We start from the raw sequence: 41,057 nt of genomic DNA, 5'->3' as shown, positions 1-41,057 counted from the left end.
CCGCTCTTTTTTACTTAGTTTACAACGGGTTATCTTCATAAAAGTAGTCTAGCATAGTGCTTATCTACTACAGCCCCGCAAAAAATTTACACCAGCAATACTGTAGCGACTCTAAAGTATTTCAACTATAGTGCTCGCACAACCAATGAGTGATCTTGATAGTAAATCGCTTTCTAAGCGGATAATTGATTCTACTTATTTGACTTTTTGTAAGATTAACTTAACCTAATTTAATTTTTATTAGTTATACTAATAGATGTGCTATCATTGCATTTCTTGATAGGTAACGTTACGTTTGAAAGGCAAGAATAGCAATTTGCGCTTATCACTGGTTATCTAATCATATTCAAAAATTTTAATAGGTTTCTTTATTCAAAAAATGCATTAGTAACAAGTATTATGAATATTTAACCTATTGGTAAAGAAAGAAATATTATGAAAACGATTTATCATGCAGCAAATTCTCGCGGTGATGCAAACCATGGCTGGCTAAAGAGCAAACATACCTTTAGTTTTGCTAATTACTATAATCCTGAGCGTATGGGTTTTGGAGTCTTACGGGTCATCAACGATGATTTTGTCATTGGTGGTAAAGGTTTTGGTAAGCACTCGCATCGTGACATGGAGATTATCAGTATCCCATTGGTTGGCAAGCTTGCGCATGGCGACAATATCGGCAATGAAGGCGTTATCGAGACTGGCGAGATTCAAGTCATGTCAGCAGGCACGGGGATTACGCACAGTGAAATGAATGGCGATACGGATGAGCCTGTTCAGTTTTTGCAGATTTGGGTCATGCCAAATAAAATGAACGTCGTCCCGCGTTATCAGCAAGTGCGCATGAGTGAGCTTATGCAGCCGAATGAATTTAATCAGATATTGTCACCCAATGTTGATGATGCTGGCGTGTGGATTTATCAAAATGCTTGGTTTAGTATGGGCGATTTCGATAAAGGGGTTCGCCAAACTTATCAGCTCAAAGACCCTAGCAATGGGGTTTATGTCTTTGTTATCAGTGGTAAGGCAGCCGTAAACGATGATATTTTGGCTACTCGTGATGGTCTAGGCATTTGGGATACTGATAGCTTTACGATAGAGGTAGCCGAAGATACAAAGGTATTAGTGATGGAAGTGCCAGTTTCTTTTTAACAAATTTTTGACCAAGAACTGTCTATTTGGTTTTTAAGATTGGTTTTATGGTTAGATTTATTTACAAAAATAAAATAAGGGTTTTGTTGAATTATTTTCATAATGAAGCAGATTATATGTGTCGTTTAAATTTCAACTGTTAATCATAGGGATTAATAGTTGAGAGTGACCAAATTTAGATTATTTATAACAACAACGTGGAGAAGTACTATGTCAGATTTAAAAGTATTACAGCAACTTGCAGAGAAACGTCGTTCAATTTATGCGCTAAGCGATCAACTACCAGTATCCAACGACGAAGTCGTCAAGCTGGTTGAGCATGCTATTTTGCATACGCCATCATCGTTTAACTCACAGTCAACGCGTATCGTGGTCTTGTTTGGTGATGACCATAAAAAACTGTGGGATATGACCAAAGAGACGTTACGTGTTATCGTTGGTGACGACGAGGCTTTTAAGTCTACCGAAGGAAAGATTGCAGGCTTTAGAGCTGGTGCGGGTACTGTATTGTTCTTTGAAGATCAGAGTGTCGTTAGAGGTATGCAAGAAGCCGCGCCTTTATATGCTGACAACTTCCCAATTTGGGCGACCCAAACCAACGCCATGCATCAATACGTTATCTGGACCGCACTAGCTAGTATCAATGTTGGTGCAAACTTACAGCATTATAATCCTGTCATTGATGAAAGAGTTGCTAGCGCTTGGAATATCGATGCAGACTGGGAACTCAAGGCACAAATGGTATTTGGCGCAATTGAGCAACCAGCAGGCGATAAAGAATTCAAGCCACTTGATGAGCGCCTGAAAGTGTTTGGTGCGTAATTAAACCTGTCGGCTTATTTGTAGGTAACTTCCCAAATAAGTCGTGTGTTTGATAGATACATAAATAAAAAAGCGTCGCTCAACGAATGGTTGGGCGGCGCTTTTTCTATAGTCGATTCTAAATAAAGCAGATACATTATATTTCAACGCTGAACTGGTATAAATTTTTCTGGCTTGCTGTGCCTTCGCAGCTCGATGCTGCAAAAAATTCATTCCAGTTCTGCTGACTCGTTTTTATAGTGACCTCATTATATTTTAGAAAATGTAAAGAAGACAAAAATGACTAAATACAGTTAATAACCGTTAAAATGCGGCAGATATGAATTTTTAAGCTTCAATTCCATCAGCTGGTTTCACTCTGTTTGCGGCGCATCAGATTATTGGCGACCCATGCTGGACCGATCAACAAAAACTGTAAATCTTCAAAGAATGACGGCTTTTTCCCTTCGATTTTATGACCAATAAACTGTCCAATCCAAGCGACGATAAAGACACCTGCCCAGACTTTAAAGCCCCATGGCAATACGGCCATTACCGAGAGGCAAATGAGAATGAACATACCCATTGCCAAAAACAGCGGTGTAGATAGGCGCATATAAAACAATAATACTAGAGCGCTAAGCACCAAGGTAAACCAGACCGAAAGTGACATACCCATACCTAGTAAGCTGACAAAAATAGTAGGGACACACAGCCAATGAATTTTTTTATTAATTAAGTTTTGGTGACTGACAGCGTATTCACTGAGCCACTGTTCCAGCGTACGTTTAGACATGCGTTGTTGACGAGACATACTAACCTCCTTGTTAGTCATTGAAATGATAATCTGACATCAGTCGTTGAGCTGGATACTAATGCAGTTCTTAATATCAGTTGTAGCATTAATTGAGCCAATCTACCATGTTATCTGATAGACGCCGCAGTCAAACTCATTCATATTGTTGGCGCGGTGGTAGCAAAATTAGTCTCGAATACCTAACGCTTTATTAATAAATACTCTGTTCAACCTTGTTCGCTGCGGTACCATTCATAGAGACCGATAAAAGCATTTACTTGATAAATCATGGTTTGAATAGCAAAAATGTAATTGCCCGACATAAGGTTGACGATGAGCCAAACGAAATTCACGACAATCCATAACCACCAATTAAATGAATAACGTAAAATCATAGCAGCCTGAGCCGTAATAGATAGGACAAACGCAATGACATTGATCCAAAAGAAAGAGATAAACCCTAAAAACTTACTGTTATCATCCTCGACTACCGCATAACCATAGCTCGCCAATAAGTTATTTACCGTTGGGAAAAGAGCAAGACCAATAATAATAAATGCTGCCGTAATCAACCAAACTGCTTTGCTCGCTGACTTAGGTATCATGTCACCATCAGGATCAGTGTGCTTCGACCAGTAGAATATTCCGTAGACATGGGTAAAAAAGTTAAAAAGTGGCGCAAGCATCAGACCAACCGCGCCAGAAGTTGCTTGCACGATTACTTCGCCAGCGGTTGCGCCCATACCAAAGCCATTGCCCATGACGTTTTTGCGGAAGGACAGCGAAACCACACATACCAAGCCAATAAATGAGACGGCCAAATAAAACATATCGAGTGTTGTATGGTCCGTGGTGAGCCAAAAACCTGCGGACAAGGCAATAACGCCGCAAATAAACCAAATGACAATCCATTGCATCGCCCATTTTCCGGTGATGTTGTCTAATAGCTGAATACGCATAGCTCTTTCCTCTAAGATAAATAATGACTGCAACAAAATGCTAACTGCGAAGCGCTAGCTAAACAAATGGATAGGGCGTGTTGAACGTTCAACACGCCCTATTATAAATAGAGCACTTATAAGTGCATCTTATGGTTTTTTGCCATAGATATGTTGATCGATAAATAACAATGCTTGCTGATAGCGTGCATCGTAATCTGGCTGGTCAATCATATGTGGCTCGATACCGTGACGGGCAAAAATATCTACCAGTCGCTGCTCAAAACGTCCTCGCGCTTCAGGCGTTCCTAAAGAGCGCATACCATCATCAACCCACGGCGTATTGTTGTCTAGCATAAGCGTATGATCTAAACGAAACTCATCGATACAAGCCGCCACAAAAGGATGGGTGCGACCTTCATATTCTTCACAAAATGCTTGCGTGGTCACAAAATCAGTGTCAACAATGGTAATGGGTGCAGTCGCATTGGTTACGGCGTCTCGTATAGCTTGCGCATGATTGAGCACAATAGGCCCGTAATCACTATATTGTAATCCGACCTCGCTACCGCCCAAGTCCGTACCGACATACAAACGCCCCATTTCTAATACAAAGCTGGCACCGTAATAATTGGCAAGCTTATGCACCAGCGTGGTTTTGCCTGAGCTTTCGCCACCAACGATAGCGACCGTCTTTGTATAGTCGCCGCGCGCTTGTGGATGAATCGCTGACCAATGTGCCACTGGGTTTTGAGCAATAGCGTAAGAGTTAAATTCAGACTGTAGTGGAGTCGTAGCAACTTGTAGAAGCAGTTGTTCATGGGTGTCAGGCTGAGCTAGAGGATGGTTATCAGCTACAAATAATACGGTCTCTGCTGACAAGTCGAGCGCTTCAGTTAACCGTCGCAATTTAGCGTTACTGGACGCCACATCAATACTGACATCCGCAAAATGTTCATGAAGTGGCAGCTCAATTTCGTGAGTAGTATGAATATGAATAAACGGTAAATTGGCACAAGCCATCTGTAGCCAGCGTGCTTTGTCTTGTAAAGTGATCGTGAAGTCTGGATGCGGCGAGGGATGCAACATAATGACGATATGTAACGTCTTTGCTTGTCCTGCCGCATCCAATATGCTGCGCATTTGTCCCAGATGTAGGGGTTCAAAATGCCCAATCATTAATCCAGAGTCATACATATTTTTCCTCACTTTGGCTTTATTGTCGGATGATGTAATAGTTGAGTCGTTTATCAGCATGGTATAAAGGTTCGAGACGATTTACAGGTAGGTTATTGTAAATATGGCTTTATTGTTATTTTCTTAGAAATCACTTTGCTCATGATTGAAATATTTTTCATCAGGCAAATATTCCAATTAAATATTAATTTACTATTTAAAATCTGGTTTTGCGTGTTCTTACTACTAGGCAGATGCCACTTATCTATTTGATTAAATTCATAAATAATAGAGGGTGCAAAATAAACGCGTAGGATTGGCGCAACAAAGAGTGATTTGAAACATTTTGAAATAACTATTTAAAATCAGGAGGTTATGAGGCCCTATGACAGATTAGGGTAAGCTTAAGTAGCATAAACTCACAAAGAACGTCTACACTTTCAACAGATAGATTCTAAATAGTTGATACAATCGTTTATAAGTTAAGAAGACTAAATATCTTTAAGACTTAATATTAAAATCGTTTATATGTGAAAAGTAATCGTGCATGAAACAGTAATAGAAAAACAAATAATAGATAAATAACAAAGAGGTATTCACTTTGGCTAAATTAGCAAAATTGCATCGCTCACAGAACAGTAAGATGGTCGCAGGGGTAATGGGCGGCGTTGCTGAATATTTCGGCTGGTCAGCGACTTGGGTTAGATTGCTATTTGTCATTATTTCGTCACTAAGTGCAGGAGTACCCGGTATTTTGATCTATATAATTCTGTGGATCGTTATGCCAAAGGCTAGCAATCAGTCTTATCAATAGGATTGATCTAGTAGTAATTCTATCCAAACAGTTTAGAACGTAAGTCGTTTAGAATGATAGTCCTTTGTAACGACAGTAACTCGATAGTTTAGCTCTTCAAAAAACAAAAAGCCTGATCAATCAGGATGCCAATGACATACTTTTCCTCCTGCCCAGATGCTAACGCATTTGGGTATTTTTTTATTTAGGAGCGACCAAATAAGAAGTTGTCTATAAATAAAGCAAATAACTGAGTTTTTTACCCACGATGTAAATTTAGTTAACGTAAATATGGATAAAATAGTCAATTTTTAGTAAGGTGAGCAGGCAAATAGAGTCGTTGCCAAATAGGCCAGACGAGTGCTATCAGAGATTTATTTAATCATACTCATTCCACAGTGGCGTTACTATGAAAACCCAAACTATGACATCCCAAGCGACACCCTCGATGACACAAGACAAAGATACTCAACCGATGACTTTTCAGGATTTAATCCTGACTTTACAGAATTATTGGGCCGATAAGGGCTGCGTTATTTTGCAGCCTTACGATATGGAAGTCGGCGCGGGCACTTTTCATACGGCGACGTTTTTGCGTTCGTTAGGCCCTGAACGCTGGAATGCGGCTTATGTACAGCCATCACGTCGTCCGACCGATGGACGCTACGGTGACAATCCAAACCGCCTGCAACATTATTATCAGTTCCAAGTGGTGCTAAAGCCTAACCCGCCTAATATTCAAGAGCTATATTTGGACTCACTACGCGCCATCGGTATTGATCCCTTGGTTCATGACGTGCGTTTTGTTGAGGACAATTGGGAATCGCCGACGCTTGGTGCGTGGGGGCTTGGTTGGGAGATTTGGCTGAACGGTATGGAAGTGACGCAGTTTACTTACTTCCAGCAAGTGGGCGGTATTGAATGTTTCCCTGTTACTGGCGAAATCACTTATGGCCTTGAGCGTTTGGCCATGTATGTGCAAGGCGTCGATAGTGTTTATGATTTGGTGTGGGCAGATGGCGAGTTTGGCCGTGTCACTTATGGTGATGTCTTTCATCAAAACGAGGTTGAGCAGTCTACTTATAATTTTGAGCATGCTGATGTGCCGATGATGGGTGAGATGTTTGACTTTTATGAGCAACAAGCGGATAAGTTGGTCGAAGCAGGATTGCCGTTGCCAGCCTATGAGATGGTATTAAAAGCATCACATGCTTTTAACTTACTTGATGCGCGTGGTGCCATTTCTGTCACTGAGCGTCAGCGCTTTATTCTGCGCGTGCGTACGCTGGCACGTAAGGTCGCTTTTGGTTATGTTGAGGCTCGTGCCAAACTTGGTTTCCCATTAGCCGATGAAGCCCATCGCGCTGATGCGCTCGCTAAGTATTTGCCAAAAGAAGGCGTGGCAACAGAAGGCTTAGCAATAGAAAATACTGACAACAATCAATCGACTAACAAGAAATAGGAGCATCCCATGAGTACTATTCTATTTGAACTGGGGTGTGAAGAGCTACCTCCAAAGAGTCTAAAACCGTTACGTGATGCGCTACAAGCAAGTGTCACTGAGCAATTGAATGAAGCTGATATTACGTTTGATAATATCAAAGCCTTTGCCGCTCCGCGTCGTTTGGCGATTCAGATTCAAGGTATTAGCGATAAACAGCCGGATCGCACTGAGCAAAAACGAGGGCCAGCGATTAAGGCGGCATTTGACGCAGAGGGCAATCCAACGCGTGCGGCAATGGGTTTTGCCAATGGCCTAGGTATCGATGCCAGCCAGCTGACGACTATTAGCACCGATAAGGGTGATTATGTTGGTTATGAGCAAACCATTCATGGCCAAGCGACCACTGAACTGCTGCCAACAGTGTTTCAAACTGCGCTTGATAATTTACCGATTGCTAAGCGCATGCGTTCAGGTGCGAGCCGCAATGAGTTTGTGCGTCCAGTACAATGGGCGGTATTGATGCAGGATGAGGCGGTAATTCCTGCCACTATCCAAGGACATGAGACCGGTACGCAAACCCGTGGTCATCGCTTCCACAGTCCAGATTACCATAACATTGCGCACGCCAATGATTATGAGCAACTGCTTGATGGTCTAAAAGTCGTGGCGGACTTTGATAAGCGTCAAATGCTGATCAAAAACCAAGTCAAAGCATTGGCTGATGAGGTCAATTCAGACGCTATCGTACCGCAAGATTTATTGGACGAAGTGACCGCCTTGGTCGATTTTCCAATTGCCCTACGAGCAAGCTTTGAGCCGCGCTTTTTACAAGTGCCACAAGAAGCGCTTATCTCGACCATGCAAGCCGATCAAAAGTATTTTTGTTTGACGGATAAAGCGGGCAAACTACAGCCTTACTTTATTTTTATCACCAATATTGAATCTAAGGATCCCAATCAGATCATTGAGGGCAATGAAAAAGTCGTACGTCCACGTTTGGCTGATGCCGAGTTTTTCTTTTTGCAAGATCAAAAGCAGCCATTATTTGCGCTCACAGAAAGCCTGAAAAATCGCGTATTCCAAGACAAGCTGGGTACGATTTGGGAGAAGTCTGAACGTATCGCTAAGCTTTCGGCCTTCATTGCTACCTTGATGCAGCAGCAAGGTCATGATATTAGTATTGATGAGACGGTACGTGCGGGTATTTTATCCAAAGCTGATTTGGCCAGCTCACTCGTTGGTGAATATCCTGAGTTGCAAGGCATCGCGGGTACATATTATGCGCGTCTGAATAATGAGCCAGAAGCAGTTGCGGCAAGCTTAGAAGAGCAATATTTGCCCAAGTTTAGTGGTGATGTATTACCCAAGACACCGATTGGTATTTGTTTGGCCTTGGCGGATCGTTTAGATACGTTGGTTGGTATTTTTGCCATTGATCAAGCACCGACGGGCTCAAAAGATCCGTTTAGTTTGCGCCGTTCGGCTATCGGTATCTTGCGTATTTTAATCGAAAAACAATTACCGATTAACCTTGTTGCGTTGGTCGAGCAAGCGATTAAAAACTATAGTGATACTGATGGCAGCAAGATTGCCAAAATGGGCGATACTTTTACCCAAGTCATGGCGTTCCTAAACTCACGATATCGTGCGATGTATACAGAGCAAGGCGTCAGCGTTGATACCATTCAGGCGGTACAAGCGATCAATCCGCACATGCCGCTTGATTTTGATCAACGTATTCGTGCAGTACAAGCCTTTAGTGAATTGGCACAAGCCTCGATGTTGGCTGATTCCAACAAACGCGTTGCCAATATATTGGCCAAGTCAGAAGCGCATGTTGCTGATACGGTCGATGAGGCGCTATTGTCTGAGCCTGCTGAACAGAACTTGTATAGCAGTGTTCGCCAAGCACAGACGGCAGTGACGCCACTACTAGAAAACGCTGACTATACACAAGTACTGCAGACGCTTGCGAGCTTAGATGAGCCATTGACACAGTTCTTTGATAACGTGATGGTCAATAGTGAGGATGAGGCGCTAAAAAATAATCGCTTAGCATTACTCAAGCAGGTTCGTGCTTTGTTCTTAACGGTGGCTGATATCAGCGAGTTGCAGCTGTAGTGCCTCTAAAACTAGATTATTAATCTTGTTATGTTATTTTTAATATAAAAAACTGGCCACATTGAGCCAGTTTTTTATGCGATCATTCTGCATCATTAAGTTTATAATGTCTTAATCCATACTCGAAGGAGCACTGCCGTGTTGGCTGTTATTATTGTAATCCTCATTATCTGGGCTTCAATGTGGGCTTTTTATAAGTTTATGTACCCACGCGCACCCAAGAGCATGATGCCAAAAGAAGGTGATGTGACCACACCGCGTCAGTGCAATTTTTGTGGCAATAGCTTGGCTGAATATCGCGGCGTCCTTGAGACCAATCCAACGTTGGCCGTAAATAACGACAGCAATGTTGCAGCTGATAAAGAACTGTTCTTTTGCAATTATGAGCATCAAGCAGATTTTCATGCGGGCAAAGTCTATAATCCCAACGTATAAACAGAGGGGTTATCGATTAGGCATAAAAGAAGCGCTTAGCTTGGGTAGCTAGGCGCTTCTCTGTTCAATATATCGGTACTATAGTCAAAGCATTTATACTTATAAAACAGAATGTGCGTCTTTCATGATTTTATTGAGTAAGGCTTCAGACTGTTTGTCTTGCTGCAAACGATCTTCATCATTTCTTTGATTGGTATGAATTTTTTCGTACAGATCCAAACAGCACAACACCAACAAGCTTTCTTGACTAAGGCTTGGCGCGTCTCTTTTTAGATCCAGTGCGTAGTTGTTGATATAAGAGACCGCTGAGCGTAGTTCTTCTTGCTCATGTACGGGGCAAAAAATTGGATAGGTAACGCCAGCAATCGCAATATCTACTTTTTTGATTTGGGGTTCAGGCGCTTTAGTCACTTTGCTATTAGATTGAACCGCAGTATTTGATGCACTTGACCCTGTTGGAGCTGTTTTCTGTGGTTGTAACTCTTTACTTGGTGCTTGAGTGTTTTGTGTTTGATTGTTCTGTTGCTGTTTTTCTATCGATTTGCTTTGGTCGTCGGTCATGATAGATCCTACAATATTTGGTCAGTGAAAAGAGTGGTAGCAGATATTACAAGTAGTGTTGGGCAGTCTGATAAGTAGTATGTCTCTGCCATTTGTTATAGCAACTCGTTAACCTTCTGCTTGGTCGATGCGGGTGAGGCGTTGTAATACGACTTGTGTGCGCTCGGCTGCCAGTTGGTTCTTTTTTTGCAGTTCACTATTTTGTTGTTTGATGTCATTGTATTGTTGTTTTAGCTCATTATTGTGTTGTTGCAATTCGCTATTTTGCTGCTGCAATTGGCTGATTTGTTTTTGTAGTTTGTCTTGCTCTTCACCAATCATATGATGCGCTTCTGCAAGGTTTTGGTAGCGCTTGTCGAGATCGTTTAGTTGTTTTTTGGCACCATCGCGTTCAGTATAACTGGTATCAAGCTTGGTTTTTAAGGCGGCAAGCTCTTGTGTATTGGTAACGGGGTTTTGTTTGACGCTGCTAAGTTCAGCACTGACAAGCTGATACTGTTTTTTGATGTCGAGTACCATTTTTTCTAATATTCTAAGTTGGTCATACATAGTCAGTTTTTATCCTTAACAAGTAAGCGTGGATGAATTTTGTTTTCTGCGTTTAATAATGCCATAGGTGACCGCATAATATCTATATCAACAAAGTAATTACACGTATTGGGTTGGGCCTTTTTATTTCTATTAGCCGTGGCCTTGTCAATGACATTGCACGCTATCTACTTCTATTTTTTTAGCAATAATTAATTACTAGGACATCTATTATGAATGACAATATCTCAGGCTGGAATACTTGGCTGACTGCTTTTGACGACTGGACAGACGTGTCTATCAGTGAGGTGCATGGCCTCATGACAGGGTTAATGACGGCCTGTAATGCCCCTGATGAAACCGTATGGGCAAAGGTATTTGAGGAGCTGAGTTTTGGGTCATTACCAGAGCCTGCCTTAACCTTGTTGACTGAAGAAGCGGAAGATATCGTGTTTCAACTAAAAGATAAAGACGACGCTTATTCTTACATGCCACTGATACCTGATGATGAACACGATTTATACGAGCGTGTGATAGCATTGAAACAGTGGGCAAATGGTTTTATGACGGGCTTTGGTATTACCGATTGTCGTCTCACCAGCGAAGAAAATGAGATGCTCACGGATTTGGCCAAGATTGGCGCGATTCGTTTAGAGGACGATGAGGATTTTGAAGGCGGCGAAGAGTCTTATCTGTATCTTTATGAGTTTGCCCGTATGGTGCCAGTGAGTTTTGCCACCCGCACGCGTAAGCCAGTCAAAGACATCGCACTCATCTCTGGACTCGCTATCGATGCCAAGACAACCAAAGAGCTACAGGCAGAAGGTAAATTACCAAAGCCAATGCCGCCAGTCGTCGATGCGATGAATCAAAACCGTCCTTCATAACAAAGATGCCATCGTAAATGCTTTGATATGGGTTAATATTCAACACATCCTAGTACGAAATGCCTAGTATGAAGTGCGAAAAGGAGATGGGGATGATTACTGACAATGATATGGTGTATTTGCGCCGCTGTGTAGAGCTTGCTACTGAAGCGCTAGAGGCGGGTGATGAGCCATTTGGTAGTGTCTTGGTTGACGGCGATGGTCAGGTGTTACATGAAGATCGTAATCGGGCCAATACTGTCGATGCCACTTACCATCCTGAAATCGCTATTGCAAAGTGGGCGGCAGAAAATATGACAGCTGACGCGCGTACAAAAGCAGTGGTTTATACTTCAGGTGAGCACTGCGCCATGTGTTCAGCGGCGCACGCGTGGGCTGGTCTTGGGCGTATTGTTTATATCAGTTCGTCAAAACAGCTTAGCGAGTGGATGGAAGCGATGGGCGTACAATCCACATCACCCATAAACTCATTAAGTATTCAAGAAGTAGCGCCAAACGTGCCAGTACAAGGCCCGATTACGGGACTGGATGAAGAAATCAAAGCGTTGCAGCGGCGCTCATTTAAAAAAGGCTAACCTTTTTTACCATAGACCGTAATAAGGATATTTTATGACTGTATCAACTCGTATCGATAATATTAATCAAACTGTACAGGATGCCCATTATCCTAAAGACAGCATTGATTGGCTAACGCGCTTGATTGGCTTTGATACAGTCAGTCGCCATTCCAACTTGGCACTTATTGAAGATGTAAAATCTTATTGTGAGCAGTTAGGTTTAGTCGTGGATTTGACTTTTAATGAAGCCAAAAACAAAGCCAATCTATTCGTCACTGTGCCAGCAGGCAAAAACTCTGATGAAATAAATCACGGTCTGGTGCTGTCAGGACACACGGATGTCGTGCCAGTTGATGGGCAAGACTGGACGTCTGAGCCATTTACGGCAACGATTCGCGGCGACAAGCTTTATGGGCGCGGGGCATGTGATATGAAAGGCTTTATCGCTTGTGCATTGACGCTATTGCCAAAAGCGGTGCAGTTATCACGCAGTGGTCAATTACGTCATCCCTTGCACTTGGCTTTGTCATTCGACGAAGAGGTAGGATGTTTGGGTGCGCCCTTGATTTTGGCAGACTTAAAAGCGCGAGGTATTACGCCTGCTTATTGTATCGTTGGTGAGCCGACCAAGATGACGATGGTGGTCGCGCATAAAGGCATTGCGGTTTATCGCTGCCGTGTCCATGGCAAGTCTGCGCATTCATCACTGACGGCGCAAGGTGTCAATGCCATTAGCTATGCCAGCCGTTTGATCAGCTACGTGGATACATTGGCAGAAGAAATCAGTCATCGCGATGACAATGATCCGCTGTTTGATGTGCCTTATTCAACCTTATCTGTGGGCACCATCCAAGGTGGTACAGCGACCAATATTGTACCCAATCTGTGTGAGTTTACCTTTGACTATCGTAATCTGCCGCATATGACGCAAGAGGACATTCTTGTGCCCATTCAAGCAAAGGTTGCAGAGCTAAGTGCTCAAATGCAAACACGCGCACCAGAGACAGGTATTGAGCTGATGCAAGAAGAAAGCGTGCCTGCCATGACTGACGATGATAGTGCTGAGTTACAAGCGTTAATCGCCGCCTTGACGGAAGACGATAAACGTCATAAAGTGGCTTATGCGACTGAGGGTGGTCAGTTTACAAATAGCGGCATTCCAACCATCATCTGCGGCCCTGGTAGCATTGAACAAGCTCATAAAGCGGATGAATATGTTGAACTGAGCGAAATGGCACGCTGTGATGAGTTTTTGCAGAAGTTGCTGACGAGCTGCACAATTAAATAATCTATAAAAATGCCAAACATATGTATATAATATGAGTAAGTATAAAATACACCGTCTTTATGGCGGTGTTTATTTTTTGGTGGCGTAACAGTTTATATTAAACACTGTTTATGCATAACGAAATAGGAATTGGCTGATGTCTTGGCATCTGTTTGTGGTGTTTTTTGCAAGTACGTTTTTTATCTCAGCGACCCCAGGTCCAAATATGCTGCTAGCGTTCCAGTATGGCATGAATTATGGCATAAAGCGGACATTTTGGACGCTGGCAGGTCTGAGTCTCGGACTGTTTATCTTGCTGCTATCGACATTGCTTGGCTTGGATGCGATCAGTCGCCAGTCACCTTGGTTACTGACGATTATTAAAGCCGTAGGAGCCGGATATTTAATCTATTTGGGTATCAGTTCTTGGCGGGATGCTGGTGATGGGAGCTTGATGAGCGATGCTCGTGAGTTGAGTGCGGAGGTAGCAGCGGATTATCCAACCGCTCAGGCCATGGATAAACAGCCCCAACCGCCTTCGCTCTCTAGTGCGGCGACTAAAATTGTCCCAAGCAACATGACGTTATTTCGTACTGGGGTTTGGGTGTCGTTATCCAATCCAAAGGCCATTCTATTCTTTGCTGCTTTTTTCCCCAAGTTTATCAATTTTAGTGCGCCACTATGGCCACAATATATTTTATTGACCGTGGGCTTGTTTTTAAGCGAAACGATTTGGCAAATCATCTATACGCTAGGCGGCAAAAAGCTGGCAAGTTGGCTCGATATGGGCAATCGTTTGGCGTGGCTTAACCGTGGTTGTGGAGTGATATTTATAATAATTGCTGCGGCTTTATTGGCTGAAGTGATAAACAGTTTTATGGTTTAAAAATATTTAGTTATTGTCTAAAGTGATTGTCTTAGCCAGAATGTTTATTATATAGAATAAATATTCTGGCTAATTTTTTAAAAAGATATTGACATTAATTTTTAAATCGTTATTATAATCGCATTGATTTATAGTTTTCTTGTATAATATAAATTCTTTTAATCAAACCGCTATTGTCATACTGACATTAGCCATAACCTATGGAGAAATCATCGTGTCCTATATAACTATCAAGACGTTTTTAAAGATTGAATGTGTGAATCACACGCCAGTAATGATGACTTCAAAAAGGTTTGGCTAAATTTATATAGCTGCTGTTTATTAATATAGTATGTATTAATATCAATGAATGGCTTCTTGTATTTACTCGCTTACCTCCCTTAAGTCTCCTGTGTCTAAAATAGCTATGCGATTGTGCTAAGCAATTTTGCGCTTGCTGCTGTCTGTCTTATACATTCCTTTACCGTTATTACCGCTAAGGTTACTGACGCTATCATTTAGCTGATGCCTATCCGTGTGCATCATATTTATGCTTTAGTTTTTGGTATGGTAAAATTTTTCTTTAAAACGTCCATAATAAATTGACCATTATTTCTATTGATTTGCAATCAATAGAAAACGGTATTTTATTGCCTATAAATTTTATTTATCATTTTATTTTCTTATTAGACATCTTGTTTAATTGAGACAGGTAAGTAATGTTTAATAATTATAAAAATAGGTAAATTAAAAATACTTTATGTGGTTTTAAAAATAAAAAATGGAATTAATAAAAAAATGAGCATTCAATTAGTATTAAATAAAAACAGCAAACATGGCGTACCTGTCAAAATTTATACTGCCGATATTGAGCAAGGTGCGATACAACAATTACGCAATATGGCGCAGTTAGAATTTGTACACTCACACATTGCCGTCATGCCTGATGTGCACGTCGGTAAAGGCGCTACCGTCGGTAGTGTAATTCCGACCAAGTCTGCCATTATTCCTGCGGCAGTCGGTGTGGATATTGGCTGTGGTATGAATGCGGTGCGTTTGTCCTTAACGGCAAACGATTTGCCTGATAGTCTAAAATCATTACGCTTGATTGTGGAGCAGCAGGTGCCTGTTGGTTTCAACATGCATAAGCAAATCCAAGCCAAAAACTCGACCCTCGATCCACTTGGCAAACGCCTAAAACCAATTACTGATAAGCATCCGGGTTTACTCAAAATGCTCAAAGGCTTTGAGCGTACTTGGGCGAAGCAATTGGGGACACTTGGCGGTGGCAATCATTTCATTGAGTTGTGTTTGGATGAAAATAAAGATGTTTGGGTAATGCTACATTCGGGTAGTCGTGGTATTGGGAATTGTATTGGTCAGTATTTTATTAACCTTGCTAAAAAAGAGCGCCAGTCACGTTTTGGTCATGTGCCAGATCGAGATTTGTCTTACTTTGCTGAAGGATCAAATAGCTTTGCCGATTACGTCGAAGCAGTGGGCTGGGCACAGGATTACGCGCTAGAAAATCGCCGTGAGATGATGCGTCTAGTCATCAAAGCAATGCAGTCTCCACAAGCAGGATTGCCCCGATTTCAGCTTACCAAAGAGGCTATCAATTGCCACCATAACTATGTCAATGAAGAGGTGCATTTTGGCGAGAATGTCTATGTCACTCGTAAAGGCGCGATCAGTGCTTATGCAGGTGAGCTTGGTATTATCCCCGGCTCTATGGGCGCAAAATCGTTTATTGTCCGTGGTCTGGGTAATGAGGAGTCTTTTTGTTCGTGCTCACATGGGGCAGGACGACAAATGAGCCGAGGTAAAGCCATGCGAGCGTTCACTATTGATGAGCTAAAGGCGCAAACCGATGGCGTTGAATGTCGCAAAGACAAAGGCATCATCGATGAGATACCGGGTGCGTATAAAGACATTGATGAGGTGATGGCCAATCAAGCGGACTTGGTTGAGGTGGTGCATACATTGAAGCAAGTCATGTGTATTAAAGGTTAATACCAAGCCTGCAAACCCTCTTAGCTTCATTAAACTCGCTTAATGTGCTGGATGTACAATTTGCACTCTTTATCCTTGCTAAGATGATTTTCGGAATTGGTATCTAAGAAGATTTAAAGAATAGGTAACAATATGAGCTTAAAACAAACCCTAAAAAAAGCCAAAAAAATTGAGCGGCAGTTAGAACAGCAAGATGCGACAGGTGCTGAGCACTCGCTAGGCGCAGTGAAGCCGCGCAACTATTTGGCGCTTGATCCTTTACTAAGAAAAGGCGGTATTCATGAAAAAGAAGATATCGATATTGTCCGAAAAAAGCGCCGCCGTGAGACCAAGCAGCAGTTAAGACAGACAGACTGGCTCTCAGAGTAGCGATAATTCGATCTAAATTTACTTTTAAAATTAAAGGAAGGGAAGCCGTTCGCTATCATAGTAAACGGCTTTTCCGAATTTAAATGGTTGGGGCAGCACTCGTCACTCAACTGATAAAAGCAAATAGGCAAAAGAAATTAGAAAAAAGACATAAAGGAGAGTTTTATGAGATTAATTAATAAAGTAGCATTGGTCACAGGTTCTGCGCAAGGCATCGGTAAAGCGATTGCTGAGCTTTTTGTGAAAGAAGGGGCAACCGTTATATTCAGTGATATCAATGATGATAAAGGAAGGCGTTCTTGCCATGATACTAATATAAAGCGTCAACAATGGAGCGAATCAAAACCAGCAGAATATATCCATCTGGATGTCTCAAACGAAAGCGATTGGCAAAAAACTGAGCAATATATTCAACAAAAATATCAAGGGTTAGATATTGTCGTAAACAATGCAGGTATCACTGGATTTTTAGAGACGACAGGCGCTCATGACCCTGAATACTTAGATATGGCAAGTTGGCACAAGGTACATCAAGTAAACCTAGATGGTGTGGCTTTAGGTTGTAAGGCAGCGATAGCGTTGATGAAAAATCGTCCAATAGATAAAAACAGCAAATCAAGTATCATTAATATATCTTCTCGCTCAGGTATGGTCGGTATTCCTTTAGCAGCAGCTTACGCCTCAAGTAAAGCTGGCGTCAGAAACCATAGTAAATCAGTTGCCTTATATTGTGCGCAAAATGGCTATGATATTCGCTGTAATTCCATTCATCCAGCCGCTATCTATACGCCAATGTGGGACGCTATGTTGGGAGAAGGCAATGAGCGAGAAGAAGCGATCAAGGCAATTAGCAAAGATATCCCGCTAGGTTATATGGGGGAGGCAATGGATGTGGCTTATGCGGCACTTTATTTGGCAAGTGATGAGTCAAGATACGTGACGGGTACTGAGCTCACGATTGATGGCGGTATTCTGGCAGGGAGCACGGCTGTCCCTAATAGCGAAAATTAATGAAATTGTAAAAATGATTCCGTCACAGACAGAGACTGCAAAAAACTCACCCTCAGTATCGCTATACTCTTTTTAAAAGGGAGCAACTATATCTTCTCATGACATAATCAATATTTAGACACTGATAAAAAAGCCGTTCACTATTTATAGAGAACGGCTTTTTTACTTACGCAAAATCATGTTTTAAAGATTTAAGCCAATACTTCGATTAGCTCACCTTTGACCATGTGCGGGCTGACAAAGTCAGTAATGCGCACACTGACGATTTTGCCGAGCAGCTCATCCATTTTATCTTCGTCATAAGGGAACATAACCGTACGGGTATTATCTGCTGTACCGATTAAGCAGTCAGGATGACGATTGGCAATTTGTTCGACCAATACGCGAGTCGTCTCACCGACCATTTCATGCGTTTTTGCCAAAGTTGAGTCAATGATGACTTTTTGGAATTCCGCCAATCGCGCTTTTTTAGTCGTGAAGCTCACATCATCTGGCAATTCCGCGGCTGGTGTCCCCGGACGCTTAGAGTAAATAAAGCTATAAGAGTGATCGAAGTTCAACTCTTTTGCCAAGTTCAACGTATCTTGGAAGTCTTGATCTGTCTCACCAGGGAAGCCAATGATAAAGTCGCTAGATAAGTGAATATCTGGGCGAATAGTTTTTAGTTTATTGATCTGATTGATATACACATCGATAGTGTGATTGCGTTTCATCGCGGCCAAGATGGCATTCGAGCCACTCTGAACAGGCAAATGCAAATGCGATACCAGCTCTGGTAATTGCGCATAGGCGTCAATGATATCGTCAGTAAATTCTAATGGATGGCTGGTTGTATAACGGATACGCTCAACGCCATCGACGTGTGAGACATAATGCAATAGCTCTGCAAAGCGGCAGATACTACCATCGTCTTTTTCGCCGCGATAGCCGTTCACATTTTGACCGAGCAGGTTGATTTCACGGATACCTTGCGCGGCAAGACTATCAATCTCAGCCAGCACGTCATCCAGTGGGCGCGATAACTCTTCACCGCGCGTATAAGGCACCACACAGAACGAGCAATACTTCGAGCAGCCTTCCATGATAGAGACAAAGGCCTTATAGCCTTCTACTCTTGGCTCAGGTAAAAAATCAAATTTTTCAATACTCGGGAATGACACATCAATCGTACCAATACGGTTTTTAGGTGCGATGTCACGTTGCTCATTTGATTGGTCATATAGCTCTGGCAGACGATGCAACGTTTGCGGGCCAAACACCATGTCGACATAAGGCGCACGCTTTTGAATATTATCGCCTTCTTGTGAAGCCACACAGCCGCCAACGCCAATAACAAGATCAGGACGTTTTTCTTTGAGTTTGCGCCAGCGTCCCAATTCTGAGAATACTTTTTCTTGGGCTTTTTCACGAATTGAGCAGGTATTCATTAGTAGTACATCGGCTTCATCGATATCGTGCGTCACTTCCATGCCGTGTGAGTCGCCTAGCACATCAAGCATTTTGCCAGAGTCATAGACATTCATCTGGCAACCCTGAGTGGTCACAAACACTTTTTTAGGCGCTGTTCTAGTGACAGGCGATTGAGCTGAACTTGTCTCTTTGAGTGCAGTGACAGCAGTCGTCGTTTCAGCAGCGTCATTAATGCGGGGATTAAATACAGTAACACTCATAAGGATAAGTCCATGATTGACTAAAAGTACAGCAGGGTAGCCGATTAACAAGTGGCATATTTTATCACAACCCTTCGTCAATGTGAAAAATTAGCGTGAGCAATTGGTGGATGCTATGAACGATTATTTATAACAGTATCAATTGTTTACTGGTCTTAGCCTAGGTTTTAGCAGAAATCACAGCTTGCTATCATTTCTATGTTACACCTCGCTGTCCTATTTATTAACAAAAGGTAAAGGTGATGGTTGAAAGTGCAATGAGTATAGTATGATGAATGCGATAAGCTTAGCGGTACTTGGCAAATCGCTGTTCACACATTGTAGAGATATAATAAAGAGAGTCAGTATGACAAAGTTGCGCGTTGCTCATGGCATGAAGGATAGAGAATTACCCAATCAATACGATTGCTCAAAGCGAATCAAAACAAGAACCTTACGCGTCAGTGCGCTGAGTCTGGCGACAGCAGTGAGCGCGCTTGGATTGTCGCAAGTGGCTTGTGCTGAGCTGACATGGGGTGAAGGCGAGAGTTATCAGCAAGAGGGCAGTTATTCACAAAATAATGGTTCTCAAGCAGACAGTGGGGCCAGCTCTTTCACGGCGGCGGCCATTGCAGCAGAACGCGGTGATGTCAGTGCGCTTTATAATTATGAGCAAGCGATGAGTGGTGGCTTATTTGCCATGTATCCGACATATTGGCGCATGAATTTAAATCTGAATTCACAAAGTCCAGCAGCCATATCGCAGTTTGTGCGCCAATATCCAGACACTGTCATGGCAGAAAAGCTCGTTGCTGATTTTGCTGAGACTAAAGCTGGCTCAAACGATTATGCCTCTGTACGTCAAGTGGCCAATCTAATTACCAATGCGGATGCAAGCGAGCGCTGTGCGGTGGCGCTTGGGTTTAATAATGGCGGCGATACCATGCGCGCCATGGCAGCGAAGTCTGATGTTTGGCTAACGACGCTTAAGCAGCCAGCCTTGTGTGAGCAATTGGCGCTTGAGATGAACAATAACCCATTGATTAACGATCAAGATAGAGCATCTCGTCTTAAACGTATGCTGCGTAAAGGTAAGACAGGTGACATCATGGCGTTGTCATCACGTCTTGGGACACCGATTGCTTATTCAGCACTGAGTGAGATTCAGCTCAATCCTTCCTCGTTCTTTAGCCGTTTTGGCAGGGAGCCTGCCAGTAAAACCAATCAACATCTCTATCTATATGCGATGGGGCGAGTGGCTGAAAAGTCTTATCGTGAAGCCGCGCTACAGTTGGATTTTGATATTAAGCAAGACAATCAGCGTTCTGTCAAACTATTGAATGATGAAACCCGTCGTTATGCTTATCGCATCCTTGGCGTGCAGCGTATGAACCACAATACCGATGATGGCTTTAATGCTGAGGCGGTTGACTGGTTTCGTAATAGTTTAGATGAAGATTTTAATTTTGAAGAAGCGGAAGATTATGCCATGGCGGCGATTCGTTTTAGCCGCTGGGATGATGTGGTGGAAGCCATTGCAAAAATGGATGTCGAAACCCAAAAAGGTAGCCAGTGGCAGTATTGGCTGGCACGCGCTTATGAGCAATCAAGCGATGCGAATAAACGCAATACCGCCAAAAAAATGTATCAAAATTTGGCAAAAAGTAATGATTATTACGGTCTAATGGCAAAAGATAAAATCGGTCAGCGTTTTGATGCCAGTCGTTTGGGTGGCAACAATTTACCGAATGTTAGTACGGCTGATCGTGCACGTGTCATGCAAGATGCAAACTTTGCTCGTGCGTTTGCCTTGTATAATGCGAATGTCAGCCGCGCCTATGCCAATCGTGAGTGGAACTGGGCGGTGAAGCAGGCGCGTGACAATCGCGATGACAATTTAATCATTGCGGCCGCTCGTCAAGCATATGAGATGGGCTGGCTCGACCGAGCAATCTATGCCGTTGATAATACCGATAGAGTAGACAGCTTAGCATTATCACATCCAATGCCGCATCAAGATGCCGTCGTACGTTATAGTCAGTCTGCAGGTATTGATCCTGCTTGGGCTTATGGCATTATGCGTCAAGAAAGCCGTTTTGTGTCTTCTGCGCGTTCGAACGTTGGGGCTAGTGGTCTGATGCAAGTGATGCCAGATACGGCAAAATACATTGCTCGTAATTTAGGTGAGACTTATAGTGCCAGCCGCGCTAATAGTGGCGATACTAATATTCGTTACGGTACTTGGTACATGGGTGATATCTTTGGTAAGTTAAACAGTCAGCCAGTCCTCGCCACAGCAGGGTACAACGCAGGTCCTAATAATGCCAAACGCTGGCAGCCAACGTATGGTTCACTGGCAGCGGATCAGTATGTCGAATCGATTGCCTTTCCTGAAACGCGTAATTATGTGAAGCATGTGATGGAAAACGCGACTATTTATAGTAGTTTATTGGGTCGTAGTCAGCCAATAAGTCAGCGTATGGGCACAGTACCTGCTGGATTTTAGGTTATTTATTTATCGACCAAATAGACCATTAGCGAGTAATCGTTGATGGTCTATTTTTATGTGCTAACTTTCGCTGTTTGATTGAAAATGGCATTATTCTTGCAACTGTTACTCTATCTTTACGTTTCTGCTATAGATTAAAAAAAGCGTTTTGCTACCATTGCGTTAATTAGTGCCTTTAATTTATGCTTATAAATGGTTACTTGTTTTTTTGTTAGCCCTATTCTTAGCTTTAAGTGTGTTTGTAATTTAGACACAATAACCTAAGCGATAGTCCATGTCTTATCATTGCTAGATGCCTTCAGCCCTTATGATAAAAAAATATTTCAATCTGCCCGTATTAATGAAAATTAGGCATCCGTCATCTAATCAGGTGCGCTCGTCAGTTATTCTAAGTCCCTCAAAAACGCATTCAAAAAGTAAACCAATGACATACTTAGCTTCATGTCGTGAAAGTTTGAGCAATAATACATGTATTGGCAAAATAAATACGACGATGGGTATTGGTACATTATTGTTATTGCAAGGCGTCATGCTAATGCCGGCACAGGCTGCTAGCGCGGCCAAAACTGGGCAACGCGTGCTGATGATTGAAATGACGCCAGCATTGTGTAACCTACAACCGACACGCTCACGCATGCGGCAATGTCTAGAAGGTTATTCATTGACCGTATCAGGATTGGACATGGGATATGGGGAGCGCTGCGGACGTGGTAGCGAGCCACGTCTGACGCCACTGCAACTAAAAGTCGTCAACCGTGTGATGCCAGATACAACGGTGCGTAGCCAAGTATGGCAACGTTATGGTGTCTGTAGTCCACTCAGTGCCAGTAGTTATTTTCGTCAAATTACTAACTATGCGGGCGCGTTAAAATTACCGTCTGAGTTAAACACGGGCAATAGTTATACAGTCTCTAAATCACGTTTTATCAGTCAAATGACACGCCTCAATAGTGGTATGTCATCGAGTAGTGTTGATTTGATTTGCCAAGCGGGAAATCGCCGCCAATCGACGTTGACGGAGATTCACGTTTGCTATGAGGGCAGCGAATTTGGTACTTGTGCTACAGTTGTGGATAATTGCGGTAGCAAATTTATCATTTCGGGCGGTAGCTAAGTTTTTTAAATGCTCTTTTATAAGTCTTTGATATACTCAAATTTTGTCTCGTATAAAATGTAACAATATAATCATTAATGGGTGTCTTCCTGCGTCTAGACGGTCAATAGGATGAGGTGCTACACTAACCCTCGGTTTATGGTTGCTGTTGAGCAACAAACCACTCGATATCTAAAACGATAGTCGTGACTTATATAATAATCAATTAGGGAGTATTCAATGTCAATGAAACAGCCTTTACGTGTTGCTGTCACTGGTGCCGCTGGTAATATCAGCTACGCAATGCTATTTCGTATTGCATCTGGCGAGATGCTAGGTAAAGATCAGCCAGTTATTTTGCAATTGCTTGAAATTGCCCCAGCGCTTGACGCTTTAAAGGGTGTGGTCATGGAGCTAGAAGACTGCGCATTCCCTTTATTAGCCGGTGTTGTGCAGACTGATGATGCGACCGTTGCATTCAAAGATGTTGACTATGCTCTGTTAGTAGGTTCACGTCCGCGTGGTCCAGGTATGGAACGTAAAGATTTGCTAGAAGCCAACGCTGCGATTTTCTCAGCGCAAGGCAAAGCATTGAATGACGTTGCAAGCCGTGACGTAAAAGTATTGGTTGTAGGTAACCCTGCCAACACCAACGCACTTATCGCTCAGCGTAATGCACCAGATCTTGATCCACGTAACTTTACTGCGATGACTCGTTTAGACCACAACCGCGCCATGGCGCAGTTGGCTGGTAAAACTGACAGTACAGTAAATGACGTGAAGAAAATGATCATCTGGGGTAACCATTCATCAACTCAGTATCCTGATCTGACTGCTGCTACTGTCAACGGTAAGCCTGCGTTAGATTTGGTTGATCGCGAATGGTACGAAGCGACCTATATCCCAGAAGTACAACAACGTGGCGCAGCTATCATTAAAGCACGTGGTGCATCATCTGCCGCTTCTGCTGCCAACGCTGCCATTGCACACGTACGTACATGGGCATTGGGTACTGATGAGAACGATTGGGTATCAATGGGCGTTTATTCCAACGGCGAATACGGTATTGCAAAAGGCTTGATCTACTCATTCCCATGCACGTGCGCTAACGGCGACTGGTCTATCGTAGATGGCGTCGATGTGTCATCAGATTTCTCAAAAGAAAAAATGGCAGCGACTGAGCAAGAGCTTAGCGAAGAACGTGATGCGGTAGCCCACTTACTACCATAAGCAGCCAGCCTACTAAAATTTAGTGATATTTGTTAATCTTATTATGTATAAAATGCCCTCTTGTTTGAGGGCTTTTTTATGTCTGTGAAATTTTTTAGCGGTTAACACAATTGATAACCTTACATTAACGTTGGTTAACAGCTTTTTCAGCAAAGCTTGCTACAATAAATACGGTAGTCTAAATAATAAGTACAATTAAACCTGTACCCTCTTAAGGAGAAAAAATATGTTGGGTGAACCTGAATATAATATGAATGAATTATTTGCACAACTGGGACTGGACAGTTCTGATGAAGCGATTGATGACTTTGTCGAAAATAACCAATTAGCAAAAGAAGAAAAGCTGACAGAGGCACATATTTGGAATGACAACCAACGTGCCTTTTTACAAGAAGAATGGAATAAAGATGCGGCTTGGGTAGAAGTTATCGATGAGCTAAACGTCCGTCTACATCCAGATGCTTAAGCACCGATAAAATCAGCGTCGCCAAAATTCGCATTAAAAAACCCACAACAGTAATGTTTGTGGGTTTTTTAATGCGATATATTTGCATAAAAGTCAGGGATATCTTTTAACACTACTTTTGTTTTGCTCGCCATTCAAGCAGATCTGTTACATCTTGATGAATACCCGCTTTAAGTGCTTCTAGGCCATCATAACGTCGTTCGCCATGCAAGTAATGCAAAAATCGTACCTGTAAAGTTAAACCGTATAAGTCAGCTTGCAACTCTGGAAAGTGTACTTCTAGGCGCCAGTCATGCGTTTTATCAACAGAAGGTCTAGTACCGATATTAGCCGTACCAAATAAGCTATTTTGACGTAGCCCTGCAATACCTGTTTGCCCATTATCCGTTAGTGCAACCAAGCCATTAGGAATCACTTGTCCCTCACTATCTAGACTGACTACATCTACAGCAAAGATACCATGCAGGGCCGGCTTGATGCGCTTTAGATCAATATTAGCAGTGGGAAAATCCATAGTACGACCAATTTTGTCACCACCCACGACCAATCCTGTTATAGCATAATCGCGTCCAAGTAACGTATTAGCCGCACCAATGTCACCCGCCAATAATAAATCGCGAATGCGTGTGGAGCTGATACGCGCCGCTTTATCGCTATCATCTGTGATGGTATGCAGATTGGTCACATGCAGGCCATAATCACGCAAAAACTGACTGTCACCCGTACGGTCATGACCGAAACGAAAGTCGTCACCTAACACCAATGCTTTAACGTTTAAGCGCATTGCCAAAATATCGGCAAATGCTTGGGCAGACAACGAGCGAAAGTCAGTATCAAACCCCGCCACAATCAAGGTATCGACGCCGTGCTCTGCCAGCAATGTTTGCTTTTCTGCAAGATTGGTAAGACGCGCGGGAGCCGTATTTGGGGCAAAGAATTCACGAGGTTGTGGCTCAAATATCATGACGGCAGAGCCAAGATTTTGCGTGTGGGCAATGTCACGGACTTGATCTAACATGGCTTGATGACCAAGATGCACGCCATCAAAATTACCAATCGTGAGCACACAGGGTGCTAGATCTACTTGGCTCGTATTTGTCGGCAAAGCGCTTGGCGACGCCATCAGTTGCTCAAGAAAATAGGTGTTCATAAATTTTCAGCTATGATAAGACCAAATAAAAAGAAAAAACACAACCATGCTAAGAATCGATGTGTCTAAAACCAGCCATTATAAAGTAAAATGACCATACTAACATCCTATAGTCTGCCCATCATATAATACCAATCCCAAGAGATAGGGTTATTAATTAATAGGGTGCTCAAACACGCTCTAGTCATTTAACTCATTATGGAGGCTCCATGTCCACTATTGCCTTAAACGCGACACCATCTATATTGCCAACAGTTAAGCTCAACGATCAGTTTATTGTACAGCGCGCAGGCAACAATGATTTGGCTGAGATATTGGCGATTTATAATCAAAGCATCGCTGGCAAACAAGCAACCGCTAATCTTGCGCCAGTCACTTGTGAAGAGCGTTTAGACTGGTTCGATGAGCACCTAAAAATTCCAACACGGCCCATTTATATTGTGAGAGCGGTGATAAATGGTATTGAAAGTAGTGATTCGGCAGAGAAACCGCCGATAGTAGCGTGGGGCAGCTTTAGTGATCTGTATGCGCGTACGGCTTACCATATCAGCACTGAAATCAGTATTTATCTACATAAAAAGTATCATGGTCGGGGACTTGGCAGCTTACTGACACGCTGGATGTTGACGCAAGCACCAAGCCTCGGAATTCATAATATTGTCGCGCTTATTTTTGCCCATAACCAACCAAGCCTAGGATTATTTCGCAAGCTTGGGTTTGAGCAGTGGGGATATATGCCAAAAGTTTGTGATATGGAAGGCTTTATTGCGGATGTTGTCATGCTTGGCAAAGCTGTAGCGTCAAATCAAGCAACAATCGATCATGACGCGCTACATGCAGACAGCGAAGTGTCTTAACCCAATATTTTCCATTGACCTGCTATCTTTTGTAGCTCATAAGTCAATGGGGCAGGCTCAGTTTGACCTTTTAGCATTAGCTCACCTGTGATAGTGGCACGGGTCTTGTCATCATGATAGGTGGTATCAGTGATAGTGACACCATCAACGGTTTGTTGAAAGGCAGACTGAGTTTTGGCAAGCTCTTGCTCGAAGTTTACCATCTCTACTTGGTAATATCCGGCCGCTTTTTTTACATCGCCGTAATACAAGCTATCTAATGCTTGCTTTACAGTGTCTTCAGGAGTGCCCGCTTGAGTTGGATTGGTGACGAGACTGGGTTGTTGATCGGCGGTGGCTGCTGGATTGATAGCATTGCTAGCCGTCGCGGTTTCATCTTCAGCGCTAGTGACTGTTTGCGCATCCGCCGTAGACTCATTGCTATCAACTGCGGCTGTTTGAGCCGATGTATTCTCATCTGAAGTTTCTACAGCAGCCACATTTTCAGTATCAGCCGTATCTACCTCATTATTGCTACAACCACTTAATAGTAAGCCAGTGCTTAAGACACCAGTAGCCAAGATCATTGGTAAGCGTTGCCATGTAAGCGGCTTAGTCATTATACGCTTAGTCGTTGTGTACTTAGTTGTCATATGCTTGGCTATCATGTTAAACCTCCAGTTTCAGTGATTCATTAACGCTCAATTATGGCAACTATCTGCGTCTTTCGTTGTCAATTCTCATATTAAGCTTGTTTTGGTTTGGTAAGTTGATACTTTACTTGACCCATTTAACCATGTTTTAGCTGGCGAGGACGGAAGCCTGTTGCCAGTAGCACCACACCATAAACCAGCGCGCCCGCTGCACACATAATAAGCAACGCCGCTATACGTCGCCATTGGGTGTCATCGGTAGGGAAGTAGGGCAACATGACATACAGCACACCAACCATGGCACTTGTAGAAACGGCAAACTGGGCAAACAGCTTTTTCCAGTGACTACCGAAGCGGAAGATGTCACGCTTATGTAAGAAATAATATAACAGACCTGCGTTCACAAAGGCCGCTCCAGTCGTTGCCAATGCCAAACCACCATGCAGCGGTATGTCTAAGAAGTAAAATATACCAATAAAAATGACACTAAAAACCATGTTGGCAAAAACGGAGACAATACCGATTCTTACGGGTGTTCTGGTGTCTTGACGCGCAAAAAAGGCAGGAGCAAAGACTTTTATCAGCATAAATCCTAATATACCACCAGCCATACTACGTAGCGCAAGTGAGCTCATTTGTGCATCACGCAAGGTAAATTCGCCACGCAAAAACAGCGCTTGCATGAGTACATCTGCCAATATAAATAGGGCAGCTGACGCTGGAACGCCCACCAAAATAATTAAGCGCGCTGCCCAATCAATGGTCTTTTTAAAACTCACATCGTCTTTTTGGGCTTCGCTTTTTGACAAGCTTGGTAGAATGACCGTACCGATTGCCACGCCAATCAAACCTAGTGGTAACTCGCTCATACGCTCAGCGGCATACAACCAAGAAACTGAGCCGCCAATCATTAATGACGCAAAAACCGTATTTAATAATAAATTGATTTGGGTGACAGAAACCCCAAAAATCGCAGGGAGCATGAGTTTTAAAATTCGGCGAACGCCTTCATGCTGAAAATCAATTTTGGGGGCAACGAGCAGTTTTTGTTGCCACAGCTGCGGCAGTTGTATCAAAAACTGTAGCAGACCAGCGATAGCCACAGCATAGCCGAGTGCCATGATGGGCGTATCGAACATTGGGGCGAAAATCAATGCGCCACCAATCATACATAGGTTCAATAGTACGGGCGCAAAGGCGGGTGCGGCAAAACGGCCATAGCTTTGTAAGATGCCGCTCGCAAACGCCGTCATAGAAATGAACAATAAATAAGGGAAGGTCAGGCGTAATAACTCTGTGGTGATGGCAAATTTATTGGGTTGATCGGCAAATCCTGGCGCGAATAATGTCACCACCCAAGGCGCGATTAACATGACTACTACTGTGAGCATAGACAGCACCAGTAGCAGCGCGCCTGACGTGCGACTGACTAAAATCTGTACCTGCTGTAAGCTGTATTTTTCTTTATATTCCGATAGTACCGGAACGAAGGCTTGGCTAAATGCGCCTTCTGCAAACAAACGCCGCAAAAAATTGGGTATCTTAAAGGCGACCAAAAAGGCATCCATCAGACCACCAGCGCCAAAAACACCTAATAATATGATATCGCGTACTAGACCTAAGATACGAGATAACATGGTCATACTACTGACCACCATGGTTGAACGAAATAACCGACTTTTTGCCATGAGAACCTATTGTGCTAATTTATTTACTAACTAATGGTTGTGTGCTGATTTGCTGGTGTCAAAAAACTGACGAATTATAGCACTTTCATGACTGAGATAAATGGATTGAATGTGGGAAATGCTGAGCGTTAATAGCAGTTGCTACTTATTCAAATTATCGGCAATCAGCTGACGTAATGTTGTCCATTCAAAATAATTGCCGGGGTCGGTTTTGCGCCCTGGTGCAATATCACTATGGCCTGTTAAATGTCGCCGCGTTTTAGGATAAGCCCTGTAGATAGCGGTGATAACTTGGGCGAGCGTGTCATATTGTTCGGCGCTAAAGGACACAAAATCAGACCCTTCAAGTTCGATGCCAATGCTATAATCGTTACATTCAGGTCGACCCAAGTAGCTGGATCTGCCCGCATGCCACGCCCGCTGGTCAAAGTTCACAAACTGAGTGATAGCCCCATCACGCTCGATGAACAAATGCGCTGACACTTCTGCCCCTTTAATCGTCTGAAAATAAGGATGGGCATCCCAGTCTAGTTGATTGGTAAATAATGCCTTAACATAGTGGATGCCATCAGTACCGCACGCGCCAAACTCATTGGGTGGCAAACTGATATTATGAATGACAATTGTGTCGATGCTTGTGTTTGCTGGTCGCAGATTGTTGTTCGGTGACGCAAGCCATGCCGCCGTGGATAATCGCCCAGCGTTTATGGTCATTGGTGATGCTATGGACATAATATTCTCTTTTAACAGGGTATGAAGAAGTAAGCAGCGCCAGCCTTTATCTGATAATTTTTTATAAAATATTAGGCAACACGAGTTAAAAACTCAAAGGCTCTAGGATAAAAATGTTTTTAGATAATTTAAGTAGATGGACGAGCAGACGGTGTTCATTAGTCCTGAATCGCGCTATCCGCGTATGAACCATAACGTGCGAGGTTTCACCCCATGTCTATAAACCCTATTTCTCTATCTGTAAATTGTACCTTAACCGCAATTGGCCAGCGAGCACGTTTACCCTTTGCGATTGCAGGACTGTTACTCTCTGCTCAAGCGCAGGCTTTGTTGCCAACACCGCTATCGGTCGTGACGACAGAAGAAGTAGCATCTACGTCACAAAATACTGCGCCACATCATAGTACTCAACAAGATGCTCAAAGCGTGCAAAATGTTTCAGCGGGACACAATAGCAAGGCGGAACAATTATTAGCCAATTGGCGCGAGCAAGCAAAAACGAAGAATTTAGCACAGCATACAACATGGCGGCGTTTATTGTATTTTTATGAGGGTCAAAACAGTCTGTTGCGAAAAAATAAAAATGTAAGTATCGTTGATGATGCCAGCTTTTTTTTGAGTAAAAACGGGCAACAAGACGCTGGCGCAGAGCTTGATGCCATGCTGGTGGCTCTCGCTAACGAGATGGCAACGACTGCTTATGACACGGCTCAAACGCTTGATAATAATGCTTTAAATAGCAATTCGGTACTATGTCGTTTTCCAGCGCGCGTGCGATGGCTGACGGAGACTTTAGACATTGATGAAACAGAGCTACAAGCTGATTGCCCTGAGCTTGATGCGTGGATGCAGAAGCTTGCCCCCGAGCAGCTGTCCATCATGTTTGCACAAGAATATTTAGACAATCCTACTTCAGCCTTTGCTCATACTTTATTACGTATCGACTCAACAGCAAGTGCGGCTGATCCCAGCCAAATTCATCACGCTTACGCCTTGAATTATACAGTGGGCGGCAATCCAGCAGATAGTTTTCCAGTGTATGCGGTCAAATCTATGATTGGCGGCTATGACAGTATCATTGAAATAGACCCCTATCCTGAAAGATTTGCCAAATATATACAAGATGACGAACGTGATGCGTGGACATATCAGTTGAATTTGACACCAAGCGAGGTGCAACAAATCATAAGGCATGTTTGGGAAACCAAAGATTTGGAGCTGCCGTATTATTTTGCTACTGATAATTGCGCTTCTGAGATTTTACGTCTCATTGATGTAGTACGACCGCAGCAACATTTATTGAGTCAACTGCCCCATGTGGTCATTCCATCAGATGTTGTGCAGTTATTAAATAATGAAAATCTACTCGGCAGCACCAGTTATACGCCTGCCGATGGCACATTGCGTCAAGCACAGCTTAATGAGGTTAAGCACCAGCGTGACCAATTAGGCTATCACAATAGTGCAAAACAAACTGTCAATGAGATTAAATCGGCGCAGCTCAATCCAGTCTCAAGTATGTCAGATAACAAGCAGACATTACTACCACGTCTCATTGCGGTGTCAGACAACAACCCAATAGACAGACACCCATTACAACTTGGTTATATGGGTATTGGTCAACGCGGAGATAATAACTATATCGATATTGGTGTGAGAGCGGGCTACCATGATACCCTCGATCGTCCATCAGGATTTCCGCAGTTTTTTGACTTAGAAGGCGCTGCTGCAACCTTGCGCCTATATGACCAAGATGACAATTCATCAAGCAATCATGACTCTCAACCGAAAAGCGTGGTCTTGCAAAACGTAACCTTGATTCGTGGCCGTTCTTTTAATCCCATTAATTCTGCCAAAAAAGGTAAAACATGGGGCGCAACGATAGAGGCCACACGTGTCAACGATGGCTCACAAGAAGATGGGACAGATCATTTGGTGGGTAGTGTGGGTTACGAGACAGGTTGGTCGTGGGTATTTGGCACCCCTAGAGCAAATACAGGTGAGATGCCGCCGCAGCTATGTTACACCTTTTTATCAGGCACAGCGCAAGGTGGGCGAGGTCTTAATAAGGGCTTTCGCGTGGGTACAGGCATAAATGCAGGTTGTCGTTATCAGATTAACAATCAGTTACGCGCGCAAGCTGAATTGCAATTGCCATATTGGTATCATGGCAGCAGCGATGAATCTGACGTCCGTGGTTATTACTGGCAGCCGATATCGACTTTAGGTCTACAGTACGATATCGACAAAAAACAAGCACTGCGTATCAATGCCAACTACGACTGGCAAGATCGCGTCGCTGCCAATGACGATGTACAGCTATCGTATAGACGATATTTTTAGACGTTTGGCTTTTATAGTCGATACTAAATAAAGTTGATACACGATATTATGACGCGAGACTGGTACGAATTTTTCTTGCTTGCTGTGCCTGTGCAGACAGGGGCTGCAAAAAATTTATCCCAGTCTCGCTGATACTCTTCTATTTTGATTTGACTATAAATATTTGGCAAAGGTAAGGATGTATAGTATGAGCACTCAGAAACTTTTGATTATTGGTCAAGGTGATATTGGCTTACCAGTGACCAATAAGCTTGCACAAAACGGTTTAGACGTTACTGGGCTGGCACGAGGGGATCATCATCGTTATGCTTTGGATGATAAAGTAACATTTATGCAAGCCGATGTATTGACACTCAATGCTGAGCAATTACAGGGCTTTACTCATATTGCGATTATTGTGACGCCTGATGAATATTCTACCAGTGGTTACCACAGTAGCTATTTGGCTATCAATCAGCATCTAGTACAACTTTCCGATAAACTCACTGAACTTGAGCGCATTGTTTTTATTTCGTCAACGGGCGTCTATGGGCAAGATAATGGCGAATGGATTGATGAACATACAGTACCTATGATGCCTGAGCGCGAAGCATCAAAAGTGATCTTACAAGCAGAGCAGGCATTGCAACAAGGTTTTGGTGACAAAGCGATTATCATTCGTCCCAGCGGTATTTATGGACGCGCGCGCCTCATGCGTTTGCGTAAAGCCAAAGAGTCACAAAAAGAGCCAATGCCCGCTGCGCATTGGAGCAATCGTATTATGGATCGTGATTTGGTTAATATCATTGCCAATGTATTGACTTGCGATGCCCCAAGACCTGTTTATCTGGCTACTGACTATCTGCCAGTCACAACGTTTGAGCTGACCACTTGGCTTAGCAAACAGGTGGATGAAATGCCTCCTGCTCTTGATGAGACAAAAACAGCTGTCACAGGAAAACGCTTACACAGCAACATTCCATTAGCTTGGCTGGATTATCCTGATTGGCAAGTAGGCTACCGTGATATTTTGCACCATCAAGCTTAAACTAGGTCTAGAGTAAGCCTAAATTTGGCCTAGTATCAGCGTTCGGTTTACTTCGTTTTAAACTTTATTTTTAGAGAGACTTCATGACTCAGCCTTCTACTTCTGACAATCACATGCCCAATGCTGACTTTATTGCAGAGGGCTGTAAGCGTGCAGAAAGTAGTGCTGAGCCATCGTCTATTTCACCTGATAATAAGCATCCTGCGATTGTGCATCCTAACTTTGATCCAAATAGATCGCCAGTAGATCCAGCTAGACCTTTGACTGATATTCCAGAGCCGACGCGGCGGCTAGAAGGTCAATTGCGCCGGCTTTATGGTCATTCAGTGCGTTTTCATTCACCTAATAAAGACAGCTTGTCGAAGTGGGCACTGATTGCGTCAGAGGCTTTGTCTGAGTATTTGTCATTGTTAGAAGCGGCGCAGCTTATCGACTTGCCAGCCAATTTTTATCAAAATCATAGCGAGCAGCCATTATTATCGCCATTGCATGACATGACGTTGTTGGATATGTCAGACATACAGCAGGCGATTCGGGCATATCCAAAATTGCACCGCTATGGTTTTACACTGAATGATTCGCCAGCTGAGAGGGTTGAGGTTGCAGACAAGCATGCTAACGGTACGTCTGTCTCTTTACGAGTGCTGACCAAGCGCTATAATCCAGACGAATTGCTCACTAGTCTTTATGCTGACGACTGGCAAGTAATTCTACAGCCACAAGTATTTGAGACAGGTGAGGGCAGTTTGGCTACTGATATCATGGCTTGTAGTGCTGCAGTTCATGCCTTAAAACAATGTAGTACGCGTAAAAGTATCAATGACCGTTATAGCGCAGCACAACTCTGCCAATACATACGCAGTTATGTGCTTAGCCAAATTACCCTTGAGCCCTCGCAGCGTCATGCCTACCGTCAAATACGCATTTTTGCAGGACACGTTATTGTTGCTGCTCATCATTTAGGCTGGGACATACAAGTAAGTGCGGATGGACAATGCTATTTTAATATGTCATCACGCAGTGGTTTATTGACTCGTTATCCTAATATGCAAGATTATGACATCAATGGTTGGTCAAGCTGATCAGTAATGCGTACAATAATGCAAATTTTTTGCCCTTCTTTTTGCTAATAGGAATGCCATAATGCCTAACACTCAACACCCGGATTTTTCATCTCATGCTTTTATTCAACTGGCTTTAGACAATCAAGTGCTAAAGTTTGGTGAATTTATACTCAAGTCTGGCCGTATCAGCCCGTACTTTTTTAATGCAGGTTTGCTTGCCACAGGTGAGATGTTGTCGTTATTGGCACGTGGTTATGCAGATGCATTGGCTGAACAAATGAATGCTACAAATGACGGTATCAATGAGAAAGAGCTGGTAATCTTTGGTGCAGCGTATAAAGGCATTCCCTTTGTGGCAGCAACCGCACAAGCATTATGGCTGCATCATGGCATTAACGCCAAATGGGGTTACAATCGTAAAGAAGCCAAAACCCATGGTGAAGGTGGTAATTTGGTCGGTGCTGATGTCAGTGGCAAAGCAGTCTGGGTACTGGATGACGTGATTACCGCAGGCACTGCCATGCGCGAAGTGGTCGAGGTTTTAGAGCAAGCAGGCGCAAGCGTTGCTGGTATTATTGTGGCGCTTGATCGTAAAGAAAAAGGTCAGGCTGAGCATTCGGCTATTCAAGAGCTGGCCGCGACACTACAAGTGCCAGTGCGCGCGCTTGTCGATATCGATGATTTAATCCGTTATTTGGCAGACGACAATAGCCAGCATAAAGATGCCACTCAACTGGCAAAAATGCAGCATTATCGTGAGCAGTACGGCGTATAGTTTTGGCAAAATACCTTTATCTGTCTATTTATAATACAACGTAAGTGAGTCTTACTATGAGCCAAGAAAACCAAAAAAAATCTCTAAACATACTTGTTATTATGGATCCAATCGAGCGGGTCAATTATAAAAAAGACACCAGCTTAGCGATGATGTGGGCAGCGCAAGATCGTGGTCACAGTCTGGGTTATTGTCAGATTCATGATTTGTGGTTGAATCGTGGCGAGTTGATGGTCGACACGCAGCCTGTAACCGTCAAGCGCGACCCGCAAGATTTTTATACATTAGGCGATAAATCAACGGGTTCGGTCAGCGACTATGATGTGATTTTGATGCGTAAAGACCCGCCGTTTGACATGCGCTTTATTTATGCCACCTATATGCTCGATCATGCAAAAGCGGCAGGCGTGCTCGTGGTCAATGATCCACAAGCGATTCGTGATTGTAATGAGAAATTGTTTGCCACGTGGTTTAGTGGTTACATGAGCCCAACGATTGTGACCAGCAAGCAGGCGCACATTCGCCAGTTTATTACCGAGCAACAAGATGTCATCGTCAAGCCATTGGATGGTATGGGCGGTACGGGTATTTTTCGTTTGACAGCGGACAGCCCCAATATTGGTGTGACGCTGGAGATGTTAACAGAGCTTGAAACCTTACCAATCATGGCACAGCGTTATTTGCCAGAGATTAAGGAAGGTGACAAGCGCGTGTTAATCGTCGATGGTGTGGTGGTTGATTATAGTTTGGCACGCATTCCAAGCAAAGGCGAGACGCGCGGTAATTTAGCTGCTGGTGGTAGCGGCGTCGCCATGCCTTTGACTGATATTGAGCGCCAGGTGGCAGAAGTCGTGGCACCTATTGTAAAAGAAAAAGGTCTGATGTTTGTCGGTTTGGACTTAATCGGTGGTCGAATTACTGAAATCAATGTCACTAGTCCGACATGTGTGCGCGAGATTGATGACCAGTGCGGTACAGATATTGCGACAGACTTTATCATTGCCATCGAAAATAAATTGGCGATTTGAGTAAAGCGGCAAGGATAAGGTCATTATTTATCAAAGCCAAGCTCAGATTGCTAACGGCTTGGGTTTTTGTTATTGATGATGCATAAAGTGCTATATATCAGGCCACGATTTACACTATACTATGCGGTCTTTTATAGGCTGCTGATTCGTTGATGACTGGGATGGTTATAGCACAATAAGTCCTTCATATAAATCAAGAAAAGATAGGCAAAGGTTTATGAAAACACCGCATATATTAATGATGGCTGCTGGTACAGGTGGGCATGTGTTTCCAGCGTTGGCAGTGAGCGATGAGTTGACCCAGCGCGGCGCGGTCATCCATTGGCTGGGCACACCAAATGGTATGGAAAACGGCTTGGTCGAGCCGACTGGCTATACGTTTCATGCAATTGATATGCAAGGTCTGCGTGGCAAAGGTATAGGACGCTTGCTAAAACTGCCAGTGACTTTACTATCAGCGACAATGGCGGCGGTAAAAATTATTCGTAACAATCAGATTGATGTGGTCGTTGGCTTTGGGGGCTATGTGACGGCACCTGGCGGTATTGCGGCACGTTTGACCAAAACACCGCTGATTATTCACGAGCAAAATGCGATTGCTGGCATGAGCAACCGCTATTTGTCAAAGATTGCAACCAAGGTTCTGCAAGCTTTTGAGCACACGTTTGCGAATAGTGAGCTTGATTCAAAGCTTGAAACGGTCGGCAATCCAGTACGTAATGCTATTACAGGGGTTGATGAACCCGCGGTACGCTATGATACGGATGACGAATCACCCCTTAAGTTATTGGTCGTTGGCGGCTCACTCGGTGCGCAAGTGTTAAACGATACCGTGCCAAAGGCGTTGGCATTGATGGATCGTCCTTTTGAGGTACGTCATCAATGCGGCCGCAATAATGAGACGGCGACGCAAGCGGCTTATGATAGCGAGGATTTAAGTGCGCATCAGTTCACTGTACAGCCATTTATTGATGATATGGCCGCGGCTTATAATTGGGCAGATGTCATCGTGTGCCGAGCGGGCGCATTGACCGTTACAGAAATCCAAAACGTCGGTATTGCGGCGATTTTTGTACCGCTGCCACATGCCGTTGATGACCATCAAACCGCCAATGCACGTACGTTAACCGCCCACGACGCCGCAATTTTATTACCGCAGTCTGAGCTGACACCGCAGCGCCTAAGTAGTGAGCTTATAGGACTTGATCGCCGCACTTGCTTAGCAATGGCAAAAAAAGGTCATGCCCTTGCTAATCGTCGTGCCAGTAAGCGAGTGGCTGAACTTATTTGGCAAACCTTATAGTCCGTGTTTTTGTGACCGACTTTTTTTATCATTGACTGCTTTTATGACTGTCTTCATCACTTATTATTTTGCGTTACTATATTTTATTAGCCTTTACTAAAGAGAAACCCTTATGTCCAACTCTGCCAAAGCTTTACCCAAGCGTTTGATTGAAATACCAGAAATGCGCCGTATTCAGCATTTGCATTTTATCGGTATTGGCGGCTCGGGCATGTGCGGTATCGCAGAAGTAATGAACAATCAAGGCTATCAAGTCAGCGGCTCTGACATCACTGAAAGTTTAGTCACTAAACGTTTAGAGCAAATTGGTATCAAAATATCAATCGGCCATGATTCCAAAAACATCGCCAATGCCGATGTCATCATTGTCTCTTCAGCGATTGATCGTAACAATCCTGAAGTAAAAGCGGCACTAGAAGCGCGTTTACCAGTGGTACGCCGTGCTGATATGCTTGGTGAGTTGATGCGCTATCGTCATGGTATTGCGGTTGCTGGTGCTCATGGTAAAACCACAACGACCAGTTTGCTGACTACGATGATGGCAGAAGGGCAGCTCGATCCTACCTATGTGATTGGCGGTAAATTAAACGCTTCTGGCAAAAATGCGGCGCTGGGTAGTAGTCGTTTTTTGGTAGCAGAAGCCGATGAATCTGATGCATCTTTCTTATCATTGCGTCCGATGGCAGCGATTGTGACCAACATCGATCAAGATCATATGGAAACTTATGGAAACAGCTTCGAGAAATTAAAAGCGGCTTATATTCAGTTTTTACACAATATGCCGTTTTATGGCTTAGCTGTGGTGTGCGGTGATGATCCAGAATTGTATGCGATGATCGATGATATTGGTCGACCAGTATTGACCTTTGGTTTGGAGCCGTTCAACGATGTACAAGCGATCGACTTAGTGACGGAAGGCACCAAAACTCACTTCACCGTATTGCGCCGTGACCGTGATCCACTGCATTTGACGCTAAATATTCCAGGTACGCACAATGTTTATAATGCATTGGCCGCTATCACTATGGCAACTGATGAAGGCGTAGATGACGAGGCGATTAAACGTGCCCTGCAGAAGTTTGAAGGAGTCGGCCGCCGCTTTGAACAACATGCATCGGTCGATATTGATGATGGCAATGTCTTATTAATTGATGATTATGGTCATCATCCAAAAGAAGTTGATGCCACCATCAAAGCCGCTCGCCAAAGCTTTCCTGAACGCCGCTTAGTCATGTTATTTCAGCCTCATCGATACAGCCGTACGCGTGATTGTTATGATGATTTTGTCGAAGTGCTCTCAAGTGTTGATGAGCTACTGCTATTAGAGGTATATTCAGCAGGAGAAAGTCCGATTATAGGTGCTGATACCAAGTCATTAGCACGTAGTATTCGTTTGCGCGGCGAAATTGAGCCGACGATTATTGATAAAAACAACTTAGCTCCTGTTATGCAGCGTTTATTAAAAGCCAATGACATGCTTATTACCCAAGGCGCTGGAAATGTAGGCCAGATAGCAGTCGATTTGGCGGCAAATAACCTTTACCTCAAAAGCTAAAAAATCTTAGGAGCTGTCCTCATGACGACGAATAACACTCAAAAAAACACAGGTAATGCTAGTAAAGCGATTGATGATATGGAAACGAGCAAAGCCAATGACGCAGCATTAGACAACACCGCCAGCAAGGTAAAAGATGCTGGGCAGTTTGGTAAAGTTGCCGTCGTCTATGGCGGTACCAGTAATGAGCGCAGTGTGTCGTTAGATAGTGGTGCGGCAGTGCTACAAGCGCTACAAAATCAAGGCGTCGATGCCACTCATTTTGACCCTAAGCACCAAGATATTACTGAGCTACGAACTTATGATCGCGTCTTTAATGTACTGCATGGTCGCGGCGGCGAAGATGGGTTGCTACAAGGCGTATTGCAATGGTTTCATATTCCACAGACGGGTTCAGGTATTTTGGCATCAGCGCTTGGCATGGATAAAGTGCGTACCAAACAGCTGTGGCAAGGTTGCGGCTTAGCAACGGCACCGTTTTCATTGCTAACAGCCGATACGGACTGGCAACAAGTGGTCAATATGCTAGGACTGCCACTTATCATCAAGCCCGTTCATGAAGGCTCAAGTATCGGCATGACAAAGGTAAATAATCTCGATGAGCTTCCTGCTGCTTATGCAACTGCTGTGGAGTGCGGCGATGCAGTGATGGCCGAGCGTTGGATAACGGGTCGTGAATTTACGATTGTTATTATCGATGACGAAGCTTATCCTGTTATTCGTCTCGAGCCTGCTGACATCACAAATTTCTATGATTTTGAAGCAAAGTATAATCGTAACGATACCAGTTATTACATCCCTTGTGGATTGAGTGGCGCTGATGAAAAGCATTTGCAGGAGCTGAGCCTTGCTGCATTTCGTGCCGTCGATGCAAAAGGCTGGGGACGTATCGATGCCATGCAAGATGAAGCGGGCAATTTTTGGTTGCTTGAAATCAATACCGTACCAGGTATGACTAGTCATAGCTTGGTTCCAATGGCCGCCAAGGCTCGAGGTATGGACTTTGATACGTTGTGCTGGCACATCTTAGCGCAGACGTTGTAGCTTATCGATACGGCTTTAAGTGTAACTATTTAAGTGGTCAAGTTCAGCCAGCCAACTTTAAATAAAGTCTATAGCAGCCCATAACATCTAACGAGACCAGATCAATGTATCGCTAGAGCTGCTATAGCACAGCGTCCTGTAAACTTGTGTAAATTCATTGTCATCAAGAAGGGTTAAGCTATTGTTTGACCATAAAATACGTTAATATTGTAATTGCTGGTCTGTTTTGGTGATATTTATGTTTTTAATAACCACAGCTTGTAAGTTATTCATAAATTGAGAAAAATGTTACGTTTAAATGAGTGTAAAAGCATCATATAAACCGTTTTAGCGACAGACTTTGATAACATATCAACTTAATAGGCCTCTGCAAAAAATATGCAGAGTTACATCAATAAATAGCATGCTCAGTTTTATGCAAATATAGGGACAAAGGTCGTTATGGCTCAAACTGTCAACGAGGTAACTGACTTGATGAGTGATAAAACCCGTCGCCCAAACTCTAAATTCCAATTTCCAACGTCAATCAAATATTTTTTTATGGCGTTGGTGTTAGGATTGCTAGTGCTAATATTGATAATGGGTGGTAAAGCGTTACATGACGCGCCTCCAGCCGCGATCTATGTCAGCAGTCAAGGTTTGACAGCCCCTCAATATCGCTCATTGCAACAGGCGATGAGTCAGCAAAAAGTGAGCAGTTTCTTTACCTCTGATTTGCAAGCATTAAGAGATATTAGCACTGGTCGGGCATGGGTCGATCAGGTTAGTGTTTCTCGTGATTGGCAACGCGGTATTGTGGTGACAGCACTGCCTAAGCAAGCAGTGGCTAATTTTGGTACAGAGCGTTTGGTTGATGCAAAAGGGGCAGTTTTTGTTCCTGCCGATAATAATGATTTGACCCAAGAGCGCTTTGCCACCTTGCAAGGTGAGATAACGCAAGCGCCAGTTATCATGCAGCAAATGCAGCAAGTCAATGACTGGTATGCACCACTTGGTATACAAGTCGAAGACATTATTTTGTCACCAAGAATGACATGGCTGATACGTTTTGATAATGGACTACGCGTTATCGTCGATAATGAAAACACCGCGCAAAAGCTGCTGAATTTGAGTCAACTGCTCAGTAATCAGTTAAGCACGCGCCGTGATGAGATACAGTCAGTAGATTTGCGTTATAAGAATGGCTTCACGATTGCTTGGA

The 41,057-nt window shown here is 43.4% G+C and carries 37 protein-coding genes (1 of these 37 cut by a window edge); 27 read left to right on the top strand and 10 right to left on the bottom strand.

The window, feature by feature from the left end; translation table 11 throughout:
* Window positions 1-435: 435 nt before the first annotated feature.
* Together JMY02_RS05930 and JMY02_RS05925 are read left to right on the top strand one after the other, a co-directional pair.
* Window positions 436-1,149, top strand: a complete 714-nt coding sequence (locus tag JMY02_RS05930) for a pirin family protein (protein WP_201596214.1) — start codon at window positions 436-438, stop codon at window positions 1,147-1,149.
* 210 nt (window positions 1,150-1,359) lie between these two features.
* On the top strand, window positions 1,360-1,971 hold the full coding sequence (locus JMY02_RS05925) for a nitroreductase family protein (RefSeq protein ID WP_201596212.1): 612 nt from the start codon (window positions 1,360-1,362) through the stop codon (window positions 1,969-1,971).
* 343 nt (window positions 1,972-2,314) lie between these two features.
* On the opposite strand, the gene JMY02_RS05920 is transcribed toward JMY02_RS05925, so the two are convergent.
* From JMY02_RS05920 to nadR, 3 genes are all read right to left on the bottom strand, one after another.
* The gene (locus JMY02_RS05920; RefSeq protein WP_201596210.1) at window positions 2,315-2,764 is read right to left on the bottom strand and encodes an Mpo1 family 2-hydroxy fatty acid dioxygenase; all 450 of its coding nucleotides are present in this window, start codon (window positions 2,762-2,764) and stop codon (window positions 2,315-2,317) included.
* 209 nt (window positions 2,765-2,973) lie between these two features.
* Window positions 2,974-3,705, bottom strand: a complete 732-nt coding sequence (gene pnuC / locus JMY02_RS05915) for a nicotinamide riboside transporter PnuC (protein ID WP_201596208.1) — start codon at window positions 3,703-3,705, stop codon at window positions 2,974-2,976.
* Between the two features lie 129 nt (window positions 3,706-3,834).
* Window positions 3,835-4,941, bottom strand: a complete 1,107-nt coding sequence (nadR, locus tag JMY02_RS05910) for a multifunctional transcriptional regulator/nicotinamide-nucleotide adenylyltransferase/ribosylnicotinamide kinase NadR (RefSeq protein WP_265087957.1) — start codon at window positions 4,939-4,941, stop codon at window positions 3,835-3,837.
* A 520-nt stretch (window positions 4,942-5,461) separates the two neighbouring features.
* Between nadR and JMY02_RS05905 the strand changes: the two genes are divergently transcribed.
* The 4 genes from JMY02_RS05905 to JMY02_RS05890 all read left to right on the top strand — a co-directional run bounded on the left by JMY02_RS05905 (window position 5,462) and on the right by JMY02_RS05890 (window position 9,653).
* Window positions 5,462-5,674, top strand: a complete 213-nt coding sequence (locus tag JMY02_RS05905; protein WP_021813771.1) for a PspC domain-containing protein — start codon at window positions 5,462-5,464, stop codon at window positions 5,672-5,674.
* Window positions 5,675-6,128: 454 nt separating this feature from the next.
* Window positions 6,129-7,115, top strand: coding sequence for a glycine--tRNA ligase subunit alpha (gene glyQ, locus JMY02_RS05900; protein WP_201596240.1), 987 nt, complete (start codon window positions 6,129-6,131; stop codon window positions 7,113-7,115).
* A 9-nt stretch (window positions 7,116-7,124) separates the two neighbouring features.
* A complete protein-coding gene (gene glyS, locus JMY02_RS05895) occupies window positions 7,125-9,218 on the top strand; it encodes a glycine--tRNA ligase subunit beta (protein WP_201596204.1) in 2,094 nt (697 codons plus the stop codon).
* 138 nt (window positions 9,219-9,356) lie between these two features.
* Window positions 9,357-9,653: a hypothetical protein gene (locus tag JMY02_RS05890; RefSeq protein WP_406947726.1), complete on the top strand. Its 297-nt coding sequence runs from the start codon at window positions 9,357-9,359 to the stop codon at window positions 9,651-9,653.
* 99 nt (window positions 9,654-9,752) lie between these two features.
* On the opposite strand, the gene JMY02_RS05885 is transcribed toward JMY02_RS05890, so the two are convergent.
* Entirely contained in the window at window positions 9,753-10,214 is a 462-nt protein-coding gene (locus tag JMY02_RS05885) for a cell division protein ZapA (protein WP_201596202.1), read from the bottom strand.
* A 108-nt stretch (window positions 10,215-10,322) separates the two neighbouring features.
* A complete protein-coding gene (locus JMY02_RS05880) occupies window positions 10,323-10,763 on the bottom strand; it encodes a hypothetical protein (RefSeq protein WP_201596200.1) in 441 nt (146 codons plus the stop codon).
* A gap of 212 nt (window positions 10,764-10,975) precedes the next feature.
* Between JMY02_RS05880 and JMY02_RS05875 the strand changes: the two genes are divergently transcribed.
* From JMY02_RS05875 to JMY02_RS05845, 7 genes are all read left to right on the top strand, one after another.
* Entirely contained in the window at window positions 10,976-11,629 is a 654-nt protein-coding gene (locus tag JMY02_RS05875) for a UPF0149 family protein (protein WP_201596198.1), read from the top strand.
* Between the two features lie 92 nt (window positions 11,630-11,721).
* Complete coding sequence (locus JMY02_RS05870; protein ID WP_201596196.1) at window positions 11,722-12,204, top strand: nucleoside deaminase; 483 nt, start codon at window positions 11,722-11,724, stop codon at window positions 12,202-12,204.
* Window positions 12,205-12,238: 34 nt separating this feature from the next.
* The gene (gene argE, locus JMY02_RS05865) at window positions 12,239-13,474 is read left to right on the top strand and encodes an acetylornithine deacetylase (RefSeq protein WP_201596194.1); all 1,236 of its coding nucleotides are present in this window, start codon (window positions 12,239-12,241) and stop codon (window positions 13,472-13,474) included.
* Between the two features lie 136 nt (window positions 13,475-13,610).
* A complete protein-coding gene (locus tag JMY02_RS05860; protein WP_201596192.1) occupies window positions 13,611-14,339 on the top strand; it encodes a LysE family translocator in 729 nt (242 codons plus the stop codon).
* Between the two features lie 777 nt (window positions 14,340-15,116).
* Window positions 15,117-16,331, top strand: a complete 1,215-nt coding sequence (locus JMY02_RS05855) for an RtcB family protein (RefSeq protein ID WP_201596190.1) — start codon at window positions 15,117-15,119, stop codon at window positions 16,329-16,331.
* 132 nt (window positions 16,332-16,463) lie between these two features.
* Window positions 16,464-16,700 (top strand): hypothetical protein, encoded by a 237-nt coding sequence (locus JMY02_RS05850; protein ID WP_201596242.1) that lies wholly within the window; start codon window positions 16,464-16,466, stop codon window positions 16,698-16,700.
* A 165-nt stretch (window positions 16,701-16,865) separates the two neighbouring features.
* Window positions 16,866-17,711, top strand: a complete 846-nt coding sequence (locus JMY02_RS05845; protein ID WP_201596188.1) for an SDR family oxidoreductase — start codon at window positions 16,866-16,868, stop codon at window positions 17,709-17,711.
* A gap of 191 nt (window positions 17,712-17,902) precedes the next feature.
* On the opposite strand, the gene miaB is transcribed toward JMY02_RS05845, so the two are convergent.
* Window positions 17,903-19,381: a tRNA (N6-isopentenyl adenosine(37)-C2)-methylthiotransferase MiaB gene (miaB, locus tag JMY02_RS05840; RefSeq protein WP_201596186.1), complete on the bottom strand. Its 1,479-nt coding sequence runs from the start codon at window positions 19,379-19,381 to the stop codon at window positions 17,903-17,905.
* Between the two features lie 346 nt (window positions 19,382-19,727).
* On the opposite strand from miaB, the gene JMY02_RS05835 reads away from it, so the two are divergent.
* From JMY02_RS05835 to JMY02_RS05820, 4 genes are all read left to right on the top strand, one after another.
* Window positions 19,728-21,866, top strand: a complete 2,139-nt coding sequence (locus JMY02_RS05835) for a lytic transglycosylase domain-containing protein (protein ID WP_201596184.1) — start codon at window positions 19,728-19,730, stop codon at window positions 21,864-21,866.
* A 457-nt stretch (window positions 21,867-22,323) separates the two neighbouring features.
* On the top strand, window positions 22,324-22,983 hold the full coding sequence (locus tag JMY02_RS05830) for a T2 family ribonuclease (protein ID WP_227678428.1): 660 nt from the start codon (window positions 22,324-22,326) through the stop codon (window positions 22,981-22,983).
* 219 nt (window positions 22,984-23,202) lie between these two features.
* Window positions 23,203-24,192: a malate dehydrogenase gene (locus JMY02_RS05825; RefSeq protein WP_201596182.1), complete on the top strand. Its 990-nt coding sequence runs from the start codon at window positions 23,203-23,205 to the stop codon at window positions 24,190-24,192.
* 226 nt (window positions 24,193-24,418) lie between these two features.
* Window positions 24,419-24,658, top strand: coding sequence for a DUF2789 domain-containing protein (locus tag JMY02_RS05820; RefSeq protein WP_021813131.1), 240 nt, complete (start codon window positions 24,419-24,421; stop codon window positions 24,656-24,658).
* A gap of 112 nt (window positions 24,659-24,770) precedes the next feature.
* Here the strand turns inward: JMY02_RS05820 and ribF are convergent, their stop codons facing one another.
* Window positions 24,771-25,781 carry a bifunctional riboflavin kinase/FAD synthetase gene (gene ribF / locus JMY02_RS05815; RefSeq protein WP_227678429.1) on the bottom strand — a complete coding sequence of 337 codons (1,011 nt, stop codon included), beginning with the start codon at window positions 25,779-25,781 and terminating at the stop codon, window positions 24,771-24,773.
* Between the two features lie 236 nt (window positions 25,782-26,017).
* Between ribF and JMY02_RS05810 the strand changes: the two genes are divergently transcribed.
* The gene (locus JMY02_RS05810; protein ID WP_201596178.1) at window positions 26,018-26,665 is read left to right on the top strand and encodes a GNAT family N-acetyltransferase; all 648 of its coding nucleotides are present in this window, start codon (window positions 26,018-26,020) and stop codon (window positions 26,663-26,665) included.
* Here the strand turns inward: JMY02_RS05810 and JMY02_RS05805 are convergent.
* The 3 genes from JMY02_RS05805 to ampD all read right to left on the bottom strand — a co-directional run bounded on the left by JMY02_RS05805 (window position 26,662) and on the right by ampD (window position 29,717).
* Entirely contained in the window at window positions 26,662-27,264 is a 603-nt protein-coding gene (locus JMY02_RS05805; RefSeq protein ID WP_227678427.1) for a hypothetical protein, read from the bottom strand. The genes JMY02_RS05810 and JMY02_RS05805 overlap by 4 nt on opposite strands.
* Before the next feature lie 170 nt (window positions 27,265-27,434).
* On the bottom strand, window positions 27,435-28,985 hold the full coding sequence (gene murJ, locus JMY02_RS05800) for a murein biosynthesis integral membrane protein MurJ (RefSeq protein WP_201596176.1): 1,551 nt from the start codon (window positions 28,983-28,985) through the stop codon (window positions 27,435-27,437).
* Between the two features lie 141 nt (window positions 28,986-29,126).
* Window positions 29,127-29,717 (bottom strand): 1,6-anhydro-N-acetylmuramyl-L-alanine amidase AmpD, encoded by a 591-nt coding sequence (ampD, locus tag JMY02_RS05795; protein WP_201596174.1) that lies wholly within the window; start codon window positions 29,715-29,717, stop codon window positions 29,127-29,129.
* Between the two features lie 213 nt (window positions 29,718-29,930).
* Here ampD and JMY02_RS05790 point away from each other — a divergent pair, with 213 nt between their 5' ends.
* The 9 genes from JMY02_RS05790 to JMY02_RS05750 all read left to right on the top strand — a co-directional run.
* Entirely contained in the window at window positions 29,931-32,060 is a 2,130-nt protein-coding gene (locus JMY02_RS05790) for an Lnb N-terminal periplasmic domain-containing protein (RefSeq protein ID WP_201596172.1), read from the top strand.
* A 187-nt stretch (window positions 32,061-32,247) separates the two neighbouring features.
* Window positions 32,248-33,087 carry an SDR family oxidoreductase gene (locus tag JMY02_RS05785; RefSeq protein ID WP_201596170.1) on the top strand — a complete coding sequence of 280 codons (840 nt, stop codon included), beginning with the start codon at window positions 32,248-32,250 and terminating at the stop codon, window positions 33,085-33,087.
* An 83-nt stretch (window positions 33,088-33,170) separates the two neighbouring features.
* Complete coding sequence (locus JMY02_RS05780; RefSeq protein WP_201596168.1) at window positions 33,171-34,169, top strand: hypothetical protein; 999 nt, start codon at window positions 33,171-33,173, stop codon at window positions 34,167-34,169.
* A 61-nt stretch (window positions 34,170-34,230) separates the two neighbouring features.
* Window positions 34,231-34,926: an orotate phosphoribosyltransferase gene (gene pyrE, locus JMY02_RS05775; RefSeq protein WP_201596166.1), complete on the top strand. Its 696-nt coding sequence runs from the start codon at window positions 34,231-34,233 to the stop codon at window positions 34,924-34,926.
* Between the two features lie 56 nt (window positions 34,927-34,982).
* Window positions 34,983-35,954, top strand: a complete 972-nt coding sequence (gene gshB, locus JMY02_RS05770) for a glutathione synthase (protein ID WP_201596164.1) — start codon at window positions 34,983-34,985, stop codon at window positions 35,952-35,954.
* 217 nt (window positions 35,955-36,171) lie between these two features.
* Complete coding sequence (murG, locus tag JMY02_RS05765; RefSeq protein WP_201596162.1) at window positions 36,172-37,257, top strand: undecaprenyldiphospho-muramoylpentapeptide beta-N-acetylglucosaminyltransferase; 1,086 nt, start codon at window positions 36,172-36,174, stop codon at window positions 37,255-37,257.
* A gap of 112 nt (window positions 37,258-37,369) precedes the next feature.
* Complete coding sequence (murC, locus tag JMY02_RS05760) at window positions 37,370-38,812, top strand: UDP-N-acetylmuramate--L-alanine ligase (protein ID WP_201596160.1); 1,443 nt, start codon at window positions 37,370-37,372, stop codon at window positions 38,810-38,812.
* A gap of 78 nt (window positions 38,813-38,890) precedes the next feature.
* On the top strand, window positions 38,891-39,856 hold the full coding sequence (locus JMY02_RS05755; protein ID WP_201596232.1) for a D-alanine--D-alanine ligase: 966 nt from the start codon (window positions 38,891-38,893) through the stop codon (window positions 39,854-39,856).
* Between the two features lie 441 nt (window positions 39,857-40,297).
* On the top strand, window positions 40,298-41,057 hold the 5' portion of the coding sequence (locus JMY02_RS05750; protein ID WP_201596158.1) for a cell division protein FtsQ/DivIB. The gene runs 56 nt beyond the window's last position; 760 of the gene's 816 nt are visible here — the first part of the coding sequence; it begins with the start codon at window positions 40,298-40,300; its stop codon lies off the right edge, out of view.

Origin of the sequence: Psychrobacter vallis (assembly GCF_904846715.1) — a bacterium.
Taxonomy (GTDB): Bacteria; Pseudomonadota; Gammaproteobacteria; order Pseudomonadales; family Moraxellaceae; genus Psychrobacter; species Psychrobacter vallis.
Note: the sequence above shows the minus strand (reverse complement) of the source record. Positions and strands in the feature narration are given on the sequence as shown.

Excerpts from the sequence above, each read along its gene's own strand:
- JMY02_RS05930 (WP_201596214.1), top strand. The coding sequence starts at position 436 with ATGAAAACGATTTATCATGCAGCAAATTCTCGCGGTGATGCAAACCAT.
- JMY02_RS05925 (WP_201596212.1), top strand. The coding sequence starts at position 1,360 with ATGTCAGATTTAAAAGTATTACAGCAACTTGCAGAGAAACGTCGTTCA.
- JMY02_RS05920 (WP_201596210.1), bottom strand. The coding sequence starts at position 2,764 with ATGTCTCGTCAACAACGCATGTCTAAACGTACGCTGGAACAGTGGCTC.
- pnuC (WP_201596208.1), bottom strand. The coding sequence starts at position 3,705 with ATGCGTATTCAGCTATTAGACAACATCACCGGAAAATGGGCGATGCAA.
- nadR (WP_265087957.1), bottom strand. The coding sequence starts at position 4,941 with ATGCTGATAAACGACTCAACTATTACATCATCCGACAATAAAGCCAAA.
- glyQ (WP_201596240.1), top strand. The coding sequence starts at position 6,129 with ATGACTTTTCAGGATTTAATCCTGACTTTACAGAATTATTGGGCCGAT.
- glyS (WP_201596204.1), top strand. The coding sequence starts at position 7,125 with ATGAGTACTATTCTATTTGAACTGGGGTGTGAAGAGCTACCTCCAAAG.
- JMY02_RS05885 (WP_201596202.1), bottom strand. The coding sequence starts at position 10,214 with ATGACCGACGACCAAAGCAAATCGATAGAAAAACAGCAACAGAACAAT.
- JMY02_RS05880 (WP_201596200.1), bottom strand. The coding sequence starts at position 10,763 with ATGTATGACCAACTTAGAATATTAGAAAAAATGGTACTCGACATCAAA.
- JMY02_RS05875 (WP_201596198.1), top strand. The coding sequence starts at position 10,976 with ATGAATGACAATATCTCAGGCTGGAATACTTGGCTGACTGCTTTTGAC.
- JMY02_RS05870 (WP_201596196.1), top strand. The coding sequence starts at position 11,722 with ATGATTACTGACAATGATATGGTGTATTTGCGCCGCTGTGTAGAGCTT.
- argE (WP_201596194.1), top strand. The coding sequence starts at position 12,239 with ATGACTGTATCAACTCGTATCGATAATATTAATCAAACTGTACAGGAT.
- JMY02_RS05860 (WP_201596192.1), top strand. The coding sequence starts at position 13,611 with ATGTCTTGGCATCTGTTTGTGGTGTTTTTTGCAAGTACGTTTTTTATC.
- JMY02_RS05855 (WP_201596190.1), top strand. The coding sequence starts at position 15,117 with ATGAGCATTCAATTAGTATTAAATAAAAACAGCAAACATGGCGTACCT.
- JMY02_RS05850 (WP_201596242.1), top strand. The coding sequence starts at position 16,464 with ATGAGCTTAAAACAAACCCTAAAAAAAGCCAAAAAAATTGAGCGGCAG.
- JMY02_RS05845 (WP_201596188.1), top strand. The coding sequence starts at position 16,866 with ATGAGATTAATTAATAAAGTAGCATTGGTCACAGGTTCTGCGCAAGGC.
- miaB (WP_201596186.1), bottom strand. The coding sequence starts at position 19,381 with ATGAGTGTTACTGTATTTAATCCCCGCATTAATGACGCTGCTGAAACG.
- JMY02_RS05835 (WP_201596184.1), top strand. The coding sequence starts at position 19,728 with ATGACAAAGTTGCGCGTTGCTCATGGCATGAAGGATAGAGAATTACCC.
- JMY02_RS05825 (WP_201596182.1), top strand. The coding sequence starts at position 23,203 with ATGTCAATGAAACAGCCTTTACGTGTTGCTGTCACTGGTGCCGCTGGT.
- JMY02_RS05820 (WP_021813131.1), top strand. The coding sequence starts at position 24,419 with ATGTTGGGTGAACCTGAATATAATATGAATGAATTATTTGCACAACTG.
- ribF (WP_227678429.1), bottom strand. The coding sequence starts at position 25,781 with ATGGCGTCGCCAAGCGCTTTGCCGACAAATACGAGCCAAGTAGATCTA.
- JMY02_RS05810 (WP_201596178.1), top strand. The coding sequence starts at position 26,018 with ATGTCCACTATTGCCTTAAACGCGACACCATCTATATTGCCAACAGTT.
- JMY02_RS05805 (WP_227678427.1), bottom strand. The coding sequence starts at position 27,264 with ATGACTAAGCCGCTTACATGGCAACGCTTACCAATGATCTTGGCTACT.
- murJ (WP_201596176.1), bottom strand. The coding sequence starts at position 28,985 with ATGGCAAAAAGTCGGTTATTTCGTTCAACCATGGTGGTCAGTAGTATG.
- ampD (WP_201596174.1), bottom strand. The coding sequence starts at position 29,717 with ATGTCCATAGCATCACCAATGACCATAAACGCTGGGCGATTATCCACG.
- JMY02_RS05790 (WP_201596172.1), top strand. The coding sequence starts at position 29,931 with ATGTCTATAAACCCTATTTCTCTATCTGTAAATTGTACCTTAACCGCA.
- JMY02_RS05785 (WP_201596170.1), top strand. The coding sequence starts at position 32,248 with ATGAGCACTCAGAAACTTTTGATTATTGGTCAAGGTGATATTGGCTTA.
- JMY02_RS05780 (WP_201596168.1), top strand. The coding sequence starts at position 33,171 with ATGACTCAGCCTTCTACTTCTGACAATCACATGCCCAATGCTGACTTT.
- pyrE (WP_201596166.1), top strand. The coding sequence starts at position 34,231 with ATGCCTAACACTCAACACCCGGATTTTTCATCTCATGCTTTTATTCAA.
- gshB (WP_201596164.1), top strand. The coding sequence starts at position 34,983 with ATGAGCCAAGAAAACCAAAAAAAATCTCTAAACATACTTGTTATTATG.
- murG (WP_201596162.1), top strand. The coding sequence starts at position 36,172 with ATGAAAACACCGCATATATTAATGATGGCTGCTGGTACAGGTGGGCAT.
- murC (WP_201596160.1), top strand. The coding sequence starts at position 37,370 with ATGTCCAACTCTGCCAAAGCTTTACCCAAGCGTTTGATTGAAATACCA.
- JMY02_RS05755 (WP_201596232.1), top strand. The coding sequence starts at position 38,891 with ATGGAAACGAGCAAAGCCAATGACGCAGCATTAGACAACACCGCCAGC.